Below are 56712 nucleotides of genomic sequence, written 5' to 3'. Positions count from 1 at the left end.
ACGAATCCCTCCCACTGCAGGGTGGGCACGACCAGCCGAACCGTGCCTGCGCCGTCGCGATAGTGCCCGGAGTGCAGCGGGCGCCGGGCGATCTGGCGCAGCACGTCGTGCAGCCGGTCGATGGCCTGGACCGCCGTCGTCGGGTCCTCGAACGGCCCGGAGGACAGGGACCGTTCGGCGATGTCGACCAGCATCCTGATGCCGTAGGCCACGTCCTGGTTCAACGTCCGCTCCGGCCCCAGGGCAACAGTGCCGATGATCTGTGCCTCCGGGAGCGCTCCGCGGTCGCCGACGACCCGGACGAGCGCCGCGTTCGCCGGCACGAAGTCCCCGACCGCCCACAACAGCTCGAGGCGGCAGTCCGCCCGTTCGGCCAGCGCGACGAGCCGGTCATGATCCACGTCGAACAGCACTCCGGCCTTCCGCGTGGGGATGAGATCCGGAGGCAGACCGGGGTCCGAACCGTCCCGCGGGTAGACGTGGTCCAGCGTGGTGAGAGTGTCGTCGGCCACCCACCCGGTCAGCGCCGCGACGCGCAGCGACTGGGTGATGTGGTTCAGGTACCAGATCAGCGTGACGACGCAGGCGAGCACCAGCACGATGGCCACCAGTACGGCCAGCCCCGGCACGGTGCCCCCGCCCTGCGTGGTGGTGACGCGCCGCATGGCCAGCATCGAGAAGGCGAACGTGCCGGCGAACAGGCCGATCGCGGCCTGGCTGGGGCGGTCCTGCAGGATCTGGCGCACGATGCGCGGGGAGAAGGTGCCCATGGCCAGCTGCACCGCCAGGACCAGCAGGGACAGCACCAGACCGGTGAGAGTCAGCATCGTGAAGGAGATCAGGTACAGGATCTGCAGGGCGGCGGTCGGGTCGCCCGTGATGGTCTGCGGGATCAGCCGTCCGTCGGGGTCGACGGCGGTGGTGATCAACGAGAGCACCACCGCGGCCAGGACGATCAGCAACGGCAGGAACCACAGGCTGGTCTTGAGCCAGTGGCCCATTCTGAAGCGCCTCATGGGCAGTTCCCTTCCGCCAGGGCGTCGCTCGACGCCTCTCCGGGCTCGGGCAGCACGGTCGGGGCCTGATGAGTCGACTGCAGAGCGGCCCGGACGACGGCGCGCAGGTCACCGCCCTGCCGGTACACCTCCCGCTGGCGGCGGGAGCCCGTACCGCTGCGCAGCGTGTCGGCGAGGACGGCTTCGACCGCCTCGTCGTCCCCGTCCTCGGCCAGCACCGGGCGAACCGTGTCCACCAGCCGGGCGACCACGTCACCGGCGGGTGCGGGAGTGCCGGTGAGCGGATCGATCAGGCTCTCCTCCACGCCGCTGCGACTGGCCCGCCAGCACCAGGCCCGCAGCACGGACGCGGGGACGTCGGGCGGCGCGGCCCGCCAACCGCGGGCGGCGGTCTCGACCAGAGCCCGCACCAGGGTGGCGAGCACGGCGGCGCGCTCCGCGTGCAGGCACACGTCCGCCACGCGCACCTCCACGGCGGGACGGTGCTCGGAGAGCCGCGCGTCGAAATAGAGCATCCACGGGTCCAGCGGCACCCGCGTGTTCAGCAGGGCCTGCCGGTGACGGCGGTAGGCCGCCGTCGAACCGAAGACGTCCGTGGGCCCGGCCGTCGGCAGCCGGGACCACACCTGGTAGCGGTAGGACCCGTAGCCGGTGTCGGCGCCGTCCCAGAACGGGGAATTGGCACTCAGGGCCAGGAGGACCGGCAACCAGACACGGATCCGGTCCAGCACCACGACGGCCTCCTGCCGGGTGTCGATGCCGACGCGGATGTGGAACCCGTTGGTGAACTGTTCGACGGCGGTCAACGCGAGCTGCTCGCTGATCCTCCGGTACCGCTGCTCGGGCACCGCATGCGGGATCACCGGTCCCGGCGCGGTCGGCAGCGCCACCACTGCCCCGCCGACGCGCGCGGCGGCGTCCGCGGCCAGGGACCGCCCGGCCCGGATCGCGGCCAGCTGCCCGGAGATGGTCTGGGGCGGGCAGCTGACGGCGATCTGCTCCTGCTTCACTGCCGTGGAGAGCCGGTGCCCCGACGCCGAGGACTCGTCCTGCATCGCTGCGACCTGTTCACCCGCCGGTGAGGGCTCGAGATCGACCGTGTCGACCAGCAGCAGCTCCTCCTCGACCGAGAAGCTGCGCGCCCCGGACTCCGCTCTCGGCAGCTGCTCCGCCGGAGACGGTCCCGGAAGGAGCAGCTTCCTGCCGGACCTGTTCATGCTCGTTGCTCCTGCGTTCTTCGTCCCGGCGTCCATGGTTCGAGGCCGGACGGCCCCCGGACGTGACCGGAGGGTAGCGACTGCCCATCATAAGCACGCTTCCTACGGCTCACCTGTGCGGGCCTACGATGGCGGTGGATGCTGTCGGCGTCCGAGAACGACTCACCGACGAGAGGACCTGCCATGCCCACGCCCGTCACCAACAAGGCCACCACCACCTGGAACGGAGACCTCTTCACCGGCTCCGGCACCACGAACCTGGAGACCTCCGGCGCCGGGAGCTTCCCGGTCAACTGGAAGGCCCGGGCCGAGGAATCCGGCTCCGCCACCACGCCCGAAGAGCTGATCGCGTCCGCGCACGCGACCTGCTTCGCCATGCAGTTCTCCAACGAACTGAAGGAGAACGACACCCCGCCCACCACGCTGCGGACGAGCGCCGAGGTGACCTTCGAGGTCGGCAAGGGCATCACCGGGATCGCGCTGTCCGTCACCGGCCAGGTGGACGGCATCTCCGCCGACGACTTCTCGCGGGTCGCGGAGTCGGCGAAGACCAACTGCCCCGTCTCCCAGGCGCTGAAGGCCGTCGACGTCACCCTCACCGCGTCGCTCGGCTGATCCTTCGCGGACGTTCGCGGCCTTCGACCGCCCAGTGTGCGGCAGATGCACCCATCGGCCAGCTGATCGAGCATCGTCCGTCCATTCGATGGTCGAGGGGCACGCCCGGCCGCTTTCCTCACCCTACTGATATCTCGCTGTGCGAGGTACATTGACGAGAACGGACCACGCACCCGCGTGACCAGTCCGGAACCAACAGGAGGCCAAGCATGATCGAGAAACTGCATGAAGCCGGGGTTCGCAGCGAGTGGGCCTACGCCGGAGGATTCGCTTCCATCGCCCTGTCCTTCGCCGCCTGGGGCGTCAGCCGGCTCAAGCCGAGCGACGCGAGGGACCAGTCGGACCGCTGGGGCATCTTCGTCGGCCACTGGGCACCGACCTTCTTCGCCCTCGGCGTCGCGCTGAAGCTCGAGGAGAACAACGACTGACCGACGACCGGGAGGGAGTTCCATGGCCGAGGACGATCTGCGGGAGGGCATCCGCCGCGCCCGTGACCACGCCCTGACCCAGGAGCAGGAAGAACTGGACCGGATCGCCGCGGGCGGTACCGCCGCGGAGCAGAGTGCGGCGAGCGTGCGCCTCGCCACCCGGCAGGCGGTCCGGGAGGCGCTCGACGACGTGCTGGGCGAGCAGTCCGAGCAGCCGCGATCATCGTCGAAGGACTGAACGGGTTCGACGCAGACGGGAAGAGGGCGGGTGCCGGCACCCGCCCTCTCGCCGTCGTCGGCGTCGTCAGGCGCGGCTCACGGGTGCAGCAGCACCGTCGTCCAGCCGTCGACCCGCTTGTGCTTGAGCGCCCCGCTGCTGCTCAGACGGGTCGGTCTGGGATCCGCACTCACTCGGTCACGAACTGAACCACCCTCAGGGAGGCACTGGTGGCCTTCCTCGGTAGCTGTTGGGTGGGACGGATGCGCAAGCTGAGCGACGCGTACGACGGCACGGGATTGCCGGCGCGGTCGTTGCGGCCGTCGTCGGTATAACTTCCCGTCCCGAGGTACTTGCCGTTCTCGTCGTAGTACCGCGCTTCGATCACCAGCCGCTGAACCGGTGCAGCATCGATCTGGTTGCTCAGTTCCGCGACGACCTCCGGGCGGGTCCCCGGGACCATGCTGGCACGTTCGAGCTGGAGAACATCGGTGAAGGCGCCGGGTTGCAGGTGCACCGTACCGGCTGGCGGGGCGGTAGCCAGATCCGTCGGTGACGGCGCGGGGAGCGTGGCCTCTGCCGGAACCACTCGGGCCGAACCGTCGAACGTCGGCACCGAGTTCCCGGCGCAACCAGTCAGCAACAGAATCAGGCCCAGGGCAGCAAGGATGTACCGGAACGGAGGCGACGCACGAGCGGGGCGCGCCGGGGACGGCACCCCCCGCTCGTGGGTGGATGAGGTCACCGTTGCTTCGTGCCCTTCAGCGCACCGGCCATCACGTCGTAGATGGCGGTCTGGTCGATACGTCCGTCGAGCAGTTCCGAACCCGGGCCCTGGCTGAAGATCGGCACGTTGGCGCCCGTGTGGTTACCCGACACGTAGGTCATCCACAGCGAAGCCTCGGGGTCGCCGTCGGACACGTTCTTCGGGTCATCCGCGGTGCGGAAGGTCGCCGGTGCGAAGTTGCCCGGGTTCTTCGCACCAGCCCCGGTGCCGTTGATGATGCCGGTGGAGCGCCGGGGATCCAGCGTATTGGCGCCGCTCTCCCGGCGAGGAGTGGAGTTGTTGGCCGTGTTGGAGGAATCGACGTTGCCCGGTGGGTTCGCGGCTTCGGCGTTGGTGAAGCTGTCCTTACCGATGATGTTGAAACCCGCACACTCGTGGTCGGCGCTGACGATGACCAGCGTGCCCCTGCCCGCCGGGGAATTGGCGAAGTCCTGAGCGGTCTTGACGGCGCGGTCGAAGTACTCCATCTCGGTCAGCGTCTGGCCGGCGTCGTTGGCATGGGATCGCTTGTCGACCAGGGCGCTCTCCACCTGCAGGAAGAAGCCGCGCTTGTCGCCGCGGCCCTCCCCCTTGCCGTATTCGGGTGCCGAGAGCAGTTGGATGGCCTTGGAGGTCATGTCCGGCAGCGTGGGTTCCTTCGCCTCGACGCTGGCCGGGGCCAGCGCCTTGGACTTCTCCACCGTCAGATTGCCGCGGTTGAACAACCCCACGACCTTCTTCGTGCCCGCGGGGATCGACTGCAGATCGGTCCGGTCGGGCACCCGCTGGGTGCTGGCCGTCTGCGCCCCCTGGTCGACAGGCAGCGACCGGTCACCGAAGTTGCCGAGCACGGCGTAACCCTGTTTCTGGAAGGCAGCCTGGTCGTCCGGCTCGAAGCGACGCATGCCGCCGCCGAAGATGACGTCCGCCGTACCGTTGCGCGCTACCTGGTGGGCGATGTTCGCCTCGCCCGGCTGGCAACCGGAGGTCGTCGGACCCTGGCACTGGCGATTTGCCGCGTGGGCCATGGGGGCGGCCGGGGTGGCGTCGGTGATCTCGGCGGTGGAGACGTTGCCGGTACGCAGCCCCGCCTGCTTGGCCTGCTCCATGATCGTCACGAGGTCCTTGCCGTAAGCGTCCTTGCCGATCGCCCCGTTGTAGGTCTTCACACCACTCGACCACGCGGTCGCCGTGGCGGCGGAATCCGGCACCGTCACGGGCTTGTTGCTGTTCTTGTCCACCGAGTAGGTAGACACGGAACCATAGTTGGGCATTCGCTCCATGTTCAGCTTGCCGTTCGATCCGGCGAGGCGCTGCCGCGCCGCGTCCACGTGGGTGGTACCCATGCCATCGGCGATGAGCAGGATCACGTTCTTGGCCCGGGCCCGTTCATCGCCGGGCCCGGCGGCGCTCCCCAAGGCGCTCGTGCCGGACAGGACCATAGGGACAGCCACCGCGGCCACCGCTGCAACACGCACTGCTCGACGCATGTCCATACTCCTCGTTCGGTACCTGCACGGCGTGTCCGCACATCGCACACCGTTCAGTGAATCCTCAGTGGGTGGACAGAAGTCGGCCTCACGGTGACGGGGTGGTGAACACCTGAGAAGGAGCTGTGAGTCCTCACCGTCGACGCGCGCCCGCGCTCGGATGCTCATGTCAATACCTCGGTTCCAGCTACTGGCCAGTAGTATTCATTTGCATCAAGGTGTTCAGGGGGAACACTTCCGGGGGGACGAAGATGAAGACGGCAGGCGAGATAGAGCGCAGGTTCCACCGGTGGCTGGACGGGCGGACGCCGCCGACCGACGCCACCGTGCGGGCCGAGGCGTTCTCCTACCGCCCGGCCGACTGGCAGCGCTGGTGGCCGGCCGAACTGGAGCGCCCCGAGTCGGTCACGACGTCGGACCCCCTGCGGACGATCAGGCGCAGCGACCTGTACCAGGGCGCGGAGGGCCTGCGGTCGCCCGCCGAGGCGATCGAGCTGTATGTGCGCATGGCCGGCTGGGGGTGCGAGACCCGCCGCTACCCCACGTGGCGCGCGGTCCGCGCGCTGTCTGCCGCGGGGGTGGGCGAGCGGCTGCTCGCGTCCCACCGACTGGTGCGCGCGGGCAGGACGGCGGAGGCCTTCACCCGGATGCGACGCGGTGGTGAGCACTACGTCAAGGGTTTCGGGGCAGCGGTCTTCACCCGCTGGCTCTACTTCAGCGCCTACGACGCCTGGAACGCGTCCTGGGGACCCGCCCCGCTGATCCTGGACCAGCGCGTGGCCGCGGCGATCGGATACCGGCGCTGGGCGTGGTCCGCCGACGAGTACCTCTACTACCTGGACTTCTGCGAGAAGCTGCAGGCCCGATGGTGCCCGGACGAGCCGACCCACGTCGTCGAGTACGGGCTGTACCGAGCCGGCCGGCTTCAGGCGGCCTCCTGAGTACTGCCGGCCCGCCTACCTCACGGTTGTCTCCGGCCCGCGAGGACCGCGCCCGCGATCACCAGCAGACCGCCGGTGGGATAACCCACCAGCAGGTCCTCCAGTCCGCTGGGCCCGGGCGGGGGCTGCAGGTGAGCGATCCAGTGGACGATGATGACAAGGCCACCGAGCGCCATGATCACCTGGCCCACGCGCACGAGGATGCGGTGTCGACGCCAGCGCGCCTGCGGATCGTCGGGGCGTTGGACGTCGGCCTTCCGGCTCATCCGTCCACTCCGCCCGTGCAAGCGGCACCGGGTTCGGGCGTCTGCGGGCCCTGCATGTACTTCTGGATGAACACGGGCAACCGGGGATCGGCGGCGCTGTCGACGCTGAGCTGGACACCCCACGCGGTCGCCTTGACCGCAGCGGCCTGATCGGCGTTGGGGCTGACCAACAGGTAACCCTTTCCGGACGCCAGGTCCGTGAGCCGGCGCACCTGGTCGGCCGCGAGGTCGGGCCGATAGGTGATCCAGGCGGCACCGTGCTCGAGGGAGTGCACGGCCTGCGGGGTATTGACGGGGCTGGTGTAGACCTTGCAATTCGTCCAGACGGGTGCGTGGTCACCACCGACCCCCGGATTCTGCGGGTACGTCGCGTCCTGCACGTGGTTACGGCTCAAGTTGGAATAGGTCTTGACGCCCTGGATGTCGGCGGCGGCGGCCTGCTGGGTCTGCTGCTGCCGGGCCACGGCACCGCCGATCACCACGGCGACGCCGGCGCCGGCCGCCGCCACGACCAGGGCGATCACTACCCAGAAGGCGATCCGGCGACGCCGGTTGCGGGCACGGTCGCGGGCGATGACGGCGGCCGCTTTCGCCCTGCGCGCGGCCGCACGGTCCTGAGTGCTGTTCATGCTGTCTCCTGGGGGGATCGGACGGGCTCAGGAACGCTGCTGCGTCGCCTGCGGACCAGGACGAGGAACAGGACGAGGCCGACGACGAAGAGGACGCCGGATGTCCAGGTGTTCACCCGCAGGCCCAGGAACGTGTTGGCGAAGTCGGTGCGCATCAGTTCGACGACGAAGCGACCCGCGGTGTACAGGCAGATGTAGAGCGCGAACACCGATCCGGCGCCCAGGCGGAACCGGCGGTCGGCCCACAGCAGAACCGCGGCGGCGGCGAGGCTCCACAGGCTCTCGTACAGGAAGGTCGGTTGGAAGAAGCCCAGCACCACCGGCTTGCCGTCGGGACCGGTCACGGCATTGAGCGTGGCGGGGTCCATCTGGTGGATCTGCAGTTTCCAGGGCCGTGTGCTCGGCGCACCGTACAGTTCGTTGTTGAACCAGTTCCCCCACCGCCCGATCGCCTGGGCGATCAGCAGGGGTGGGGCGGCGGCGTCGGCGAAGGCCGTGAACGGCACACCTGCGCGGCGGCAGCCGATCCAGGCGCCGACGGCGCCGAGCGCCACGGCCCCCCAGATCCCGAGTCCCCCCTCCCAGATCCGCAGCGCTCCCCACGGGTCCTTGCCGGGAGCGAAGTAGAGTTCCGGGTCCGTGATGACGTGATACAGCCGGCCGCCGACGATGCCGAACGGCACGGCCCACACGGCGATGTCCCACACCTGGTCCCCGTTGCCGCCACGGGCCCGCAGCCGGCGGGCGGTGAGCCACAGCCCGATGACGATCCCGGCGAGGATGCACAGGGCGTAGAACCGTACCGTGAGGGGTCCCAGCTGGAACCCGGAGATGGTCGGTGACGGGATGAAGAATCCTGACGGGTTCACGAGGTCGACGCCTTCACGTAGGAGATGACGCCCATCATGCCCTTCTCGGCATGGTAGGCGTTGTGGCAGTGGAACAGCCATTGGCCGGGGTTGTCTGCGTCGAAGATGACACTCATGGTCTCCTTGGGCCGGACGATGACGGTGTCCTTCCGGGCTCCTGACGTCCCGACCTGGAAGGTGTGTCCGTGGACGTGCATGGGATGCCACATCGTGGTCTCGTTGACGAAGTCCACCTGCACCCGCTGACCGGGGCTGATCTCGAAGGCGCCGGCGAACGGGTCGCTGGCGGAGAACTGCCTGCCGGCGATGCCCCAGTCGTAGGCCATCATCGAGCCGGTGAGCGGGATCCGGTGCACGACGTCGGGCTTCTTCTGGGCCAGCCGCACGGACGGGTCCGCCTTCAGCCGCGACCCGTCCGTCACTTTCCCGGTGAGTGTACTCGGTTGAGCTGCGGCGACGGGGGGCTTGCCGGTGCCGGTGCTGATCTGACCCATGGCGAGGCCCTTCTTGCCCTCCGGCAGGGCGAGCACGGGCGTGAACCCGTCGCGGACGGTGATCAGCGCATCGACCCGTTCCCCCATGCCGACGACGACGGCGTCGGCCTCCTCGCGCACGACGGGGAACCCGTCGGTGTGGGTCAGGGTGAGCTTCTGACCCGGGATCCCGACCCGGTAGGCGGTGTCCCCGGCGGCGTTGACGATCCTCAGGCGCACCGTCGAGCCCGGTGTGGCGGTCAGGCTGTCCGGCTTGTCCGACGTGCGCCCGTTGAACAGGTGCATCGGGTAACGCACGTCGCCGGCATCCCCACCGAGGTAGTCACTGGTGGCTCCCATCAGCATGAAGGCACCGGGGTCGGGGGTCGACGACGCCGTCGCCGACGGTGAGGCCGATCCCATCCCGCCCATGGATCCCATGTTGCCCATCGAACCCGTGCTTCCGGAACCCATATTGCCCATGCCGGCGGAGACGGCCGCGTACGCCTGTTCCGGGGTACCGGTGATCCCGTCGAGCCAGTCGTCCAGGACGATGACCCATTCCCGGTCCGCTTTCACCGGGTCCTTCGGGTCCTCGATGATCAAGGCGCCGTACAGCGCACGGTCGCGTTGCAGCTCGACGTGCGAGTGGTAGAAGTAGGTCCCGGGGTGGGGGGTCTTGAACCGGTAGTCGAACGCCGAGCCGGCCGGCACCGGGTCCTGGGTGAGTTTCGGAACGCCGTCCATGTCGTTGCGTAGCGCCACCCCGTGCCAGTGGACGGTGGTCGGATCCGGCAGACCGTTGTCGACGCGCACCGCGAGCGCGTCACCGGTGCGTGCGCGCAGGGTCGGCCCGACGAGCGAACCGTTGTAGGACCAGGTGGCCGCACGTCGGCCGGCCAGATCGGCGATGAACGGCCCCGCCGCCAGGGAGGCCGAGACGGTGGCGCCGCTGGCAGGTCGAGCGTCCTCCGCGGCCTGCACGAGCGGGTCGGACGGCATGATCCGGGTCCGGCCCGACGGGCTCGGGGAGCCGCTGGACGGGTTGCTGCAGGCGGCCAGAAGAGCGGCGGAGGCGGTCGCGAGGGAGAGGCCGAGGAATCGGCGGCGGGTCACGGGAGGGATAGCGGGCTCCTTGTGCCGGTTGTCGGACATCATTTCGCTGCCACCTTCCCGGTGTACGCGGTGAACGTGCGGCCGCCGTCCGTCGAGACCTGGACGCCGGACGCCGTGACGACCCAGATGCGCAGCTTCCCGCCCGATTCGGTGGCGGTCATGGCCTGCACCTGACCGGAGATCTTGCCGGCGGCGGTCCAGGTGAGACCCGCGTCGGTGCTGATGTGGACGTTGCCGTCCGGGGTGATCCCGGCCGCGGTCCGCGGACCGGCCAGAGCGGCGAATTGGACCACAGGGGAACCATCGACCGGCTTCCAGGTCCGCCCAGAATCGACGGAGCGCTGCACGCCGGTCGGTGTGGTGGCCAGGACGATGGCCGTGTCCGGCCGACCCGCCAGCGCGAACGCCTGCACCTGATCCGTCGCGTCGGTCCAGGACGTCAGGTCGGCGGTGGTGCGGAGGCTGCCGTCGAATCCGACGGCGCCACCGCGGGTGAGCGTGAGCGCGTGGAAGTCGGACTTACCGGCCAGGGAGAGGGGCGTCCACGTCTTTCCGCCGTCGGTGGACCGGGCGAAACCGAGGGGCTCGGGCAGTGAAGAACCGGCGCCGGGGTGTCCGGAGGCGTAGAAAGTGGCACCGTCACCGGCGAAACCCATGTAGTCGTTCGGCTCGCCCACGCGGGTGGGCGTGTTCGACGAGTAGTCGTGCAGGCCGTCGTGGGTGGCCACCATGACCTGCGTACCGTCGGGCGATGCGTAGATCCCGTGGGCGTGCGCCCAGGCGGGGGAGTTGCTCGTGGATGAGTCGCCGGCGGTCGAGGACCGGTCCGAACCCTGGGCGGAGGCCCCGGCGCAGCCGGTCAGGGCCAGCGCGGCGGCCGCGATCACCGCTGCGGGGACGAGACGTGCGGACGCCCGGGCGCGACGACGGCGGGGAAGTTGGGGAGAGGGCATGGTTCTCTTTCGATCAGTTCGATCTCGGGCCGTCGCCCGAGGGAGGGCAGGGATGAGGACGGCGCGCGACCACGCACGCCGGGGCGAAATCCCTACGTTCGACTGATGGAAAGGGCGATGAGGTCGGGCGACCTGTCCAGCGATGCGGAAGAGGCGGCCCACTCCCGACCGCCCCCGTCCCCGGCGCGGCGCCGTCGAAAGCGGTGCCCACCGGCAGTGCAACGGCGCTCGGGGCGAGGACCGTGCCGGTGACGCAGTCCACCCACATGGATCCCGGCCCGATCGGGTCGGGCTGACAGGGCATCGTCGTGGAGGAATAGGGCGAGCCGCCCGCGGTCTTCCCGCTCTCGCCGGCCTGGGGATGGGACACGGTGGTGGACGCACCGGCCTCCGCAACGGGCGCGGCGCTCGCGCCCACACCGACGGACGGCCCGGTCATCGCGTGCGCGGACGTGGGTCCGTGCATTCCCAGCAGCCCGACGAGCACGGCAAGGACGGCGACGAGACGTGTCACGAAATGCAACGCAGCCTTCCCTCGCATCCGGTTCGGGGCTCGCTCGGCCGCCGGAGACCCGTGACCGCTGTACTCATCCCCAAGCTTCGCACAGACTCCGACCCCTGAGGCGGAGCGGCCTCCACCATATACCCCTCCCCCGTATCGCACCAAACCACCCTGCCGTGGCGCGGACCTGCCCGTCTGGCAGGATGAGAAAGCCGCCGGCCGTCGCGAGGACGGGCGCGCGAGGTCTCGCAGAAGTTGGGGAGCATCACATGGGCGCGGTCACCATCGAGCACCTGCTCGACCACATCACGTTCGACTCGACGTCCGAGGCGGAGAAGGGTGCCCGGTTCGAGCGGTTGATCCAGGCGTACCTGGCCACGGCATCGGACTACCAGGGCCGGTTCGGGGCCGTATGGCTGTGGAACGAATGGCCGGGGCGCCAGGGCTCGGACGAGGGCATCGACCTGGTCGCCGAGGATCTGGTCAACGGGGGCCTGTGCGCGGTGCAGTGCAAGTTCTACGACCCGGCCCACACCCTGCAGAAGTCCGACATCGACTCGTTCTTCACCGCCTCCGGCAAGGAGGGCTTCACGTCCCGACTGATCGTCTCAACGTCGCAGCGGTGGTCGTCCAAGGCCGAGGCGGCGCTGCAGAGCCAGCAGGTGACCACGCAGCGGATCGGGCTGGCGGACCTGCTGCAGTCCAACATCGACTGGAGCCGGTACGACCCGGCGAGACCCGCCGAGTTGACCCTCGAGAACCGCAAGCGGCTGCACCCCCACCAGGTGGAGGCCGTGGACCAGGTCTTCGCCGGGTTCGCCGGCCACCCGCGGGGCAAGCTGATCATGGCCTGCGGCACCGGCAAGACGTTCACGTCGCTGCGGATCGCCGAGCGCGTGGCCACGGAGAACAAGGCGGCCCGGACCGCCGTCCTGTTCCTGGTCCCGTCCATCGCGCTGCTCAACCAGTCCCTGCGGGAGTGGAAGCGGGAGGCCGAGATCCCGTTCCGGGCGTTCGCCGTCTGCTCGGACACCAAGGTGGGCAAGCGCCGGGACGACGAGGACATCGCCACCCACGACCTCGCCCACCCCGCCACCACGGACGCCGGCAGGCTCGTGCAGCAGTGGCAGCACGTGAGCGAGAACGACGCGTTCACCGTCGTCTTCTCCACCTACCAGTCCGCCGACGTCGTCGCCCGCGCCGCCGCCGACCTGGGCCTCACCTTCGACCTGGTCGTGTGCGACGAGGCGCACCGGACCACCGGGGTGACCCTGGCCGGGGACGACGAGTCCGCGTTCGTCAAGGTGCACGGCGACGCGTTCCTGCCCGCCGCCCGCCGGCTCTACATGACGGCGACGCCGCGGATCTACGGGCCGGACGCGAAGAAGAAGGCGGAGGAGGGCGCCGTCACGATCGCCGACATGGGCGACGAGGCCTTGTTCGGCCCCGAGTTCCACCGGCTCGGCTTCGGGGAGGCGGTCAAGCGGGACCTGCTCTCGGACTACAAGGTCGTGGTCCTGACCGTCGACGAGCGCTACATCGCCCGCAACCTGCAGTCCGCCCTCTCCGCCGACGGGGAGCTGAACCTCGACGACGCCGCCCGCATCGTCGGGTGCTGGAACGGGTTGGCCAAACGGTTCGACGACGGCGCAGGCCCCGGCGCAGGGGCCGGCGGGAGGGACGAGGGCGGAGCGGGCGCCTCTCCCGTGCCGATGAGACGCGCGGTCGCCTTCGCCGCCAACATCAACGCCTCGAAGAAGCTGGCCCGGACCTTCGGCACCGTGGCCAGCGACCACGTCGAGTCCCTGACGCGGATCACCGAGGACGACACCGACGACGACGTCGCTCGGCTGCGGGTCGAGGTGGACCACGTCGACGGCACCATGAACGCCCTGGTCCGCGGCGACAAGCTGGCCTGGCTGCAGGAGGGACCCGCGGGGCAGAACGAGTGCCGGGTGCTCTCCAATGCCCGCTGCCTCTCCGAGGGTGTGGACGTGCCGGCCCTGGACGCCGTGATGTTCCTCTCCGCCCGCAAGAGCCAGGTGGACGTCGTCCAGTCCGTGGGCCGGGTGATGCGCAAGGCCGAGGGCAAGGACTACGGGTACATCATCCTGCCGGTGGTGGTGCCGGCCGGCTCGGACCCGGTCACGGCGCTGAACACCAGCAAGAACTTCGACGTCGTGTGGGAGGTGCTGCGGGCGCTGCGCGCGCACGACGAACGCTTCCAGGCCACCATCAATCACCTCGAGTTGAACAAGAACAAGCCGGGCCAGCTGATCACCGCGCACGTGGGCGGTGACGACGACGGCGGCCGCGGCGCGTCGTCGTCGCGCGGTGGCGACGGGCAGACGGTGATCGACCTGACCCAGCTCGGCGACTGGCAGAACGCCCTGTACGCGAAGATCGTGCAGAAGGTGGGGCAACGGCGGTACTGGGACACGTGGGCCGGGGACATCGCCCGGATCGCCGGCCACCACATCGAACGCATCCGCGGGATCCTGGCCGACCCGGCGTCGAACGCGGCGAGCGAGTTCGACGCGTTCCTGGCCGGGCTGCGCGGGAACCTGAACGAGGGCATCACCGCCGAACAGGCCGTCGAGATGCTCGCCCAGCACCTGATCACCAAGCCCGTGTTCGAGGCGCTGTTCGACTCGGACGAGTTCACCACGCACAACCCGGTGGCCCGGACCATGGAGGGCATGCTCGCCGTCCTGGACGAGCACCGGCTGGCCAGCGAGACGGAGACCCTGGAACGGTTCTACGAGTCGGTGCGGGACCGGGTGCGCGGCATCGACAACGCGGCCGGCCGGCAGCGGGTGATCGTGGAGCTGTACGACAAGTTCTTCGCGAAGGCGTTCAAGAAGACCGTCGACAAGCTCGGCATCGTCTACACGCCGGTGGAGATCGTCGACTTCATCCTGCACTCGGCGGACTGGGCGCTGCGGGAGCACTTCGGCCGTGGCCTGACCGACGAGGGCGTGCACGTCCTGGACGGGTTCACCGGCACCGGCACCTTCCTCACCCGGCTGCTCCAGTCCGGGCTGATCAGCCCGCACGACCTGGCCCGCAAGTACGCGACCGAGCTGCACGCCAACGAGATCCTGTTGCTCGCCTACTACATCGCGGCCGTGAACATCGAGACGGTGTATCAGGAGGCCGCCGCCGAACAGCTCGGTGACGCCGGCTACCGGCCGTTCGAGGGGCTCGTGCTCGCGGACACCTTCCAGATGTACGAGGACGGCGATCAGGACGACCTCGGCGTGTTCGTGGAGAACAACGAACGGGTGGTGCGGCAGCGGTCACTGCCCATCACCGTGGTGGTCGGCAACCCGCCGTACTCCTCCGGGCAGGACTCCGCGAACGACGACAACGCCAACGAGAAGTACGAGCACCTGGACGCGGCGATCCGGGACACCTACGCGGCGCGATCGACGGCCACCAACAAGAACTCGCTGTACGACTCGTACATCCGGGCCGTCAAATGGGCCTCGATCCGGATCCGTGATCGTGGCGTGGTCGCGTTCGTGACCAACGGGGGCTGGCTCGATTCCAACACCGCCGACGGGATGCGCACGTCGCTGGCGGAGGAGTTCAGCGCCATCCACGTGTTCAACCTGCGGGGGAACGGACGAATTGCCGGTGAGGCTGGCAGTCGCGAAGGGCGACCCGTGTTCGAGTTCGGAGGTTGGCGAGCAGACGGCAGTGAGATCAGGAACAGCACCGGCGGTTCCCGCGCCACCATCGCGATCTTCCTGCTGGTCAAGGACCCGGCGGCGAGCGGACCGGCGACCGTGCACTACACCGAGGTCGCCGACTACCTCACCGCCCGGCAGAAGCTGGACCAGGTGTCCGAGGCGGTCTCGTTCGCCGGTCTCGAGGCCGCCACCATCACCCCGAACGAGCACGGCGACTGGCTCAAGCAGCGCAGCGACGACTTCGGCTCGTTCCTGCCGCTGGGGAACAAGGACGCCGGACGTGCGCTGTTCTCCGTCTTCAGCGCGGGGCTTCAATCCAACCGTGACGCATGGGTGTACAACTTCAGCCACGAGGAGCTGGCCGATGACGTCACCCGGCACATCGACCAGTACAACGCGGAGGTGCGGCGATGGCGTGCAGAAGGCCAGCGCGGAGACGATCGGCTCACGCAGGGCTGGGTGAACACTGATCCGACGCGACTCAGCTGGAGTCGCAGTCTGCGCGGCTCTCTGCGTCGGGGAACCCAGGGAGTCTTCCGACCGGAAGCGATCGTCCCATCGGTCTATCGCCCCTACACCAAGCACCGGCTGTACTTCGATCGGTTGCTCAACCACGAGCGTTCTCAGCTGCCGCACCTGTTCCCCACGGCGGCGCACCCGAACGTCGGGTTCTACGCGCTGAATCCCGGTGCGGAGAAGCCCTTCTCCGTATTGATGGTCGATCAGGTGCCGGATCTGGCTCTCTACGGTTCGAACGCGGGCCAGTTCTTCGCCCGCTGGCATTACGAGAAGGCCGATGTCGGGGACGGCACCCTCTTCGCCGCCCACGATGAGGACGCCGTCGTCGTCGACGGTTACCGCCGGATCGACAACATCACCGACGCGGGGCTCGCCCACTTCCGGGACGCCTACGGGGAGAGCATCACCAAGGACGACGGCTTCTTCTACACGTACGGGCTGCTGCACGCGCCCGACTACCGGCAGGCGTACGCGGCGGACCTGAAGAAGATGCTGCCGCGGATCCCGCTCGTGGACGACCCGTGGCCGTTCATCGACGCCGGTCGCCGGCTCAGCGATCTGCACGTGGGCTACGAACAGGTGCAGCCGTACCCGCTCGGCGGCCTCGACGGCCAGCCCGGACCCGGCGTGGACCCGTACGACTTCTACCGAGTGCAGAAGATGACCTTCGCCCGGCCGACGCCGGAGCAGAAGGCGGCCGGCGAGAAGAAGGACCGCTCCGCCGTCGTCGTCAATCCGCACCTCACCCTGACCGGCATCCCCGAGGAGGTGCACCGGTACCTGCTGGGCGCGCGCACGGCGGTCGAGTGGATCCTGGAGCGATACCAGGTCAAGACGGACAAGGCGTCGGGCATCGTCAACGACCCGAACGACTGGTCCCGCGAGGTGGGCGACCCGCGCTACATCGTCGACCTGTTGGCCCGGGTCGTGACGGTCAGCGTGGAGACCGTGCGGATCGTCGAGAGCCTGCCACCGCTGGCGGTCCTGGCCGCCGGGACCGTGGCGAACGAGCCGGCGGGAATCGCATGACGGACGCGCCGTTCCGCTTCGGTATGAATGTCGCCGGTTCATCGAGAACGGCACCGACGTTGAACGCTTGGACGCGGCCCCGCTGGCAACGAAAGGCCGGCGTGACACGCTCGTGCTGACCACCTCGTTGTTCAGGGACGGGCACGGCGCAGATGTGGCCGGCCTCTGAGGCTCAGCGCGCTCAGTGGGCGATCAGGTCATTGACATAGCGATTCAGGGACACTCCGGCTTCCTGCGCCTCGATCACGAGCTGCCGGTGACGCTCCGGTGGCACGCGAACCTTGAGGTTGCCGCTGAATCGTCGTTCGGAAAAGGGCAGCGGCACCTCTTCACCGCGAGCGCACAGGTCGGCGACAACATCACGCAGGAGTCGGTCCAGCCCTTCGAGTGCTGCGATGCGATCGGGGGCGAGCCACGACAGCGAAGGGAACTCGGCAACGGTGGCGACGAACTCCTCGTCCTCCGGGGACCACGTGACCGCATAGCGGTAGTGAGCCACGATGGACAGGTCACACGGGTTCACTGTTCTGCTCCTTGAGACGATCGATGGCGGCGATGACCTGCCGTACCTGGTAGGGCTTGGCCATCCCGTTCTTGTCCTGAATGTTCACTCGAGGGTCACCCTGCCAAGGAGTGGCAAAGATAACGTGACTGCCACTTGTCTGTCGCGGTTCGCCGAAGTATGTCCGACACAGGCTCTCCAACTCCTTGAAGCGGACGGCCGATGGCGAAGCACGAGCCTTGGTTTCGACGTGGTCCGCCTTCATCGAGCCTCCTCCTATGGAACCACTACTGGAACCATACTTCAACTTGGGTCGCTCCTCACGCAGTCCGGACGAATCGGCGACGACGGGTCCACCACCGCACGTGACCGTGGCCGCGGCCCTACGCTGGTCCCATGATCTTCATCTGCGTCAAGTTCCCCGTGAAGCCCGAGCACGCCGACCAGTGGCCCGACATCAGCCGCTCGTTCACCGAGGCCACCCGCGCCGAGCCCGGCAACAAATGGTTCGACTGGTCCCGCAGCGTCGAGGACCCGAACGAGTATGTCCTGATCGAGGCGTTCGACGACGACGCGGCCGAGGCCCACGTCACCTCCCCGCACTTCCAGGCGATGCAGACCGAGTTCCCGCCCTACCTCGCGGCCACACCGAAGATCGTCTCCCGGCAGGTCGACGGTGACGGCTGGGAGGAGATGGGCGAACTGCGGGTCGGCTGAACCAGAGCGATCCGGTGGCAGCGACGGAACGAGGCATCGAGGTGCAGCGGACCGTCCTGGTGAAAGATGGCTTGTAGACCGCCTCACTCTGCCACCTGCGCGTTCTGCCACCTGCCGGCAGGGGCGGTAGTGCTGTCCCACAACGATTCGTGGAGGGTTCCATGTCTGAGACCGCAGCGTCCGAGTTCGATCTGGCCATCATCGGTTCCGGCGGTGGCGCGTTCGCCGCCGCGATCCGAGCGACCAACCTGGGCCAGCGGGTGGTCATGATCGAGCGGGGCACCGTCGGGGGCACGTGTGTGAACACCGGATGCGTACCGTCCAAGGCGCTGCTGGCCGCTGCCGACGCCCGTCATGTGGCCCTGGACGCGTCCGGCCGGTTCCCCGGGCTCAGGACCTCCGCCGATCCGGTGGACATGCCCGGGCTGGTGACGGGTAAGGACGCCCTGGTGGAGGGGATGCGCTCGGAGAAGTACGTGGACCTGATCGAGGACTACGGGTGGGACCTGCGCCAAGGTGACGCAACGTTCACCGGCAACGCCCAGGATCCGATGCTGGAGATCACCGACAGCGGCGGGGTGGTGGAGACGGTGCGGGCTCGCCACTACCTGGTGGCCACGGGCTCACGCCCGTGGATCCCGGCGATTCCCGGTGTGGAGGAGGTCGACTACCTCACTTCCACGACGGCGATGGAACTGCAGGAGGTTCCCGAGTCGATGATCGTGCTCGGCGGCGGCTACGTGGCCGTGGAACAAGCCCAGCTCTTCGCTCGGCTGGGTTCGAAGGTGACGATGCTGGTCCGTTCCCGGCTGTTGTCCGGTGAGGAGCCTGAGGTTTCGAGAACCCTCATCGGTGTGTTCGCCGACGAGGGTATGCAGGTGGTGCGCCATGCCACCGTCGAGTCCGTGGCCACCGACCGGGCCACCGGTGGCGTCGTGGTGACTGCCACCACCCGAGCCGGTCGCCAGGAGTACACCGCGAACCGGCTGCTGGTCGCCACCGGGCGCCGGGCCGTCACCGAGGGCCTGGGCCTGGCAACGGTCGGAGTCGCCACCGGCGACCGCGGAGAGATCATCGTGGAGGACACGCTGGCGACCTCCCATCCCCGGATCTGGGCGGCCGGCGACGTCACCGGGCACCCCGAATTCGTCTACGTGGCTTCGGCCCACGGGATCACCGCGGTGGAGAACGCCTTCAACGACGCCGGGCAGCGGGTCGACTACGCCCACCTCCCCCGCGTCACCTTCAGCTCCCCGGCCGTGGGCGCGGTCGGCATGACCGACAAGCAGGCCAGGGCGGCCGGGATCCGCTGCGAGTGCCGGGTGCTGCCCCTTGAACACGTCCCGCGCGCATTGGTGAATCGCGACACCCGGGGTTTCGTCAAGATCGTCGCCGACGCCGACACCGGGCGGATCGTCGGGATCACCGCGGTGGCCAAGGAGGCCGGGGACCTGGCCGCTGCCGGTGTCTACGTTCTGTCCGCGGGAATGACCGTGGATCAGGTGGCCACCCTGTGGTGCCCGTACCTGACGATGGCTGAGGGCCTGAAGATCGCCGCCCAGTCCTTCCGCACCGATGTGTCCAGGCTGTCCTGCTGCGCCGCCTGACGGCAACGGGGCAGGCGGCTGCTGCCTCTGACACCTCATGTCCATGTCCCGACAGGGGCTGGAACGGCACGACGAATGCGACGAGTAGGACGGAAAGACCCACCGAACCGTAGGAGAACATCGTGAGCGAACATTTCGACGTTGCCGTGTTGGGCATGGGCCCCGGTGGTGAGATCGCGGCCAGCCGCCTCATCACGGCGGGGAAAAGAGTCGCGGTCTTCGAACGCGAGCTGATCGGTGGAGAGTGTGCCTACTGGGCGTGCATTCCCTCCAAGACGGTGCTGCGCCCGGGCGAGGCCCGTACCGAGGTCCACCGGGCCGCCGGGGTGTCCGCGGCCGAACTGGACTGGGCATCCACCCGCGCGTACCGGGACTACATGATCCGCGGTCTCGACGACTCCGCCCAGGTCGACGGCTACACCGACCAGGGTGCCACCGTGATCAAGGACGAGGCGCGCCTCACCGGCCCGGGACGGATCCAGGCCCGGGACCGGCAGATCACCGCCGAGCACATCATCATCGCGACCGGCTCTGAAGCGGTGATCCCCCCGATCGAAGGGATCGAGAAGATCACCGCCTGGACCAACCGGGAGACCTACACCACCCGGGACCTGCCTCGGCGCGCCGTCGTCGTCGGCGGCAGCGCCGTCGGGCTGGAGACCGCCACGTTCCTCGCCCGCTTCGGCGTGCAGGTCACCCTTGTCCACCGTGGAAACCGCCTGCTCGGTCGTGAGGACCCGCGGGTGGGCGAGCTCGTCCATGAGTACCTGGCCGATATCGGGGTCGACATCCGCATGAACGCCTCGGCGGCCAAGGCTCACCGAAGCGGTGAGGACAGCGTCATCACCCTTGAGGATGGCACCGAGGTCCTCGCCGATGTGGTGATCTTCGGCACCGGCCGTAGACCTCGCACCAAGGGCTTGGGCTTCGAAGACGCGGGGGCACGACTGGGCGAGCACGGCGAAGTGCTCATTGACGAGCACGCCCGCGCCGGGCAGAACCTGTGGGCGATCGGCGACGTCACCGGCGTGATGCCCTTCACGCACGTGGCGAAGTACCAGGGGCGGATCGCCGCCGACGCGATCCTTGGCCAGGCCCACCCCGCCACCTATGCCGGAATTCCGCGGGTGGTCTTCTCCGAACCGGAGGTCGCCGCCTCCGGGCTCACACGGCAGCAGGCCGTGCAGCGCGGGATCCGTACCACGGGCACCGAACTGGACCTGGCCGACGCCATCGCCCGGCCCTGGACCTACGAGCAGAACCCACGCGGCCACCTGGGCCTGCTCGCCGACGCCGAGAAGAAGGTGCTGATCGGGGCGTGGGCGATCGGCCCGCAGGCCGGTGAGTGGATCCACCAAGCCTCCCTGGCCATCCGTACCCAACTGCCGCTGGAGATCCTCTTGGACCAGGTGGCCCAGTTCCCCACCTACCACGAGGCCTACCAGGCCGCGCTCGAGCAGCTCGGGGCCTGACCGCCCTGTCCCGAGGCCGTCTGTCGGCTCAGCGGCGTCCGGCCGCGAGCGAGGCGATCGCCGTCGCTCCCGCGACCGTGGCCACCGACGGCCACGCGCCGAGCTTCTTCGCCAACGGGTGGGAGCCGCCGAAGGCGGCCAGGTAGATTCCGGTCAGCGCCGCGGCGCGCCCGACGCCGACGTTCTGCTTCCAGCCGGCGAAGGCGGCCGCACCCGCCGCGGCGAGGGCGACGCCGCCGAGGGCGCGCACCCCGGTCAGCCGGGCGACGGCGTACCCGCCGAACAGTCCGGTGGTGGTCATGGCGGTGGGAACCAGCACGTTCACGGGTCGTCTCCTCGGGTCGGGGTGTCGTGTACCTGCAGCAGCGTACGAGAGCAATCTGGGCGGTTCCCGCGCGGCGAGGAGCGCCTCGTGCTCGCAGGACGACTCACGCGCGGCCACGCTACTCGCAGGCGATGCCGTCACCGTCACGGTCCAGCCGGGGCGCGTAGCCGGGCTGTCCACGCAGGAGCGGCGCCACACCCGCCGCCCGCGCGGCGGTGCAGTTCTTGTAGTACGCGGCCGCCGCTGGAGCAGGAGCAGCTGGGGCGGGAGCAGCGGGCGCGGGAGCAGCCGGAGCGGGAGCAGCGGGCGCGGCCGGCGCCGGTGCAGGTGCCGCGGGAACGGGTTGTGCCGGGGCGGGTGCCGGCGCGGCGGGAGCCGGCGTCGCCGGTGGCCTGTCCGCAGGGATGGGAGCGGGGACCACTCCGCCGGTGGTTCCGCACGCGTCCAGGACGCGGGTCATCGCGGCCTTCTCCGCGCCGGTGACCCACAGGCGGTAGGTCGCCTTGACGCTGATCTGCCGGCTGACGTAGGTGCAGCGGTAGGCGGTGTTCGGTGGCAGCCAGGTGGCCGCGTCGCCGGCCCCCTTGCGCTGGTTGGTGGGGCCGTCGGTGGCCTGCAGGTTCACCGGATCGTTGGCGAAGGCGGCGCGCTGCTGGGCGGAGAGCTGTTGGGCGCCCTTCTGCCAGGCGTCGGCGAGTGCCACCAGGTGATCGATCTGCACCTTCTCGCTGGTGCCCTGTCCGCGCACGAACGGGATGGTGGTGCCGGTGTACGGGTCGGCGAGCGTTCCCGAGGCCACCCGGCACTGCCCGCTGTTGGCGAAAACCACCGCGGTCAGCTGGGCACGGAGCATGTCGTTGCGGGTGTCGCACCCGTTGCGGTCCACGTCCAGCCACGCCTGCCCGAACTGGTCGCGGCTGTAGCCGGTCAGCGGAGCGCGGCCCTTCACCTGCAGGGCGGCCAGCTGTGCCCGGGCGGTGGCGACGCCGACCGCGGATGCACCGCCGACCGTGCCGGTTGCGGGCGCAGTCTTCACCGGCGTCGAAGCCGGAGCGCCCTTCGGTGCGCTGCCGGACGCGGTGGCCGCGTCCGTCTGGGCGGGTGACGGCGTGGGCGTGGTGGTCGGCGTGGCCGACGGGCTGGGACTCGCCGAGACGGTCGACGTCGTCGGGGTGGTGCCGAAGCCGGCGCCGGGCGCGATCGAGGCGGTGGACGGCGCGGCGCAGTTCGTCAGCGTCAGGAGCAAGCCCAGTGCCGCGGCGGCACCCCAACCCGCCCGACGTCGTCGGCTTGCGTTCGTCGCCCGCCGCGCGCCGCACGCTGCCGCCGAATCGTCCTGGTTACGGGCAGGTGGCTGCCAGACATCGTTCATGAGACCCCCCAAGGCCGTCCGAGACACTCCGATATTACGGTGTAAGAACGCCCGAAGCGGTCGGAAGCGGGCGGAGGAGACTCACCACGCTGACGCTCCCCGCTGCGCTGCCTGCGCTTTGCGGAAGTTACTGACCGGCCTTGAGAAAAGGCATCGCAGGAAATTGAGGCCTCCTCGATCCCGCATCACGACGGCGTGGCATGATCGTGACATGGTTCGCACACGCCTGAGCACCACCGTGGATGCCGCCCTTCTCGACCGGGCACGATCGGCTCGTCCCGGGTTGACGGACGCGACCCTGGTTGACGAGGCCTTGGCCGCGCTGCTCGCCCGTCATCGATCCGCCGTGATCGACGCGAGCTATGCCGCATACGACGAGCACCCGCTCGACGAGCCCGACGACTGGGGAGACCTGGCCGCCTTTCGAGAGGCAGCGTCGGCCTCGTGAGTGTTCTGCCGGTCCGCGGGGAGGTCTGGTGGTTCTCGAACCCGGCGAGGATCCCGTTCCTCGACGGTCTGCGGTCAATCTCGACTCGGTCGAGAGCGTTTCGGTGGCTGTGCTCGTGGAGCGTCTGGGCCGGTTGGCAGATCGGCGAATGCGAGAGATCTGCGAGGCACTGGCCGTAGCGGTCGACTGCTCGGGCTGAGCCCGCGAGACTGAACCGGTGACGACCCGACTCGACCACCTCGACACTCCCATCACGCTCATCGACCGGGACGTGCTGGTGCGGAACGTCGACCGGATGGCCGACGCCGTCCGGTCGACGGGCCTCGCTCTGCGCCCTCACGTCAAGACCCACAAGTTGCCCCAGATCGCGGCACTGCAGTTGGCGGCCGGGGCCGTCGGCCTCACGGTGGCCACCATCGGCGAGGCCGAGGTGTTCGTGGAGCACGGCGCGCCGGACGTCTTCATCGCTTACCCGCTGTGGGTCGGGCCCAGAGCGGCCGCACGATTGATGCGACTGGCCGCCCTCGCCCGGGTCAGCGTGGGCACCGACTCCGTCGAGGCCGCGCAGAACCTCGCCACGCGACTCGGGCCCGCGGTCGACGACGTCGACGTCCTCGTCGAGGTGGACAGTGGCCACCACCGCAGCGGGGTCGCGCCGGCAGAGGCCGTTGCCGTCGCCGACGCCGCGCAGGCCGGCGGCCTGCACGTGACCGGCGTCTTCACCTTCCCCGGACACAGCTACGGCCCGGGCATGCCGAGCACCGCGGTGGCGGACGAACAGCGGGCACTGGGCGAGGCCGCCGACGCGCTCACCGGCGCCGGCTTCGACGTCGAACGCATCAGCGGCGGATCGACGCCCACCGCTCTGCTGACCGACGCGTCGGTGGCCACGGAGGTGCGGCCGGGCGTCTACGTGTTCGGTGACGCCCAGCAGCTCGAGCTGGAGCGCTGCCGGCCCGAGGACATCGCCCTGACCGTCATCGGGACCGTCGTCAGTCGGCACGACGGTGACGACGGGACGCCGCGGCGGGTCGTGCTCGACACCGGCAGCAAGGTCCTGGGTGCGGACCGGCCGCCGTGGACCACCGGCTTCGGCCGAGTTGCGGGCGAGCTGGAGGCGCGGATCACCGCCCTGTCCGAGCACCACGCCACCGTCGTCTGGCCCGATGACCGTGATCTGCCCGTCCTCGGCTCCCGTCTGCACGTCATCCCCAACCACGTGTGCGTGGCGGTCAATCTCGTGGACGAGGTGACGGTCGTCAGCGATGGGGCCGTCGTCGACCGTTGGCGCGTTACCGCCCGCGGTCGCAACAGTTAGGCACGGAAGTCTCCCGGCCGGCCCACCAGCGCGGTGAACGACGGGAACCCGCGGCGGCCCTGAGCCAGCCCGGCTCAACTTTCTCAGCGACAGGGAATATCCTCGGAGGGACCACGTTGACATGAGTTAACGTCACTCAGGTTCCAGGAGGAAACCCTTATGCCCATGTTCTTCGGACCCGCCGCCGCCGCTGGTAGTGGATCGTTCGAGGACTTCCTGGCCCAGTACCTGCAGGGCCAGCGGTCGTCCCGAAGCGGACGCCCGGTCGACCTCACCCGTCTGCTCTCCCGCCGCACCCACGAGGTGGTGGCCAGCGCCGTCCGGTTCGCCGCCGAGCACGGCCACACCGACGTCGACGCGTTGCACCTGCTGCGCGTGATGGTCGAGCGGGACGAGATCAGCGACGGCCTGCGCCATCTCGGCACCGACCCCGCCGACGTCGTGCGCGCCATCGACGCGCGGCTGCCGGAGAAGGCCGAGAGCCGCACGGAGTCGACTCCCTCGCTCACCCACTCCGCCCAACGCGTCCTGCTGGACGCGTACCAGGTGGCCCGCTCCTTCGGATCCACCTACATCGACCCGGAGCACCTCTTTTTCGCGCTCGTCCTGAACCAGGACGCCCCCGCGGGGCAGATCCTCACCGCTGCGGGCATCACGCCGCAGACCCTGCAGCAGGCCGGCGCCCAGGAGGCCGCCCGCCAGCAGGGCGCACAGGCGCCGCAGGGGGCTCAGCAGGGCGAGTCGATGCTGGAGAAGTTCGGTACTGACCTGACCGAACTGGCGCGCAACCGCGGCCTGGACCCGGTGATCGGGCGTGCCGAGGAGATCGAGCAGGCCATCGAGATCCTGGCCCGGCGCACCAAGAACAACCCGGTGCTGATCGGTGAGGCCGGCGTGGGCAAGACCGCCGTCGTCGAGGGCCTGGCCCAGGCCATCGCCGCCGACGAGGTCCCTGCCCAGCTGGCCGGCAAGCGCGTCATCTCCCTCGACCTGCCCGGTATGATCGCCGGCACCCGCTACCGCGGCGACTTCGAGGAACGGCTGACCAAGACGCTCGACGAGATCACCGCCGAGCAAGACGGCGTCATCGTCTTCATCGACGAGCTGCACACCGTCGTCGGCGCCGGCGGCGGCTCGGAGGGTGGCATGGACGCCGGCAACATCCTCAAGCCCAAGCTGGCCCGTGGTGAACTGCACCTGATCGGCGCCACCACGCTGGGCGAGTACCGGAAGATCGAGAAGGACCCCGCGCTGGAGCGCCGCTTCCAGCCCGTGACCGTGGGCGAGCCGAGTGTCGAGGACGCCGTGCGCATCCTGGCCGGGCTGAAGGAGCGCTACGAGGAGCACCACGGCGTCAGCTACACGGACGCCGCCCTGCGCGCCGCCGTCGAACTGTCCCACCGCTACGTCACCGACCGGTACCTGCCGGACAAGGCGATCGACCTGATCGACCAGGCCGGCGCCCGGCTGAGCCTGCGGCACGGGCCCGCCGTCGACGTCGACGCCCTGCGCGCCGAGGTCGCCCGGCTCGAGTCCGAGAAGGAGGACGCCGTCGCGGACGAACGCTACGAGGAGGCCTCGAAACTGCGCGACCAGGTGGAGATCGCCCGGGGCCGCATCGCCGACGTCGAACTGACCGCGAAGCACGCGGCGCCGGACCAGAGCCGGGAGATCGACGAGAACCTGATCGCCGAGATCATCGCCCGGGCCACCGGCATCCCCGCTGCGCGGCTGACCGAGGGCGACAAGGAGCGGCTGAGCCACCTGGAGACCGACCTGCACGGGCGGGTCGTCGGCCAGGACGACGCCGTCACCGCGATCGCCCGCGCCGTCCGACGCAACCGCACCGGGATGGGCGACGCCAACCGGCCCGTCGGCAGCTTCCTCTTCCTCGGCCCGACCGGCGTCGGCAAGACGGAGCTGACCAAGGCCCTGGCCGCGTCTCTGTTCGGGGACGAGTCCGCGATGATCCGCCTCGACATGAGCGAGTTCGGCGAACGGCACACCGTCAGCCGGCTCGTCGGTGCCCCTCCGGGCTACGTCGGCTACGACGAGGCCGGGCAGCTGACCGAGAAGGTCCGCCGGAACCCGTACTCGGTGATCCTGCTCGACGAGGTCGAGAAGGCGCACCCGGACGTGTTCAACCTGCTGCTGCAGGTGCTCGACGACGGCCGGCTGACCGACGGTCAGGGCCGCACCGTGGACTTCCGCAACACGGTCGTGGTCATGACGTCCAACGTCGGCTCGGAGTTCCTCGCGTCGAAGGGCGGTGCGCTCGGCTTCCACACCGGCAACGCCGACGGTTTCGGCTCCGAGGAGGAGCTGCGGGCCCGGGTGATGGGCCGGCTGCGTGAGGTGATGCGGCCCGAGTTCATCAACCGGATCGACGACATCGTGCTGTTCCGCAAGCTCGAGAAGGACCAGCTGCGCACCATCGTGGACCTGCAACTGGACCGGACCCGGGCCCGGCTGATCGCCCAGGGCATCGCCCTGACGGTCCAGCCGGAGGCTGTCGACTGGCTGGCCGACGCGGGCTACGAGCCCGAGTACGGTGCCCGCCCGTTGCGCCGGGTGATCCAGCGTCATGTGGACGACGCCGTCGCCGACCTGCTGGTCGCGGGGTTGCTGCACGACGGTGGGACAGCGGTCGTCGGCGTCGCCGACGGCGAGTTGAGCGTCGCTTCCGCGCGGGTGAAGGCGCCGCTGGCCGCCTGACGGATCGGCACGGACGAAGGCCGGTCGGAACCTCCCGTTCCGGCCGGCCTTCGGTGTGTCAGCGGCGGAGAGCGTCCATGAATCTGGAACACACCTCCCGGTGCACATGTAAAGAATCAGGCCAATATTTGCAGGTTGGAGGAACGTGTCAGTTTTCTTGGCATGAGTTCTTCGCCCACCCGACCGACGGCGTGCCCTGCAGCCCTCGTCGGCTCGCGCTTGTCCTCCCATCGTCAGTATGCTGAGAATCGGCCCGGGAGCGATCCGCCGCGGGTCGATCCGACTGGCGAGGAGGACGACGTGAAGGCAGTCACCTGGCAGGGCAAACGCAAGGTCTCCACCGAGACGGTGCCGGACCCGACCATCCAGCAGCCCACGGACGCGATCATCGAGGTCACCTCGACGGCGATCTGCGGCTCGGACCTGCACCTGTACGAGGTGTTGGGTCCGTACATGAACGCCGGCGACATCCTTGGCCACGAAGCCATGGGCATCGTCCGGGAGGTCGGTTCCGGCGTCACCAACCTCTCCCCCGGCGATCGGGTGGTCATCCCGTTCAACGTTGCCTGTGGCCACTGCTGGATGTGCACCAACGGGCTGATGTCCCAGTGCGAGACGACGCAGGTGCGTGAGAAGAACACCGGCGCCGCGATGCTCGGTTACTCCGAGCTGTACGGGTCGGTGCCGGGCGGTCAGGCGGAGTACCTGCGGGTGCCGCACGCCGACTTCGGTGCCATGAAAGTGCCCGCGGACGGCCCGGACGAGCAGTACCTCTTCCTCTCCGACATCCTGCCCACCGCCTGGCAGGGCGTCGAGTACGCCAATGTGCCCGACGGTGGCACCCTGGCGGTCTTCGGCCTCGGCCCGGTGGGCCAGTTCGCCGCGCGGGTCGGCATGCACCGGGGCTACCAGGTCATCGCGGTCGAGCCCGAGGCGGACCGGCGCGCCATGGCCGAGCGACACGGGGTGAAGACCATCCCGTGGTCCGACGACGTCGTCGAACAGATCCGCGACGAGACCTACGGCCGGGGTCCGGACGGTGTCGTCGACGCGGTGGGCATGGAGTCTCACAGTGCGCCCGTGGGCCGGACCATGCAGAACCTCGCCGGCCTGCTGCCGGACAAGCTCGCCCAGAAGGCGACCGAGACCATCGGCGTCGACGGGCTCACCGCGCTGAAGACGGCGATCGAGGTCGTCCGCCGCGGGGGCACCGTCTCGATCTCGGGCGTCTACGGCGGCGTCAAGGACCCGATGAACATGCTGCAGATGTTCGACAAGCAGCTCAACCTGCGGATGGGCCAGGCCAACGTGCGCCGCTGGACGGACACGCTGATGCCGCTGGTGTCCGATCCGTCGGATCCGCTGAGCACCCAGGACATGACCACGCACCGCGGCGGACTGGAGGACGCGGCCGACCTGTACCGCGCGTTCCAGCAGAAGGAAGACGGCTGCATCAAGGTCGTGCTCAAGCCGCGCGGCGCCTGAGCGCAGGACCAAGCCGCGCGGCGCCTGAGCGCAGGACCAAGCCGCGCGGCGCCTGAAGCGGCGTCCGAGGTTCCTCCGCCGGGGAATCCCTGGCCTCGGCGGAGGTACGAGAAGGGGCCGGATCGTTCCCGATCCGGCCCCTTCTTCATGCCCCGCTCACACCGTCGTGGGGAAGCGCTCCCACGCCCGGTGCTTCGCCAGCGCCGCCAGCACGGCGGTGCCGACGTCGCCGGCACCTCCGACCGTGACGCCCGGCGCTCCGGCGTCCACCCCGGCGGCCCGCAAGGATGCCTCCGCCTCCGGCAGCGCGGCGATCGCCTTGGCGTGCCGCCAGACCTCGCCGAGCAGTTTGTCGATCCGCGGGTCGACGCCCGGCCGGTCGTCCTGCCCGGCCTTGGCGTCCCGGGCGACCCGCGCGTCGGGCGCCGGAGCCGCCGTCGTCGTGAGCACCACGGCGTCGAACTCGACCGAGGCGGCGTTGGCCCATGTCCGGTTGGCGACGATTCCGTTCCCGAGCCGGCCGCCGGTGGGGGCGACCACGAGCGGGACGACGCCGGCTGCCAGCAGTGCCGACCGCAGGTCGCTGACCGCGCCCAGGTCGCTGGCACCGTCGACGACGATGCCGACCTGCCGGCCGTCGACCGGCCACTGACCGCCGACCTGGGACAGCGCCGGGCTGGTCGCCGTGTCGGTCGCGGGCTCGGTGGGCGACGGCGCCTCGAGGCCGAGGCCGGTCGCGACCTCCGCACACAGCCGCGCATCGACGTTCGCGAGACACTGCAACTGCCGCGCCCGGATGGTCTCGTCCCAGCACCGGGAGAGCTCGAACGTGTAGGCGTTGATCACGTGCTCCTGCTCCACCGGCGTCAGCGACCGGAAGAACAGGGCCGTCTGACTGAAGTGGTCGTCGAAACTGGCCGCCTTCTTCCGGTCCGTGACGGCCTCGAACCGCTGCGGCACCTCGATGAAGGACCCCTGCTCGGGCGGAGTGGGCAGCGGATTGTTCTGATCCAGCGAGTTCGGGTGGTAGGGGGCGACGCCGCCGTGCACCGCGTCCTGGTGGAACCCGTCCCGGAGCATGTCGTTGACCGGGGCGTGGGGCCGGTTGATCGGGATCTGCTGGAAGTTGGGGCCTCCGAGCCGGGTCAGCTGGGTGTCCTGGTAGGAGAACAGCCGGCCCTGCAGCAGCGGGTCGTAGGTGACGTCGATCCCGGGCACCAGGTTCGCCGGGTTGAACATGACCTGCTCGGTCTCGGCGAAGTAGTTGATCGGATTCCGGTTCAGGGTCATGGTGCCGATGATCTGCACCGGGGCCAGTTCCTCGGGCACGATCTTGGTCGGATCGAGCAGGTCGATGCCCTCGAACGTCTGGTCCTCGCTGTCCGGGAACGTCTGCACCCCGAAGTCCCACTGCGGGTGGGCGCCGGCCTCGATCGCGTCGGCCAGGTCCCGGCGATGGAAGTCGGGGTCGACACCGCCGGCGATCTGCGCCTCCTCCCACGTCGTCGAGTGCACGCCGAGCTTCGGCTTCCAGTGGAACTTGACCAGCGTCGTCTCCCCGGCCGCGTTGACCAGCCGGAACGTGTGGATGCCGAAACCCTCCATGGTCCGGTAGGAGCGGGGGATGCCGCGGTCGGACATGTTCCACATGGTGTGGTGCTGTGCCTCGGTGTGCAGGGAGACGAGGTCCCAGAACGTGTCGTGCGCGCTCTGCGCCTGCGGGATCTCCCGGTCCGGGTGCGGCTTGGCGGCGTGCACGACGTCGGGGAACTTGATCGCGTCCTGGATGAAGAACACGGGGATGTTGTTGCCGACGAGGTCGTAGTTGCCGTCGGTCGTGTAGAACTTCGTGGCGAAGCCGCGGGTGTCCCGGGCGGTGTCCATCGATCCCCGCGAACCGAGCACGGTGGAGAACCGGACGAACGTCGGCGTCCTGACGCCCCGCTGCAGGAACGCGGCGCGGGTGATGCCCTCGGCGGCGCCGTTGGCCTCGAAGACACCGTGCGCGGCGGCGCCACGGGCGTGCACGACGCGCTCGGGGATGCGCTCGTGGTCGAAGTGGGAGATCTTCTCCCGGAAGTGCTGGTCCTGCAGCAGGATCGGCCCGCGGGGGCCGGCGGTCAGCGAGTGGTCGGTGTTGCGCAGGGGGATCCCGACGGCGGAGGTGAGCCGCTCACCCTGCTGGGCGTTCGTCGTCGGGTCGGCCCGGTAGTCGGCGCCGGTGGGTGAGACGTTGGCCGGTCCAGCCTGGTCGGGCTTCGGGGCCGGAGGACCGGTCGGCGTCGTCGGCTCGTCGAACGAGACGGGCTGGGACGTCGGGGCTCCGGGCAGGTTCTTGTCGGACATGGTGCTCCTTCTCCTGCAACCGTTTCGCGGTGTATCGACCGGGACCGGGCCCGGTCGATAAGCACCCTGACGATTTGTCAGCCTACGGGTCGGCGGACCGGACACGCCAGTCGGCTCAGAGCCCGACCCACTCGTTGGTGCCGTCGGGGAAGTACTGCTGCTTCCAGATCGGGACGCGGGCCTTCACCGTCTCGATCAGGTCCGCGCAGGCGGCGAAGGCCTCCGCGCGGTGGGCGGCGGCGACGGCGGCGACGAGCGCGGCCTCGCCGATCCGCAGGTCGCCGACCCGGTGCGCGACGGCGATCCGCACACCGTCGTGGGCGGCGGCGATCCCGGCGGCGACCTCGACGATCACGGCACCGGCCTGCGGGTGTGCGGAATAGCTGAGCCGGTCCACCGCACGGCCACCGTCGTGGTTGCGGATGACGCCGCTGAAGCTGACCACGGCGCCGCACCGGTCCGAGCCGGCCGCGGCGACGAGCCGGTCCAGGTCCAGGGACCGCTCGGTGACCTCGGCGTGCACGACCACGGAGGCCCTTCCGGTGCCCCCGGACGGGCCGGACGACCGCCCGGATCCCGCGGGTTCGCCGGGCACGCGTTCAGTGTTCATGCCGGCCCTCCAGCTGCCCGCACAGGTGATCCAGGATCGGGTCGAGGACGGCGATCCCGTCCCGCACTCCGCCGGTCGAGCCCGGCAGGTTGACCACGAACGTGCGCCCGATCGTGCCGGCGACGCCACGGCTGAGCACCGCCGCCGGCGTCGACTCCGCGCCGCGGGCGGCGAGCGCGTGCACCAGACCGGGGAGCCGCCGTTCCAGCAGCGGTTCCGTGACCTCGGGGGTGTGGTCGGTGGGGCTCAGCCCGGTCCCGCCGGTGGTGACGATGACGCGCGGGTGGGCCGTCAGAGCGGCGAGCAGGGCGTCCCGGACCGGTTCCCCGTCCGCGACGACGACCGGCTCGGGCACGGTGAATCCCCGGTCGCGCAGCCAGCCGACCAGCACCGGCCCCGTGGTGTCCTGTGCCTGTCCGGCGGCGGCGCGGGTGGAGGCCACGATGACGACGGCGTGGCGGTGAGCGGTACCGGCGTCGGTCGCGTGGGGTGCCGCGGTGCCCGGCGTGGGCTCGGTCATCGGGTCCAGTCCCCGCTCTTGCCGCCGGATTTGGCGAGCACCCGGGTGTGCTCGATGGTGGCGCCCTTGTCCACGGCCTTGATCATGTCGTAGAGGGTCAGCGCGGCGACCGAGACGGCCGTGAGTGCCTCCATCTCGACGCCCGTCACCCCTCGGGTGGTCACGAGGGCCTCGATGGCGACGGCGTCGTCGTCCCGGGGGGTGAAGTCGACCGTGATCTTCGCCAGCGGCAACGGGTGGCACAGCGGGATCAGCGCGGGCGTCTGCTTGGCGGCCATGATCCCGGCGATGCGGGCCACGGCGAGCGCGTCACCCTTCGGCAGGTTCCCCGCCATCACGGCGTCCCGGACCGCGGCGGTGGTGCGCAGCACGCTCCCGGCGACGGCGGTGCGGGTGGTCTCCGGCTTGCCGGAGACGTCGACCATGTGCGCCGACCCGTCCGCGCGCAGATGCGTGAGGGTGGGCGCGGCCTCGTGTTGGATGCTCTCGCCTGCGGCCATGCCGTCATCGTCTCACGCGTCCCCACTCGGCCGGCCGTTCCCGGTTCGTGCGCCTGGTGTTTCCGACTGCTCGGCTGCTGTTCCCGCCTCTTCGGCCACTGTTCCCGTCCGCTCGGCTGCCGAGTGCGGTGCGATCGACGCGGTACCGCAGGTACGCGACGTCGTCGACGCGCTCGGTCTGGATCAGTGTCAGATCCCGCCGGAGCCCGGGCGGGGAGAACGGGGTGCCGCCGCCGACGACGACCGGGACGAGAAAGACGCGAATCTCGTCGACGAGTCCGGCCTCCAGCGCCGCGGCGGCGAGGTTCGGGCCACCGATGGAGACGTCGGCGTCGGCGGCAGCGACGAGTTCCCGGACGGCATCCGGGTCGAAGGTTCGCTCGAGGCGGGTCCGGTCGGTGTCGACGTCGTCCAGCGTCCTCGAGTAGACGACCTTCTCGGCGGCTTGCCAGATCCGGGCGTAGTCGGCCGTGGTCGGGGAGCCCTCCGTCAGGGACGTGTCCGTCTCCCAGGCTCGCATCGTCTCGTACATCTTCCGGCCGTACAGGTAGGTGCCGACCGGGCGTTCGAGGTCGTTGAGGAAGGTGTGCAGGGCGCCTTTCGGCGCCGCCCAGTCGAACCGGCCGTCCCGGTCGGCGGTGTACCCGTCGAGGGAGGCGATCATCGAGTAGATCAGCTGGCTCACAGCGGCTCCTCGCTCCGGGCAGTACGGGTGGTCGGATCCTATGCGGGTCAGTCGAGCGGGGTGACCGTCACCAGCGCGCCGGCCGGTAGCGGATCGGCCGGCGGTGAACCGCTGCCGGCCGGTAGATGGACGAGGACGTCGGCCGTGGCGGCGGCGTGCAGGAGGTGCGAGCCGGGGCCGCCGACCAGGCGCACGACCGGCTCGCCGTCCGTCGTCGTCAGCCGGCCGCGGCGGATCTGCTCCCGGCCGGGCAGGGGCGTGACCGGGTTCGCGAGCCGGGCCGGGAAGCGGGGTCGAGGCGGGGCGCCGAAGCGGGCGGCGAGCGCGGGCCGGAGGAACATCTCCATCGAGACCAGGGTGCTGACGGGGTTGCCCGGGAACGCCAGGAACGGGATCCGGGTGCCGCCGACGTCGAGCAGTCCGGCACCCTGCGGGCCGCCCGGCTGCATCGCGACCGGCCCGAAGCCGACGCCGCGGCGGCCGAGTGCCTGTTTGACCACCTCGAACGCGCCGCGGCTGATGCCCCCGCTGCTGATCACGACGTCGGGCGCCGCGTCGCGCGCGTCCGCCTCGAGCGCTCCGAGCAGCGCCGTCGGCGCGTCGGCGACCAGCCGCGCGGTGACGACCTCGACCCCGCAGGCGGTCAGCCCGGCACGCAGGATGGCGCTGTTGGCGTCGTGGATCTGGCCGGGCCGCAGGGTGGCGCCGGGTGGGACCACCTCGCTGCCGGTGCTGTACAGCAGCACACGTAGCGGCCGGCGGACCGGGACGTCGGCGCGGCCGAGCGCGGCCAGGACTCCGACGGCGGCAGGAGTCAACCGCGTGCCCGCCGTCATGGCGGTGGCGCCGCGCGGCAGATCGGAGCCGACGGGGCGGACGAACCGGCCGGCCGTGGTCGTCGTCGCGGCGGCGGTGAACCGCACCGTGGCCCCGGCCGGCACCCCACCGTCGTCGCCGATCCAGTCCGGGAACCGTGGCGGGTCGGTCTCCTCGACCGGGACGACGGCGTCCGCCCCGGCCGGGATCATGGCGCCGGTCATGATCGGTGCCGCGGTGCCGGGAGCCAGGGCCGCAGGTGCCGCACCGGCCGGGACGGCGGCAGTCAGGGGGAGAACGTCCGCGGGGGCGCGGTCTGCGGCGGCGGTACCGGCCGCACCGGCGGCACCAGTGGCGGCACCGTCCGCGGCGGCGGCGGTTGCGGCGGCGGCGGTTGCGGCGGCACGGTCGGCGGCAATCGCCGCGAGGTCGGCGACGCGGACGGCGTACCCATCCATCTGGGCATTGGCGAACGGCGGCAGGGCGACCGTCGCGACGACGTCCTCGGCGAGCACCCGGCCGCCGGCCTCGGCCAGGGACACGGTCCGTGCGTCCAGCACGACGTCGTCGAGAAGGGCCAACACGGCGGCGGCGTGCTGCGCGACGGTCCGGGAACCGTCCGGCCAGGGGTCCGGATCTGCTGTTGTCATCGGTCCGAGCGTACCCAGCGGCGGCGGCGTACGGTCTTCGCGCCCCGCCTCCCGGGCCGGCCCGCGTGCCGTCGAGTGGACGGCTGACGTCGCCATCGGGCACGAATGAGTGCCTCATCCGTCCACTCGGCGCCGAAGCGGGGCGTCGAGCGGGGCGTCGAGCGCGCGGTCCGCGGCCCGACGCGTCACTCGGTGAGCTTGAGGCCGATCACGCAGCCGACGATGCCGGCGACCAGCAGCAGCCGGATCACGGACACCGGTTCTGCGCCGGTGACCATGCCCCACACCACGGTCAGCGAGGCACCGATCCCCACCCACACCGCGTAGGCGGTTCCGGTGGGCAGCTCCCGCATGGCGAAGGCCAACCCGGCCATGCTCGCGATCAGGCCGACCCCGAAGACGACGGTCGGGCCGAGCTTGGTGAACCCCTCCGACCTGCCCAACGACACGGCCCAGACGGCCTCCAGCACTCCCGAGAACACCAGGACGATCCACGACATCACAGCCTCCTGTGGGCCGTCTTGTCGCTCGCCGGGTACGGCACCCCTCGTCCGGTGGCCCGTTTGCCGGGCGTCCTTTCAGGCTTGCACACCCCGGTGCACCCGGCAACGACGGGTGGCCAGCATCACCACCACAGCGCTCACCGCCACAGTGCGGCCAGGCGACCTGCGAACCGCACGGCGACCAGCACCACCAGGTAGATGGCCACCAGCATCAGGCACACCCCCAGGGCCTGCTCCGGCCGAGCGGAGTTCAGGGCGAGGGAGATCTGCAGCGGCAGGGTGCGGGTCTGCCCGTCGATGCTGCCGGCAAAGGTGATGGTCGCCCCGTACTCCCCCAGCGACCGGGCGAACGCGAGGAGGGTGCCGACGACGATGCCCGGCGTCGCCAGCGGCACGGTGATGTACCGAAGGATCTGACCGGGCGCCGCCCCGCACGTCGCCGCGGAGAGCTCGAGCTGCTCGTCGATCCCCGCAAGCGCGGTCATCACCGAGACGATGAAGAACGGCAGGGAGACGAACACCTGGACGATGACGACGGCGGCCGGGCTGAAACCGACCCGGATGCCCACGGTGTCGAGCACCGACCCGAACAGTCCGAGCCGGCCCCAGAAGAAGAGCAACACCAGTCCGGAGACCACCGGCGAGAGCACCAGGGGAATCAGCAGGGCGCCCCGGGCGAGGTCGACGGCGGTGCCGCGCAGTCGGGTCATCAGCACGGCGACCGGCACGCCGAGCAGCACACACACCCCGGTGGACAGCACCGCGGTGCCGAGGGAGAGTCCGAGGGAGCGCTGCACCTCCGGCTCGGCGAGCAGATCGGGTAACTGGGCCCACGGGACGTTGAGCAGCAGGCCGGCGATGGGTCCGATGGTGAGGAACAGGGCGAGCACGAAGGGCGCCCAGAGCCATCCCGGCGTCGTGGCCCGGCGCAGCCGGGAACTCACGCGGGCGGTCCCGGTGCCGAGCCGGGCAGGTCGGCACCACCGGGATACACGGCGGCGCAGGGGCCACCGCGTCCGGGCAGGTCACCGCCGACAGTGCGTCGTGGCGATGGGCGGTTCACGACGGCGCGTCGAACCCGGCGGCCGCGAACACGGCGCGGGCCTCGGGTCCGGTCAGCCAGCGTTCGAACGCGGCGGCCTCGGGCCGGGTCGCTCCGGTCCGGGTCAGGGCGATCGGGTACGGGTTGCCACCGGCCGCGGGCAGGTCGATGATCCGCACCGCGCTGCCGGCGCTGGTGGCGTCCGTGCGGTAGACCAGCGCCGCCTGCACCTGCCCGGACGTGAGTTTGGTCAGCGCGCCGCGCACGTTCTCCTCCTCCGTCGTCGCCGACGGGATGACCCCCGCCCGCTCCAGCACCTGCCGGCTGACGCGCCCGCACGGCACCGCCGACTGGCAGATCGCGGTGCGCACGCCGCTCCGGGCCAGGTCGGCCAGCCCGCGAATGCCGGCGGCGGGGTCGACGGCGAGCACGAGGTGGTTGACGGCGACGACGGTCGGATCGCCGGCCAGGATGCCCGTGCCCATCAGCGGCGTCAGGGACTGCCGGTCGGCGGTCAGCAGCACGTCGGCGTCCGCCCCGGCGATCAACTGGCTCACCAGCGCCTGACTGCCGGCCAGGTTGAAGCGCACCTCGATCCCGGGATGCGAGGCGCGGTACGCCGCGGCCAACCGCGGTCCGACGTCGGTCAAGGACGCCGCCGCGAACACGGTGATCGTCTGCTGGCCGGTCGATCTACCGGTGGCCGGGCCGCCCGACCCGATGCTGCCTGGTGTCGACCCGCACGCGGTCAGCAGCAGCGCGGCGGCCACGGACAGGGCGCGGACGGGAAGGACGACGGCGCGGGAGGGGCGGGGCGGCATGCCCCCATGCTAGGCGGGGGTGGCATGGGCGCCGCGGTCCGACAGCAACTCCCCCCGTTAAGTTACTGACGAGTAGGGTTGGCGTCATGCACCTGCTGCTGCGCACGCTCTACTGGCTGATCACCTCCCGGCGCCGGTCGCCGCTGTCCATCTGGGACACCGCCACCGTGCCGATGCGCGCTCGGCTGACCGACATCGACATCGCCCGGCACATCAACAACGGCATGTACTTCTCGCTGTTCGACCTGGGCCGGTTCGACCTGATGGTGCGCGCCGGAGTGTGGGACGTGATGCGCAAGCGCGGCTGGTCACCCGTCGTGCAGGCCGAGACCATCACGTTCCGCAAGTCCGTGGTGCTGGGCCAGCGGTTCACGCAGGAGACCCGCATCCTCGGCATGGACGAGAAATGCATCTACGTGGAGCAGCGCGTCGTCGTCGACGGGGAGGTCTACGTGCGCGCCTACATCGCGACCCGGTTGCTCTCCCGGTCCGGGCCGGTGCCCAACGAGGAGATCCTGGCCGCCATCGGTGCGCACGTCCCGGCCGATCGCCAGGTTCCCGCGTGGCTGCACGAGTGGCGGGAACGGACCGCTCTGCCCTCCTCCCGAAAGCCCGCGCCGCACGCCTGGTGACGGGTGCCGAACCAACACGGTCCCGCGCGGAGCGTCGTTCCACAGCAGGCGTGCCGTCGCACACGAAACGACCGGATCCGCACCGGACACCTGCCGTAGCATGGGCGAATGGCAGTGTCACTCGGCATCCCGCGCGTCCTCCCGACCGCCGGCGTGACGGATCACGGCGGTCTCGCCGACCGGTACGGCCGAGTGGCCACCGATCTGCGGCTGTCCCTGACCGACAAGTGCAATCTGCGCTGCACCTACTGCATGCCCGCCGCCGGGATGGACTGGCTCCCCGCCCGGCAACTGCTCACCGCCGCCGAGATCACCCGCCTCGTCGGCATCGCCGTCGACCGGCTCGGCGTGGTCGAACTCCGCCTGACCGGCGGCGAACCGTTGATCCGCCCCGACCTCGAGGACATCATCGGCGGGGTCCGCGGTCGGCACCCGGACCTGCCGATCTCCGTCACGACCAACGGCGTCGGTCTCGACCGCCGCGCGCGGACGCTGCGCGAGGCGGGCCTGACCCGGATCAACATCTCCCTGGACACCCTGTGTCCCGAGACCTTCGCCGCGCTGTCCCGCCGGAACCTGCTCGAACGGACCCTCGCCGGGATCGCCGCCGCGGAGGCCGCGGGCCTCGCCCCGATCAAGATCAACGCCGTCCTGATGCGCGGGGTCAACGAGGGCCAGGCGAGCGAGTTGACGGCGTGGTGCCTGGCGCGGGGCTACGAGCTGCGGTTCATCGAGCAGATGCCCCTGGACGCCGACCACGGCTGGCGGCGGGACACCATGATCACCGCCGCGCAGATCCGCGAGCGCCTGGAGGGCGACTTCGATCTGACCCCGCACCCGGCCGAGCGCGACGGTGCGCCAGCGGAACGGTACCGGGCGGTCAGCCGGTCCGACCCGTCACTGCGGGGCACCCTGGGCATCATCGCCTCGGTGACCGAGCCGTTCTGCGCCGACTGCAAGCGCACCCGGCTGACGGCCGACGGCAAGGTGCGCAGCTGTCTGTTCTCCCACGAGGAGGTCGACCTGTTGCACCTGCTGCGCGGCGAGGCCGACGACGAGGCGATCGCGCAGCGGTGGCGGCAGGCCATGTGGGTCAAACCGCTCGCCCACGGTACCGACTCCCCCGCCACCGAGGGCCTGGCCGCCACCGGTTACGTGCAGCCGGACCGCTCGATGAGCGCGATCGGCGGCTGAGCGTGCGGGTCAACTACTACGCCGGGGCGGCCGCCGCCGCGGGAACCACCACCGAGACCGTGGACGACGACGGCCTGACCCTGGGCGTGCTGAAGCAGCGGCTCGCCGTCGCGCACCCACCCCGCAGCGGCCAACCGCACCTCGCCGACGTACTGGAGCGGTCCTCCTTCCTGCTGGACGGGGTGGCCGGCCGCGACGACGCCCGGTCCCTCGACGGGGTGAGCGCGGTTGACGTGCTGCCCCCCTTCGCCGGCGGATGATGAACGCTCGAGGAGAACCGCACCTGGCCGCCGTCGTGCTCGCCGGCGGGCGCGGCTCCCGGCTCGGCGGCGTCGACAAGGCGGCACTCACCCTGGACGGGCGGCGGCTGCTCGACCGGGTGCTGGATGCGGTCGAGCCCGTGGCGACCGTGGTGGTGGTGGGTCCCGAGCCCGCCGCGCCCCGTCGAGGCGCTCCGGGAGGTACCGGGGGCGACGCGGGCTACGCGGGCGACGCCGACGCGGGGCCCGGCACCGGCACCGAGCCGATCGTCCGTTATGTCCGTGATGATCCGCCGTTCGGGGGACCGGCGGCCGCCACGGCGGCCGGCCTCGCGGCCCTGGAGTCCGCTGACCACGAGCCAGCGGGCGAGCTCCGGGCGGGAGCGCTCCCGCCAGGCACCGTGTCGACGTCCGCTCGAGGGTCCTGGGTGTTGCTGCTCTCCTGCGACCTCGTCCACCCGGGTGCAGCGGTCGACGCCCTGGTGCCCGCACTGGCGGCGGCGGGACCGGAGACCGAGGCCGTGGTCGGCGTCGATCCGGGTGGCCGTCGCCAGCCACTGATCGCCGGCTATCGCCGTGACGCGCTGACGGCCGCCGTCGTCGCCCTGACGGCCGCGCGGGGCGAGCTGGCCAGTGCCTCGATGCGCACGCTGACCGGCGGCCTGGCCACCGTCGAAGTGCCGTTGACGAGCACGGCCAGTGCGGACGTGGATACGGTGGAGGACGCGCACCGGGCCGGGGTGCGCCTGCCGGACCACGAGCCGAGGAGGACGTATGAGTGAGAACGACGAGATCCTGCAGGACTGGGCACGACGCCTCGCCGAGCGGTTGGGCGTGCCCCTGGAGCAGGTGCCCGTCGACGACATCCTCGGCCTCGCCGGGGTCGCCGCGCATCAGGTGATCCGCCCCGCAGCGCCGTTGACGACGTACCTCGTGGGATTCGCCGCCGGGCTGTCCGTGGCCGGCGGTGAGGGTGGTGACCGGCCGGGACCGGCGATGGAGCTCTACGCCGAGGCCGCTCGCCGTCTGGCCCACCGCGTCGCGGCCGAACGCGAGGCCGGCGAGTCCACTTCGTGAGGTCAGCTTCCCGGGACACCCCGGCCCCGCACGGCCTGTCCTGGCACCGGGCCCGCGCGATCGCGTACGACGTCGCCCCGGTGCTCGACGCCCGGCCGGTTCCCCTGACCGAAGCGCTGGGTCGACCGCTGGCACAGGATGTGACCGCGCGAGGCGACCTGCCGCACTACGCGTCCTCGGCCATGGACGGCTGGGCCGTCGCCGGTGACGGCCCGTGGCGAATATGCCCGTCGCGGCATGCCTCTGAACCCCGGGAGATCCACCGACCGGGACCGGCCCTGCACCCGGGACACGCCGCGCCGATCGTGACCGGCGGAGCGGTGCCCGACGGCGCCACGGCCGTGCTGCGCAGCGAACACGGCCGGCTGCAGCCCGAGTCCGACGGCGCTGCCCTGCTGGTCGACGTCGGCCCGGCGCCCGTGCCCCCGAGGGCCCACATCCGGCCCGCCGGAGAGGAAGCGCGGGCCGGTGAGGTGCTGATCCCGGCCGGCGAGGTGCTGACGCCGGCTCAGCTCGCCGTGGCCGCCGTCGCCGGCGACGACACCCTGACCGTCCGGCCATATCCGACCGTGACGGCCCTGCTCACCGGGGACGAGGTCGTCACCGCCGGCATCCCGGGCCCGGGTCAGGTCCGCGACGCCTTCGGCCCCCAGCTGCCGGCCGTGATCCAGTTGCTCGGCGGGCGCACCACAGCCGTGCACCGGCTGGCCGACGACCGGGCCGCCGTCACGCGCGCCCTGACCGAGGCGACTGCCGACGTCGTGGTCACGACCGGCGGCACCGGGCGCTCGACCGCCGACCACGTCCGCGCGGGCCTGATCGACCTGGGCGCCGAACTATTCATCGACGGCATCGACGTACGGCCCGGCCACCCCGCCGTGCTCGCCCGACTGCCCGGTGGGCCGCTCGTCGTCGCCCTGCCCGGCAATCCGCTGGCGGCCATGCTCACCCTGCTCACCCTCGCCGCGCCGGTGCTCGCCGGGCTGCTCGGCCGGTCCCGCCCCGGTACGGTGCTCGCCCGCAGCACCATCGACGTCCCGCCCGGCCGCACCAACCGGCTCGTCCCGGCCCGGCGCGAGTCCGGCAGTGACGGCGTCGTCCCGAGCGGGCACACCGGCGCCGGCATGCTGCGCGGGCTGGCCGACGCCGACGTCGTGCTGGTGGTGCCCGCTCGCGGCCTGATCGCCTGGCGCGAAGCGGAGGCCCTGCCCTTGCCGTGGCGGCGACAGCGGCTCGACGACGAGGTCAACGCCGGCAGCGGCACCGGCGACGATCGACGAGTGAGCACCGACGGCGTTCGCCGGGCCGGCGACGTCCCCCCGGTCGATCGGATCGAGGGGCCATGCCTGTGAGGTCCCGTCCCGCGACCGCGGGAATGACTCCGCTCAGTGCCCGCGGGGTGGCAGCGGGACGATGGCGTGCCGCAGCAGGCAGCCACCCGCGATGATCAACTCCCCGTAGGTGGCCACGGGCTGGCGTCGCTTGTCCGTCGGTGATCCCGGGTTGAACAGGTGGACGGCGCCGTCGGCGTCGTCCAGCGGGATATGGGAGTGCCCGAAGACGACCAGGCCGGCGTCCGGGAAGCGGCGGCGCATCCGCCGGTCACGTCCCTGCCGGGGACCGGCGTCGTGAATCATGGCCACGGTCAACCCGCCGAGGTCCAGCTCGACGGTTTCCGGCACACCTCGCGAATCCCCGCCGTCGGCACCGTCCCAGGCCGCCACGTCGTCGCCGTCGTTGTTGCCCCGCACGACGTGGATCGGAGCGTGCGCTGCCAACTCGTCCAGTACCGCGGTCGTGCAGACGTCACCGGCGTGCAGGATCACGTCCGCGGCGGCCAGCGGGTCCCGCAGCCCCGCGGGCACCCCCTTCCAGAACCGCGGGGCGTGGGTGTCCGAGAGCACCAGCACCCGTAGGGCTCCGGAGCTCACCGGGACCGGTCCACGCTGCCGGTGTGGATCTCGAAGGAACCGCGACGGTGGTCGGCGACCCAGTCCTCCAGCACCCGGCGGACGCTGCGGAACGCGAGGTCCCGCCAGGGGATCTCGTCCAGGCCGACCAGGGCGTTCTCGATCGTCTCCGGCCCGGGCGCGAGGTCGAGATCCAGCAGCCGCGCCCGGTAGAACAGGTGCACCTGGCGCACGTGGACGGCGTCGAGGACGGCGAACAGGCCGTCGAGCTCCACCCGCGCGCCGGCTTCCTCCCGGGTTTCTCGCTCCGCGCCCTCGGCGGCCGTCTCCCCCACTTCGAGGAAGCCCGCGGGCAGCGTCCAGTAGCCCCGCCGGGGCTCGATCGCGCGGCGGCACAGCAGGATCCGGGGTGGCCCGCCGTCGTCGTCGTGCCACACCGGGACGGTCCCGACGACGTTGATCGGGTTCACGTAGTCGATGTAGCCGCAGTGGGGGCACACGGCTCGAGGCCGGTCCTCCATCGGCGGGACGCGTTGTTCGACGGCGTGCCCGCAGCGGCGGCAGAAGGTGATCTCGGGGACGGCCATGCTCCAGCGTCTCACCCGGACCGGGCGCTCGAGCCCGGACGACGGGAACCTACCGGGCGAGTTCCTCCGCGAGCGCCGTGACGAACGCGTCGACGTCGTCCTCGGTGGTGTCCCAGGAGCACATCCACCGCACTTCGCCGGTGGCCTCGTCCCAGTCGTAGAACCGGAAGCGGGCGCGCAGCCGCTCGGTGACGTCGTGGTCGAGCACGGCGAAGACCGCGTTGGCCTGGGTCTGCTGGGTGACCCGCACGCCGTCGAGCGGCTCGACGCCGGCGCGGAGCCGCTGCGCCATGGCGTTGGCGTGCCGGGCGGAGGTCAGCCAGAGGTCACCCTCGTACAGGGCGACGAGCTGCGCGGAGATGTACCGCATCTTCGAGGCGAGCTGCATGTCCATCTTCCGCAGGTACGGCAGCGCGGTGGCCGTCGCCGGGTCGAAGACGACGACGGCCTCCCCGAACATCAGCCCGTTCTTCGTGCCGCCGAAGGAGATGGCGTCCACGCCCGCGTCCCGGGTGAAGGCCCGCAGCCCCTCGCCGAGGGTGGCGGCGGCGTTGGCGAGCCGGGCCCCGTCCAGGTGCAGCTTCATGCCACGCTGGTGCACGTGATCGGCGATGGCGCGGATCTCCTCGACGCTGTAGCAGGTGCCCATCTCGGTGGTCTGGGTGATGGAGACGGCCAGCGGCTGCGCGCGGTGCTCGTTGCCCCAGCCCCAGGCCTGCCGGTCGATCAGTTCGGGGGTCAGCTTGCCGTCCGGCGTGGGAACGGTCAGCAGCTTCAGGCCGCCGACCCGTTCGGGTGCGCCGTTCTCGTCGACGTTGATGTGCGCGGTCTCCGCGCAGATCACCGCGCCCCAGCGCGGCAGCAGTGCCTGCAGGCCGACGACGTTGGCGCCGGTGCCGTTGAAGACGGGGAACGCGGCGGTCCCGCTGCCGAAGTGCCGGCCGAGAACCTCCTGCAGCCGCCCGGTGTACTCGTCCTCGCCGTAGGAGATCTGGTGGCCGGCGTTGGCGGCGGCGACGGCGTCGAGCACCTCGGGGTGGACGCCGGCGTAGTTGTCGGAGGCGAAAGTGCGGGCGTGCCCCGGCGGAAGGGCGCTGCTCGCCGCCTGGTCGCTGGTGGACAACGGCGCGAAGTCGGCCTCGGTCTGCTCACTCGCCTCGGACCCGTGGGCGGCCTGCTGGGATTCGTTCACGTCCCTACTGTGGCCGATGCTCGGGATTTCGGCCAATCGCCCGGCGTCTCGGCGTCAGACCGACTGGACGGACCAGGCGGACCGGCCGGTCAAACCCAAAAGATGGGAAGAGCGTCGGGATGGCGGGCGTGCACAATCGACAGGAACACCACGACGTCGAACAACAGGTGCACGCACAGCACGTAGAGCAGGGACCGGGTCCGCATGAACAGGTAGGCCTGGAGCAGCGCGAACGGAAGGGTGAGCGCCGGGCCCCAGGACTGGTACCCGAGCTCCCACAGGAAGCTGACGAAGACGATCGCCTGAAGCACGTTGGCGTGCCAGAACGAGAAGTGCCGGGACAGCAGTGCGAAGACCGTGCAGATGAAGAACAGCTCGTCCCACCAGCCCATGTAGTTCACGCCGACGAAGAATCGGGCCACCTCGGTCCCGTCCTGCAGTGACGGCCAGTTCAGATAGGCGCCACTGCGGAGGAAGTAGAACGGCAGCACGACCCAGCCGATCGCCGGCACCGCCACCAGGTAGGCGATCATCCGCTTGTTCCAGCGCTCGCCCGACAACCACCGGAACCGGACGGCGTGGTCACCGTAGCCGAAGCGCGACAGCAGGTACGGAACGGCGACCGCCAGGGTGAGCACGGTTCCGAGCAACACCATGTTGGCCCAGCCGACGTCGGCGCACACCGACACGGTGGAGACGATCACCAGTCCCACACTGATCAGCAGCAGATCCGGCAGGAGAACCCGGTCCAGCCAGACACACAGCCCGATGCCGGCTGCCATCGCGAGGTAGCCCACCGGCCGCCATTCGAGGGCGAACAGGAACAGCGCCGACAGGCAGACCAGCAGGGCGGGCAGCAGCGAGACGCTCCACCCCGGCTTCCACGGTTCGCTCGCCCGGACGCCGGACCCCCCGCCCCGGGCGGCCGGGACGGCGGTGACTTCCGGCTTCTCCATGGGCCCATTGTTTCCCCGGGTTGTTTCCCCGGGCCACCCGGTGGCGTACACCGTCGGCCGGGTGACGGCGATCACGGCAGGAATGCCGACCGTCGTCGTCGTCGTTAGCACCCGACGAAACGATGTCGTGCCGAACCGGAGGAACCATGTCCGTCCCCGCTCTCTTCGAACCCCTGACCCTGCGCGGGCTGACCCTGGCCCACCGCGGCTGGGTCTCCCCGATGTGCGAATACTCCTGCGACCCGGCGAGCGCCCCCGGGGTGCCCACCGACTGGCACCTCGTGCACCTGGGCGGATTCGCCGTCGGCGGCGCCGCGCTGATCATGACGGAGGCGACGGCGGTCGATCCGGAGGGACGGATCTCCCCGCAGGACACCGGCATCTGGAACGACGACCAGGCCGCCGCCTGGCGGCGGATCGTCGACTTCGTCCACGCCAACGGCCTCGACGCGAAGATCGGGATCCAGCTCGGCCACGCCGGGCGCAAGGCGTCGACCTACCCGCCGTTCGCAGCCCAGCACGGGTCCGTGCCCGCTGCCGAGCACGGCTGGGAGACCCTGGGCGCGACCGACGCCGCGTTCAACGGCTACGCGGCGCCGGCCGCCATGACCGAGGACCAGATCCACGGCGTCATCAACGACTTCGCGGCCGCCGCCCGGCGCTCGGTCGAGGCCGGCTTCGACACGGTCGAGCTGCACGCCGCCCACGGCTACCTGCTGCACCAGTTCCTCAGCCCGCTGGTCAACGACCGCACCGACGGCTGGGGCGGGGACGACGAGGGCCGCATGCGGCTGCCGCTGGCCGTGATCGACGCCGTCCGCGCCGCGATCCCGGAGTCGATGCCCCTGCTGATGCGGATCTCGGCGACCGACTGGGAGGACATCGAGGCGGACCTGGCGTTCTCGGCCCGGTTCGTCACCGCCGCTCACGAGCACGGCGTCGACCTCGTGGACGTCAGTTCCGCAGGCAACCTGCCGACCCCGAAGGTGCGCGGCGGTGCCGGGTACCAGACGAGCTTCGCGGAGCGGATCCGGCGGGATACCGGGGTGCCGGTCTCCACGGTCGGCATGATCACCGACCCGGTGCAGGCCGAGCACGTGCTGCTCTCCGGGCAGGCGGACGCCGTCTCCCTCGCCCGCGCTGCGCTGGCCGACCCCCGCTGGTGGCTGCGGGCGGCCCACCGGCTCGGCCACGAGATGACCTGGGTCCCGCAGTACCAGCGGGTCAGCCCGGCTCGCGTCTACTGACCCCCGCCACGCACCAGGCAACTGCTTCTCGGGCGTGGTCAGCGCGAGCTGATCCGCTGGAACTTGGCGACGCAGAGCGGGACGAACACGGCCAGCAGGACGACGGCGCCGATCAGCACCGTGGGCACCGGGTGCTGCATCGGCCAGGCGTCCGGCACCGGGGCCGAGCCCAGGTTGCCGAACAACTGCCGCGCCGCCTGGACGAGGGCGGACACCGGGTTCCAGTTGGCGATGAACTCCAGCGGAGCGGGCAGTGTCTGCGACTGGACGAACGCGTTGGAGATGAACGTCAGCGGGAACAGGATCATGAACGACGCGTTGTTGATCGCCTCGGGTGATCGGACGGACATGCCGATCAGTGCCATCACCCAACTGAACGCGTAACCGAACACGAGCAGCAGGGCCACCCCGGCCAGGAACGACCAGATCGACGTCGTGAACCGCCAGCCGACGATGAACCCGGTGAGGATCATGATCACCATCGAGATGGCGTTCAGGACGAGGTCACCGTTGGTCCGTCCGATCAGCACGGCGGCCGGGCTCATCGGCAACGTGCGGAACCGGTCGATGATGCCTTCCTTCAGGTCCTGCGCCATGGCCGAGCCCGAGAACGTCGCGCCGAAGACGATGGTCTGCCCGAAGATGCCGGCCATCAGGTACTGCGTGTAGTCCGTGCCCTGCACCCGGATGGAGCCCCCGTACACCTGGCTGAACAGCAGCACGAACATGATCGGCTGCAGTACCGCGAAAATCAGCATGTCCGGGGTGCGCCGGATCTTGAGCAGATTCCGCCACGTGACGGTCCACCCGTCCGCCAGCAGGGTCTGCAGGCCACCGGTGACGGCCGGGGTCAGTGGGGCCGTCGTCGTCACCGTCGTCATCATCGCTCCGCTCCGGTCCGGTGCCGGGCCCGTTCTCGAGGCTGCTTCCCGTCGGGTTCGCTGCTGTCGGGCCCCGTGCCGTCGGGTTCGCTGCCGTCGGGCCCCGTGCCGCGGGGCCCGGTGCCGTCGGGCGGAACCGGTCCCGCGATTCCCGTGCGGACTCCGGCGTCGGCACCGCCGGACTCGGACCCAGCACCGCCGGACCCGGTGCCGTCCGGCGAAGCACCGTCCACCCCAGCACCGTCCGAGGACGTCCCGTCCGACCCGCGCCGCTTGCGCCGGCCACCCGGCTGCCCGTCGTCCTCCCCGGCCTCGGCCATGTGGCCGGTCAGCCGCAGGAACACGTCGTCGAGCGTGGGCCGGCGGATGCCGGCATCGTGCACCCGGATGCCCGCGGCGTCGAGGTCGGCCAGCACGCGCTGCAGCGCGACGGGCCCGTGCTCGACGGCGACGTCCACCTGCCGACCGGCCGAGTCCAGCCGCGGCTCGCCGCTCCCGTGCCGGACCATGATGTCCCGCACCATCGGCAGGTCCGCCGGGTCGACCAGGGTGGCGGCGACCCGGTGGCCGCCGACCTGCGCCTTCAACTCGTCGGCCGTGCCCTCGGCGATCACCCGGCCGGCGTCGATCACCGAGATCTCGTCGGCCAGCTGGTCGGCCTCCTCCAGGTACTGGGTGGTCAGCAGCACCGTGGTCCCCCCGCCGACCAGGTCGCGGATGACGTCCCACAGGCCGAGCCGGCTGCGGGGGTCCAGACCGGTGGTCGGTTCGTCGAGGAAGAGCACCTGCGGGTTGATCACGAGCGCCCCGGCCAGGTCGATCCGCCGTCGCATGCCGCCGGAGAACCCCTTGACCGGCCGGTCACCCGCCTCGGCCAGGTCGAACATGTCGATGAGCTCCTTCGCCCGGGCCCGGGCCCGTTTCCGGCTCAGGTGGTAGAGCCGGCCGACCATCTCCAGGTTCTCCAGGCCGGTGAGGTTCTCGTCCACCGCGGAGTACTGCCCGGAGACGCCGATGACGCGGCGGATCCGCTGCGCGTGCCGGACGACGTCGACGTCGTTGATGGTCGCGGTACCGTCGTCGGGCTGGATCAGGGTGGTCAGCACCTTGACCACGGTGGTCTTGCCGGCGCCGTTGGGACCGAGCAGGCCACGGACGGTGCCCTGGCGCACGGTCAGATCCACCCCGGTCAGGGCGTGGACGGGACCGGAGCGAGAGGCGTAGGTCTTGGTGATGCCGCGGGTCTCGATGGTGGCCATAGCGTCCTTCGAAGTCAGGCGCCCTTCTTCTTCGACGAACGGGCGGCCGGCTTCTTCGCCGGGGCGGGCTCCTTCGCCGCGCCGCCCCGCTTGCGGTCGATGCTCTTCTTCAGCGCCTCCATCAGGTCGACGACGTCGCCGCCCTCCTCGGGCTCCTCCTCGGCGCTCCTGCCGAACGTCGCGGCGGTGTCGAAGGCGTCGCCCTGCTCGAGCTTCTCGTCGACCAGCTTGCGCAGTTCGACCTGGTAGTCGTCCTCGAACTCCTCGGGATGGAAGTCGCCGCTGAACTGCTCGACCAGCGCGGCGGACATCTTCAACTCCTGCGGCGAGACCTTCGTGCGGCTGGTGACGGCCGGGAAGTCGACGTCACGCACCTCGTCCGCCCACAGCATCGACTGCAGCACCATCACCTTGCCCCGCGTCCGCAGGGCACCGAGCCTGGTCTTCTGCCGCAGCGAGAACTTGACGATGGCCGTCTGCTCGGCGTCCTCCAAGGTCTGGCGCAGCAGCAGATAGGACTTCGGGGATCTGCCCACCGGCTCCAGGAAGTACGGCTTCTCCAGCATGATCGGGTCGATCTGGTCGTTGGGCACGAACTGGACGACGTCGATCTCGTTGTGCTCGGCGGCCGGCAGGGACGCCAGGTCCTCGCCGGTGATCAGCACCGTGCGCTCCCCGTCGTCGTAGGCCTTGTCGATGTGCTGGTACTCGACCTTCTCCCCGCACACCTCGCAGTGCCGCTCGTACCGGATCCGGCCGCCGTCGGCGTCGTGCACCTGGTGGAACTTGATGTCGTGGTCCTCGGTGGCACCGTAGAGCTTGACCGGCACGTTCACCAGTCCGAACGTGATCGCGCCGTTCCAGATCGGTCTCATGCGCATCATTGAAACACCGCACGTGCGGCGCCGTACAGGATCGGCAGTCCTCGGCGGACGGGCGCACCGGTCGGCAGGGCGCCGTGACACGCGGACATGGGCAGACGGAGGGCACGATGGCGGCAGGGCAGCAGACGGTCGACGTCGGCGGGCGGCGGCTGCGGGTGAGCAACCTCGGGAAGGTGCTCTACCCCGCGACGGGCACCACGAAGGCCGAGGTGCTGCACTACTACGCCCAGGTGGCGCACGTGCTGATCCCGCAGGCCGCGTGGCGTCCGGTGACCCGGAAACGCTGGGTGAACGGCGTCGGCACCGCGGACCGGCCCGGCCAGGTGTTCTTCCGCAAGGACCTGGAGGACGCCGCTCCGGCCTGGATCCCGCGCGGGAAGATCGAGCACCGCACCAGCGCGAACGTCTACCCGCTGGCCAACGAGCCGGCCGTGCTCGCCTGGTTCGGCCAGCTCGCGGCCCTGGAGATCCACACCCCGCAGTGGCGATTCGACCCCAGCTACCGGCCCCGGAACCCGGACCGCCTGGTGCTCGACCTCGATCCGGGCCCGGGCGCCGGCCTGCCCGAGTGCGCGGAGGTCGCCCGGCTGTGCCGGCAGATCCTCGACGCGATGGGCCTGGACGCCGTGCCGGTGACGTCCGGGTCGAAGGGCATCCACCTGTACGCCCAGCTCGACGCGAGCTCGACGTCGGAGCAGGTCAGCCAGGTCGCCCACGAGCTCGCCCGGGCGCTGGAGGCGGACCACCCGGACCTGGTGGTCAGCGACATGAAGAAGACCCTCCGGGCCGGGAAGGTGCTCGTCGACTGGAGTCAGAACAACGCGAACAAGACGACGATCTGCCCCTACTCCCTCCGCGGGCGTGAGCACCCGACGGTCGCGGCACCCCGGACCTGGGCGGAGCTGGAGGACCCGGACCTGGCGCACCTGAGCCTCGACGAGGTCCTGGAGCGGGTGGCCGCCGGGATGGATCCCATCGCCGCGCAGGGTTGGGTCGGCTCCCTCACCACGGCGCACGCGCCCACCGACGCCGCGGCGCGGCACGACACCGGCGCGGGCGTGGGCGACGACGGCGGGTCCGGCGACGACGGCACGGGCGACGACGGCACGGGCGACGACAGCGCGGGCGACGACCTGCTGGCCACCTACCGGGCCAAACGGGACGCCGGGAAGACTCCCGAACCGGTGCCGCAGACGGCGGCCCGGGGCCGGCACGAGCAGCCCTCCGCCGACTCCGACGCGGCGAACCCGCCGACCTTCGTCATCCAGGAGCACCACGCCCGCCGGCTGCACTGGGACTTCCGGCTCGAACACGCCGGCGTCCTGGTCTCCTGGGCGGTGCCCAAGGGGCCGCCGCTGAGCACCAAGCAGAACCGGCTGGCCGTGCGGACCGAGGACCACCCGCTGGAGTACGGCACCTTCGCCGGGACCATCCCGAAGGGCGAGTACGGCGGTGGCGAGGTGACCATCTGGGACCACGGCACCTACGAACTGGAGAAGTGGCGGGACGGCCAGGAGGTGATCGCCACCGTCACCGGCCAGTCCGAGGGCGGCCTCGGCGGGGTGCCGCGCCGGTTCGCGTTCATCCGCGCCACCGGCATGGGCGGGGACGCGAAGAACTGGTTGCTGCACTTGATGAAGGATCAGCCCGGCGACGACGACGCAGGTCGTCGTGACGGTCACGCGACCGGGACGTCGGCGAAACCCGAGCACCAGGACGCCGCGGCCGAGAAGGAGGACGAGACGAACAGCGACCACGCTGCCGAGAGTCCCCGGGGGCCCGGCGCCCGGGACGCCGGGACGCCCCCCGCTCCGTCGGCCGCCGTCGACGGCATCGCCCCGATGCTGGCGACCGCCGGTGCGGTCGAGGACCTGCGCGGGGCGGACTGGGCGTTCGAGATGAAGTGGGACGGCGTGCGGGTGATCGCCACGGTGACGACCGACGGCGTGACCCTGGCCGCCCGCCACGGCGCGGACATCACCACGACCTACCCCGAACTGGTCGAGCTGGCCGACCGCCTGGACCCGGACGTGCTGGCCGCCGGTCCGGTGGTCCTCGACGGGGAGGTCGTGGCCCTTGCCGGTGGCCGACCGGACTTCGGCCGCCTGCAGAACCGGATGGGACTGACCCGGCCCCGGGACGTGGCCGCCGCGATGCGCCGCACGCCCGTGCACGTGATGCTCTTCGACGTGTTGCACCTGGGCGGGCGGAGCCTGCTGCGCGCCCCGTACCGGCAGCGGCGTGAACTGTTGGCCGGACTCGTGCGCGAGGGCGGGCACGTGCACGTGCCGGAGGCGTTCGACGGATCGGTCGACGAGGCGGTCGCCGCCAGCCAGGACCTGCGGCTGGAGGGCGTCGTCGCCAAGAAGACCGCCAGCGTCTACCAGCCCGGCCAACGCGCCCGCACGTGGATCAAGCTGAAGAACCAGGCGACCCAGGAAGTGGTCGTGATCGGCTGGCGCCACGGCCGAGGGGGACGGACCGGGGGCATAGGGTCCCTGCTCGTCGCGGTGCCCGACGACGACGGCGTCCTGCACTACGCGGGCCGGGTCGGCACCGGGTTCACGGACGAGATGCTGAGCCGGATGTCCGGCGATTTCGCCGGCGCGGAGCGGAAGACGCCCGCCGCCGCGGACGTGCCCGCGGCCGACGGGAAGGACGTGACCTGGCTCCGGGCGGACCGGGTGGGTGAGGTCGGCTACGGCGAACTGACCCGCGAACGTCGGCTGCGCCACCCCGTGTGGCGGGGCTGGCGGCCGGACAAGGACCCGGCAGAGGTGCGTTGGGAGGCACGGTGACGTTCGTGACCCCGCCGAAAGTGCGGATGACGCACCCATTCCGCCCTCATGACCGCAATACCCGCACACTCGGCGAGGTGCGTGGGAGCAGGGGCGGCGACGTGCGTGGGAGCAGGTGCGGCGACGTGCGTGGGAGCAGGTGCGGCGACGTGCCCCTCCAGGACACTCTCACCGCAACAGCGGCAGCCAATCGAGCGCGACGACGGCGCCGAGTACCCCACCCGCGATCACCTGTGCCCGGGTGTGCACCCGGAGCCGCACCCGGGACCACGCGACCACGACCGGCACGGCGAGCATCGCCCACCAGGGCCCACCGAGCCAGCCGGTGAGCGTGACGGCCACCGACGCGGCGACCGCGGTGTGCGCGGAGATCTTCCACCACAGGGTGATGACCAGGACGAGCACCAGGCCGGTACCGACGCCGCCCATCACGGCGAACAGGGTGCGCGGCGCGTGCAGCAGCACCAGCAACACCATGCCGAGGCCGCCGGAGACCAGCGTGCCCGCGTACACGGGCGTGCGCTCGGACCGCTCGGGGACGTAGTGCCCGCTGATCCTGCCCCGCCGAGCGAGGACGACGAGCACCGTCATCGGGACAGCGACGGTGAACGCGACCGCCACGACGGCGGCCAGCACGGTCCGCACGCCCACCCCCGGCGCGAGGGCGGCGATCACCATCAACAGCGAGGCGAGGACGGGCGGACCGAGCACCTCCGCCACCACCCGGGCGAGCCGGTCCGCGGCCGTCCGCGGCGGGTCCCCCTCCGGCGACCGGGCAGCCGGGCGTCCGGCCGGTGACTCCGGCGTGTCCGGCACCGTCAATCCGCCGGGCTGGCGTCGTCGGGCGGGTGCGGGGAACTGGAGATGAACGCGTTGACCCAGCGGGCCCGCGGGTCGGCGTCGATCAGCAGCGCCTTGAGCAGCAGCGTGGCCGGCAGGGCGACCAGGGCACCGATCCAGCCGAGGATCCAGTACCAGAACATCAGCGACAGGAACGACATCGCCGGGGTGATGCCGACCGACTCACCGGTGAACTTCGGCTGGATGATCGACTGGATGACGAAGTTGAGCAGGCTGTAGGCGATGACGACGGCGAGTGCGGACCCCCAGCCGCCGGAAAGCAGCGCGAGCAGCGCCGGCGGCACCAGCCCGATCACGAAGCCGACGTTGGGAATGTAGTTCGTCAGGAAGGCGAGCACGCCCCACGCCCAGATCAGCGGCACGCCGATCACCGCCAGGGCCACCACGTCCAGCACCGCGACGATCAGGCCGAACACCGTGGTGACCAGCCAGTAGCGGCGGACCCCGACGGCGAAGGACCGCAGCGCCGTGGTGATGTGGGGTCGGCTGCCGGCGACCATCCCCAACCGCGCCGGCAGGGACATCGAGTCCAGGGTGAGGAAGAAGACGGCGAGGATCAGGGTGGCGACCGCACCGGTGACGGCCGTGACGTTGGAGAGCACCGGCGTCAGCAGCCCCATCACGCTGCCGGCGCTGACCCCGTTCAGCCCCTGCTGGATCACCGCGCTGCTGATCCCGAGGCCGTCGAGCCAGGCCTGGGCCTGCCGCCACACGGCCACGAACTCGGCGTTGTGAGCCGGCAGTTCGACGACGAGCTGGCTGACGGCCCAGCCGGCGAGCAGGAAGAAGCCCAGGATGATGCCGACGACGATGACGAGGGAGACGGTCGCCGCCACCATTCGGTGTACGCGATGCTCGAGCCAGCGCTGCAGCGGGTAGAGGACGATCAGCAGGTTCAGGCCGAGGAACACCGGCGCGACGACGTCCTGCGCCGCCTGCACGAACAGCAGAAAAACCGCGAGCCCGGCCAGACCGAGGACGACGGCCAGGTAGCGCGGTGTGCGTCGGTGCCGGCCGGCTCCGCGGTCCGGGTGGCGAACCACCGCGTCGGGGTGCTGGGCGCGGTCGTTCACGCGTCGTCCTGCAGCGGCTGGATCAACGTCGGGTCCTCCGGATCGACGGCACGGCTGTTGTTGACCTTCCGGTTCACCGCGTAGTGCGTCATGGTCGCGGCGACCCGGGAGGACGTCTCCTCGAGCAGGTGGACCAGGTCCGTGGCGTGGGTCCCCTCGACGGGCTCCGGGTCGAGCCAGCGCTGCCAGGTCTCCGGGCCGAGGAACACCGGCATCCGGTCGTGCACCTCACCGGACGCGTCCCGCGCCTGACGGGTGATGATGGCGAAGCTGATCGCCCAGCCGTCACCCTCCTTCCGGGCCGCGCCCACCGCCGCCGCCGCGAGCAGCCCGGAGGCGCCGTCCGGGCCGTGCAGGTAGTAGGGCTGCTTGCCGTCGTCCTGCTGCTGCCACTCGAAGTAACCGCTCATCGGGACGATGGCTCGCGCGCCGGCGAAGGCCCGTTTGAACAAGCCGTTCGTGGCCACCGTCTCCAACCGGGCGTTGATCGGGGCTCGCCCGCCGGGCTTCCCCCAGCCGGGAGTGAACCCCCAACTGGCGGGCTCGAGCTCCCGCTTCACCGCGCCGTCCCGGCCCCGGTGCTCCCGCACCAGCGGGGCGACCATGGTGGGCGCCATGCTGAAAGTGGGTCGCCAGTCCTGGGCCCGGCCCCCGTCGGCGACGAAGGCCTGAATCAGGTCGTCGACGTCCTTGTCCATCGCGAAGCGTCCGCACATGCCCCCATTGTGCCGCCCGCAGGGGTCCGCCGGAGGTTAACGGGCTGCCGGCTGCCGATCGGCCTGCTGCCCGCTCGACTGCTCGCCCTTCCGCTGCGGGGAGACGAGCTGGAACCGCTCGCCGTCCGGACCGGTCGCGCTGAGGATCCGGCCGAAGTCGAAGTCGGAGGGCTGGTCGGTGACGGTGCCGCCGGCGTCGGCGATCCGCTCCACGGCGTCGTCGACGTCGGCCACACTGAAGCAGACGTTCCACGCCGACCCGGACGGGCCGGCGCCCTCCCCGATACCGCCGGCGGGGCGTTCTCCGCCGGCGACGGAGAACATCGCGTACTTCATGCCGGCCATGTCCAGGTCCTCGTAGGTGAACCCGAAGACGGTCGCGTAGAAGCGCCGTGCGGCGTCGTAGTCGGTGCTCATCACGTCGTCCCACACGATGGTCCCGGGCTCGTCGACCGCGTTGAAACCGGTGTGCTCGCCGGACTGCCAGGCGCCGAAGGACGCGCCGGTCGGGTCGACGAACACGGCCATGGACCCCATGGCGGCGATCTGCATGGGCGGCGCGATCACCTGCCCCCCGTTCGCGCGGACGAGCTCCGCCGTGGCGTCGATGTCGTCGGTGGCCAGGTACGTGGTCCAGACCGTCGGGGCACCCTCCATCCCCTCCATCTGGGGGCTCAGGCCGGCGATCACGCGCCCGTCGACGGTGGCGTTGCAGTATCCGCCGAACTCGGCGACGGGCTCGGTGTAGTCCCAGCCGAGGACGGCGCGGTAGAACGCCTGCGTCCGAGCCAGGTCGGGGACCATCATGTCCACCCAGCACGGCGTTCCGGCGGGCCACGGATCAGGATGTGCGCTCATGAGTCAGCCTTTCCACGATGGTGTCGGGAGGAATCGTCAGCGCCCGACGCGGATAATGTGAACACTGTCCACTAGTGATGCCGCTCACTCTACGGGCGCACGTCGACGGCGACAAGAGGCGTACGTGCCTTCTTCCCCTGTGCGGCCGGCCGTCGGTAGATTCACCAGAACGACAGTGTGCTGATGATGGAGGCGGCGATGTTCCACCGGAACGAGGCGGACGGGGTGCATCGCGTCGAGCACGCCCGGGTCAACTGCTATCTGGTCGAGGACGGTCCCCGGCTGCTGCTCATCGACGCGGGGCTGCCGGCGATGTGGCCGATGGTGCGGGCCGCGTTGGGCGAGCTGGGCCGCTCGCCGCGCGACATCAAAGCGCTCGCCATCACCCACGGTCACTTCGACCACATCGGCTTCGCGCTCCGCCTGCAGCAGGATCTGGACGTACCGGTCCTGCTCGATCCGGCGGACGCCTGGATCGCCGCTCACCCCTACCGGTACCGGCACGAGCGGGCGCGCCTGTTCTATCCGTTCCGGTATCCGCGCAGCGTTCCGGTGCTCACCCGGATGGCGCTGGCCGGCGCCGTTGCGGTCCGGGGCATCGACAACGTCCGGCCGCTCGACGCGGCCACCGCCGCCGCATTGCCCGGACGGCCCGTGCCGGTGCCGACTCCCGGCCACACCGACGGACACGTCGCACTGCTATTGCCCGATCGGGGCACCGTGGTCACCGGTGACGCCCTCGTCACCCTGGACCCCTACACGGGAATCGCGGGGCCGCAGATCGTCTCCGCCGCCGCGACCGCGGACACCCGTCAGGCCCTCGCGTCGCTGGACGCCATCGCCGCGCTGGACGCCGACGTCGCCCTGCCCGGGCACGGCGACCCGTGGCGCGGCCGGGTCGCCGACGCCGTGGCCGAGGCGAAGCGCCAGCGCGTCACCTGATCGGCTGCGGTTCCGGAGCCGGCTGTGGACCATGACGAACGATGCTCCTATGGATGTCAAGCCGCTTTCGCGAGGTCGGCGGTTGAAGTCGGGACGTGGGTGTCTCGGGTCCTGAGGTCGTTGATGAGGGCCCGGTAGATCTCGCGGGCGATGTGGCGTTTGAGGCAGCGCATGATGTCCTTCTTCGAGA

The 56712-nt window shown here is 70.7% G+C and carries 54 protein-coding genes and 1 riboswitch (1 of these 55 only partly in view); of the genes, 21 read left to right on the top strand and 33 right to left on the bottom strand.

What is annotated here, in order from left to right:
* Positions 1-1016, bottom strand: partial view of a DUF2254 domain-containing protein gene (locus tag BKD30_RS07350; protein WP_083956108.1) — the 5' portion only. It extends 262 nt beyond the left edge of the window; only the first 1016 of its 1278 coding nucleotides appear in the window; it begins with the start codon at positions 1014-1016; its stop codon lies beyond the left edge, outside the window.
* Entirely contained in the window at positions 1013-2233 is a 1221-nt protein-coding gene (locus BKD30_RS07345; RefSeq protein ID WP_083956107.1) for a glutamate--cysteine ligase, read from the bottom strand. The genes BKD30_RS07350 and BKD30_RS07345 overlap by 4 nt, the downstream gene beginning before the upstream one ends.
* 183 nt (positions 2234-2416) lie before the next feature.
* On the opposite strand from BKD30_RS07345, the gene BKD30_RS07340 reads away from it, so the two are divergent.
* The 3 genes from BKD30_RS07340 to BKD30_RS07330 all read left to right on the top strand — a co-directional run bounded on the left by BKD30_RS07340 (position 2417) and on the right by BKD30_RS07330 (position 3514).
* The gene (locus tag BKD30_RS07340) at positions 2417-2848 is read left to right on the top strand and encodes an OsmC family peroxiredoxin (protein ID WP_076703597.1); all 432 of its coding nucleotides are present in this window, start codon (positions 2417-2419) and stop codon (positions 2846-2848) included.
* A gap of 209 nt (positions 2849-3057) precedes the next feature.
* Positions 3058-3276 carry a hypothetical protein gene (locus BKD30_RS07335; RefSeq protein WP_076703595.1) on the top strand — a complete coding sequence of 73 codons (219 nt, stop codon included), beginning with the start codon at positions 3058-3060 and terminating at the stop codon, positions 3274-3276.
* A gap of 22 nt (positions 3277-3298) precedes the next feature.
* A complete protein-coding gene (locus BKD30_RS07330) occupies positions 3299-3514 on the top strand; it encodes a hypothetical protein (RefSeq protein WP_076703593.1) in 216 nt (71 codons plus the stop codon).
* Between the two features lie 169 nt (positions 3515-3683).
* On the opposite strand, the gene BKD30_RS07325 is transcribed toward BKD30_RS07330, so the two are convergent.
* Together BKD30_RS07325 and BKD30_RS07320 are read right to left on the bottom strand one after the other, a co-directional pair.
* Positions 3684-3956 (bottom strand): hypothetical protein, encoded by a 273-nt coding sequence (locus BKD30_RS07325; RefSeq protein WP_218189272.1) that lies wholly within the window; start codon positions 3954-3956, stop codon positions 3684-3686.
* 278 nt (positions 3957-4234) lie between these two features.
* The gene (locus tag BKD30_RS07320; RefSeq protein WP_076703670.1) at positions 4235-5749 is read right to left on the bottom strand and encodes an alkaline phosphatase; all 1515 of its coding nucleotides are present in this window, start codon (positions 5747-5749) and stop codon (positions 4235-4237) included.
* 251 nt (positions 5750-6000) lie between these two features.
* Between BKD30_RS07320 and BKD30_RS07315 the strand changes: the two genes are divergently transcribed.
* Positions 6001-6690 carry an 8-oxoguanine DNA glycosylase OGG fold protein gene (locus tag BKD30_RS07315; RefSeq protein ID WP_076703589.1) on the top strand — a complete coding sequence of 230 codons (690 nt, stop codon included), beginning with the start codon at positions 6001-6003 and terminating at the stop codon, positions 6688-6690.
* Positions 6691-6710: 20 nt separating this feature from the next.
* Here BKD30_RS07315 and BKD30_RS07310 read toward each other — a convergent pair whose 3' ends face one another.
* From BKD30_RS07310 to BKD30_RS07290, 5 genes are read right to left on the bottom strand one after another with little or no spacing between them, the layout of a single operon-like run.
* Positions 6711-6956 (bottom strand): hypothetical protein, encoded by a 246-nt coding sequence (locus BKD30_RS07310; protein WP_076703587.1) that lies wholly within the window; start codon positions 6954-6956, stop codon positions 6711-6713.
* Positions 6953-7585: a DUF3105 domain-containing protein gene (locus tag BKD30_RS07305; protein ID WP_076703585.1), complete on the bottom strand. Its 633-nt coding sequence runs from the start codon at positions 7583-7585 to the stop codon at positions 6953-6955. The genes BKD30_RS07310 and BKD30_RS07305 overlap by 4 nt, the downstream gene beginning before the upstream one ends.
* Positions 7582-8454 (bottom strand): prolipoprotein diacylglyceryl transferase, encoded by an 873-nt coding sequence (gene lgt / locus BKD30_RS07300; protein WP_076703583.1) that lies wholly within the window; start codon positions 8452-8454, stop codon positions 7582-7584. The genes BKD30_RS07305 and lgt overlap by 4 nt, the downstream gene beginning before the upstream one ends.
* On the bottom strand, positions 8451-10085 hold the full coding sequence (locus BKD30_RS07295; RefSeq protein ID WP_235861553.1) for a multicopper oxidase family protein: 1635 nt from the start codon (positions 10083-10085) through the stop codon (positions 8451-8453). The genes lgt and BKD30_RS07295 overlap by 4 nt, the downstream gene beginning before the upstream one ends.
* Complete coding sequence (locus BKD30_RS07290; protein ID WP_076703579.1) at positions 10082-10996, bottom strand: F510_1955 family glycosylhydrolase; 915 nt, start codon at positions 10994-10996, stop codon at positions 10082-10084. Before BKD30_RS07290 ends, BKD30_RS07295 begins: the two co-directional genes overlap by 4 nt.
* Before the next feature lie 771 nt (positions 10997-11767).
* Here BKD30_RS07290 and BKD30_RS07285 point away from each other — a divergent pair.
* Positions 11768-16741: a DEAD/DEAH box helicase gene (locus BKD30_RS07285; RefSeq protein WP_076703577.1), complete on the top strand. Its 4974-nt coding sequence runs from the start codon at positions 11768-11770 to the stop codon at positions 16739-16741.
* Positions 16742-16922: 181 nt separating this feature from the next.
* Here the strand turns inward: BKD30_RS07285 and BKD30_RS07280 are convergent, their stop codons facing one another.
* Both BKD30_RS07280 and BKD30_RS07275 read right to left on the bottom strand, forming a co-directional pair.
* A complete protein-coding gene (locus BKD30_RS07280) occupies positions 16923-17240 on the bottom strand; it encodes a type II toxin-antitoxin system HicB family antitoxin (RefSeq protein WP_235861552.1) in 318 nt (105 codons plus the stop codon).
* Positions 17241-17250: 10 nt separating this feature from the next.
* Positions 17251-17508, bottom strand: coding sequence for a toxin HicA (locus BKD30_RS07275; protein ID WP_076703575.1), 258 nt, complete (start codon positions 17506-17508; stop codon positions 17251-17253).
* A gap of 131 nt (positions 17509-17639) precedes the next feature.
* Between BKD30_RS07275 and BKD30_RS07270 the strand changes: the two genes are divergently transcribed.
* The 3 genes from BKD30_RS07270 to BKD30_RS07260 all read left to right on the top strand — a co-directional run bounded on the left by BKD30_RS07270 (position 17640) and on the right by BKD30_RS07260 (position 21039).
* Positions 17640-17960 (top strand): putative quinol monooxygenase, encoded by a 321-nt coding sequence (locus BKD30_RS07270; protein ID WP_076703574.1) that lies wholly within the window; start codon positions 17640-17642, stop codon positions 17958-17960.
* 161 nt (positions 17961-18121) lie between these two features.
* A complete protein-coding gene (gene merA, locus BKD30_RS07265) occupies positions 18122-19567 on the top strand; it encodes a mercury(II) reductase (RefSeq protein ID WP_076703666.1) in 1446 nt (481 codons plus the stop codon).
* Positions 19568-19689: 122 nt separating this feature from the next.
* On the top strand, positions 19690-21039 hold the full coding sequence (locus BKD30_RS07260; protein ID WP_076703572.1) for a dihydrolipoyl dehydrogenase family protein: 1350 nt from the start codon (positions 19690-19692) through the stop codon (positions 21037-21039).
* A gap of 28 nt (positions 21040-21067) precedes the next feature.
* Here BKD30_RS07260 and BKD30_RS07255 read toward each other — a convergent pair whose 3' ends face one another.
* Both BKD30_RS07255 and BKD30_RS07250 read right to left on the bottom strand, forming a co-directional pair.
* Positions 21068-21340 (bottom strand): hypothetical protein, encoded by a 273-nt coding sequence (locus BKD30_RS07255; protein ID WP_076703664.1) that lies wholly within the window; start codon positions 21338-21340, stop codon positions 21068-21070.
* A gap of 142 nt (positions 21341-21482) precedes the next feature.
* Entirely contained in the window at positions 21483-22610 is a 1128-nt protein-coding gene (locus tag BKD30_RS07250; protein ID WP_235861550.1) for a GmrSD restriction endonuclease domain-containing protein, read from the bottom strand.
* Between the two features lie 337 nt (positions 22611-22947).
* Here BKD30_RS07250 and BKD30_RS07245 point away from each other — a divergent pair, with 337 nt between their 5' ends.
* The 4 genes from BKD30_RS07245 to BKD30_RS07225 all read left to right on the top strand — a co-directional run bounded on the left by BKD30_RS07245 (position 22948) and on the right by BKD30_RS07225 (position 28702).
* Positions 22948-23184 carry a DUF2191 domain-containing protein gene (locus BKD30_RS07245; protein ID WP_076703570.1) on the top strand — a complete coding sequence of 79 codons (237 nt, stop codon included), beginning with the start codon at positions 22948-22950 and terminating at the stop codon, positions 23182-23184.
* Between the two features lie 217 nt (positions 23185-23401).
* On the top strand, positions 23402-24502 hold the full coding sequence (locus BKD30_RS07235; protein ID WP_076703568.1) for an alanine racemase: 1101 nt from the start codon (positions 23402-23404) through the stop codon (positions 24500-24502).
* Between the two features lie 159 nt (positions 24503-24661).
* Positions 24662-27217: an ATP-dependent Clp protease ATP-binding subunit gene (locus tag BKD30_RS07230; protein WP_076703566.1), complete on the top strand. Its 2556-nt coding sequence runs from the start codon at positions 24662-24664 to the stop codon at positions 27215-27217.
* Positions 27218-27517: 300 nt separating this feature from the next.
* The gene (locus tag BKD30_RS07225; protein ID WP_076703565.1) at positions 27518-28702 is read left to right on the top strand and encodes a zinc-dependent alcohol dehydrogenase; all 1185 of its coding nucleotides are present in this window, start codon (positions 27518-27520) and stop codon (positions 28700-28702) included.
* Positions 28703-28858: 156 nt separating this feature from the next.
* Here BKD30_RS07225 and BKD30_RS07220 read toward each other — a convergent pair whose 3' ends face one another.
* The 9 genes from BKD30_RS07220 to modA all read right to left on the bottom strand — a co-directional run bounded on the left by BKD30_RS07220 (position 28859) and on the right by modA (position 37195).
* Positions 28859-31048: a catalase gene (locus BKD30_RS07220; protein WP_076703563.1), complete on the bottom strand. Its 2190-nt coding sequence runs from the start codon at positions 31046-31048 to the stop codon at positions 28859-28861.
* 115 nt (positions 31049-31163) lie between these two features.
* Positions 31164-31658: a molybdenum cofactor biosynthesis protein MoaE gene (locus BKD30_RS07215; RefSeq protein ID WP_083956104.1), complete on the bottom strand. Its 495-nt coding sequence runs from the start codon at positions 31656-31658 to the stop codon at positions 31164-31166.
* Positions 31648-32178: a MogA/MoaB family molybdenum cofactor biosynthesis protein gene (locus BKD30_RS07210; RefSeq protein WP_076703561.1), complete on the bottom strand. Its 531-nt coding sequence runs from the start codon at positions 32176-32178 to the stop codon at positions 31648-31650. Before BKD30_RS07210 ends, BKD30_RS07215 begins: the two co-directional genes overlap by 11 nt.
* Entirely contained in the window at positions 32175-32678 is a 504-nt protein-coding gene (moaC, locus tag BKD30_RS07205) for a cyclic pyranopterin monophosphate synthase MoaC (protein ID WP_076703559.1), read from the bottom strand. The genes BKD30_RS07210 and moaC overlap by 4 nt, the downstream gene beginning before the upstream one ends.
* A gap of 4 nt (positions 32679-32682) precedes the next feature.
* On the bottom strand, positions 32683-33363 hold the full coding sequence (locus BKD30_RS07200; RefSeq protein WP_076703558.1) for a dihydrofolate reductase family protein: 681 nt from the start codon (positions 33361-33363) through the stop codon (positions 32683-32685).
* Between the two features lie 47 nt (positions 33364-33410).
* Positions 33411-34829, bottom strand: a complete 1419-nt coding sequence (locus BKD30_RS07195) for a molybdopterin molybdotransferase MoeA (RefSeq protein ID WP_076703557.1) — start codon at positions 34827-34829, stop codon at positions 33411-33413.
* 185 nt (positions 34830-35014) lie between these two features.
* Positions 35015-35329 (bottom strand): DMT family transporter, encoded by a 315-nt coding sequence (locus BKD30_RS07190; RefSeq protein WP_076703556.1) that lies wholly within the window; start codon positions 35327-35329, stop codon positions 35015-35017.
* Between the two features lie 10 nt (positions 35330-35339).
* Positions 35340-35406, bottom strand: a riboswitch (guanidine-III (ykkC-III) riboswitch).
* Between the two features lie 63 nt (positions 35407-35469).
* The gene (locus tag BKD30_RS07185; protein ID WP_076703554.1) at positions 35470-36276 is read right to left on the bottom strand and encodes a molybdate ABC transporter permease subunit; all 807 of its coding nucleotides are present in this window, start codon (positions 36274-36276) and stop codon (positions 35470-35472) included.
* A gap of 115 nt (positions 36277-36391) precedes the next feature.
* Entirely contained in the window at positions 36392-37195 is an 804-nt protein-coding gene (gene modA / locus BKD30_RS07180; RefSeq protein ID WP_076703552.1) for a molybdate ABC transporter substrate-binding protein, read from the bottom strand.
* 86 nt (positions 37196-37281) lie between these two features.
* Here modA and BKD30_RS07175 point away from each other — a divergent pair, with 86 nt between their 5' ends.
* From BKD30_RS07175 to BKD30_RS07150, 6 genes are all read left to right on the top strand, one after another.
* Positions 37282-37827, top strand: coding sequence for an acyl-CoA thioesterase (locus BKD30_RS07175; RefSeq protein ID WP_076703550.1), 546 nt, complete (start codon positions 37282-37284; stop codon positions 37825-37827).
* A 108-nt stretch (positions 37828-37935) separates the two neighbouring features.
* Positions 37936-39021 carry a GTP 3',8-cyclase MoaA gene (moaA, locus tag BKD30_RS07170; protein ID WP_076703548.1) on the top strand — a complete coding sequence of 362 codons (1086 nt, stop codon included), beginning with the start codon at positions 37936-37938 and terminating at the stop codon, positions 39019-39021.
* 2 nt (positions 39022-39023) lie between these two features.
* Positions 39024-39281, top strand: a complete 258-nt coding sequence (locus BKD30_RS07165) for a hypothetical protein (RefSeq protein ID WP_076703546.1) — start codon at positions 39024-39026, stop codon at positions 39279-39281.
* Positions 39281-40063, top strand: a complete 783-nt coding sequence (mobA, locus tag BKD30_RS07160) for a molybdenum cofactor guanylyltransferase (RefSeq protein WP_076703544.1) — start codon at positions 39281-39283, stop codon at positions 40061-40063. Before BKD30_RS07165 ends, mobA begins: the two co-directional genes overlap by 1 nt.
* Entirely contained in the window at positions 40056-40358 is a 303-nt protein-coding gene (locus tag BKD30_RS07155; RefSeq protein WP_076703542.1) for a DUF6457 domain-containing protein, read from the top strand. The genes mobA and BKD30_RS07155 overlap by 8 nt, the downstream gene beginning before the upstream one ends.
* Positions 40355-41710 carry a molybdopterin molybdotransferase MoeA gene (locus BKD30_RS07150; protein ID WP_083956103.1) on the top strand — a complete coding sequence of 452 codons (1356 nt, stop codon included), beginning with the start codon at positions 40355-40357 and terminating at the stop codon, positions 41708-41710. Before BKD30_RS07155 ends, BKD30_RS07150 begins: the two co-directional genes overlap by 4 nt.
* A gap of 33 nt (positions 41711-41743) precedes the next feature.
* Here BKD30_RS07150 and BKD30_RS07145 read toward each other — a convergent pair whose 3' ends face one another.
* The 4 genes from BKD30_RS07145 to BKD30_RS07130 form a co-directional block, all read right to left on the bottom strand.
* The gene (locus tag BKD30_RS07145) at positions 41744-42289 is read right to left on the bottom strand and encodes a metallophosphoesterase family protein (RefSeq protein WP_076703540.1); all 546 of its coding nucleotides are present in this window, start codon (positions 42287-42289) and stop codon (positions 41744-41746) included.
* Positions 42286-42855: an NUDIX hydrolase gene (locus BKD30_RS07140; RefSeq protein WP_218189271.1), complete on the bottom strand. Its 570-nt coding sequence runs from the start codon at positions 42853-42855 to the stop codon at positions 42286-42288. Before BKD30_RS07140 ends, BKD30_RS07145 begins: the two co-directional genes overlap by 4 nt.
* Before the next feature lie 49 nt (positions 42856-42904).
* Complete coding sequence (locus BKD30_RS07135; protein ID WP_076703655.1) at positions 42905-43978, bottom strand: threonine aldolase family protein; 1074 nt, start codon at positions 43976-43978, stop codon at positions 42905-42907.
* Positions 43979-44136: 158 nt separating this feature from the next.
* Positions 44137-45003, bottom strand: a complete 867-nt coding sequence (locus BKD30_RS07130) for a CPBP family intramembrane glutamic endopeptidase (RefSeq protein ID WP_143588101.1) — start codon at positions 45001-45003, stop codon at positions 44137-44139.
* A 146-nt stretch (positions 45004-45149) separates the two neighbouring features.
* Between BKD30_RS07130 and BKD30_RS07125 the strand changes: the two genes are divergently transcribed.
* Positions 45150-46250, top strand: coding sequence for an NADH:flavin oxidoreductase/NADH oxidase (locus BKD30_RS07125; RefSeq protein ID WP_076703538.1), 1101 nt, complete (start codon positions 45150-45152; stop codon positions 46248-46250).
* Positions 46251-46288: 38 nt separating this feature from the next.
* On the opposite strand, the gene BKD30_RS07120 is transcribed toward BKD30_RS07125, so the two are convergent.
* From BKD30_RS07120 to ku, 3 genes are read right to left on the bottom strand one after another with little or no spacing between them, the layout of a single operon-like run.
* On the bottom strand, positions 46289-47131 hold the full coding sequence (locus BKD30_RS07120) for an ABC transporter permease (protein ID WP_143588107.1): 843 nt from the start codon (positions 47129-47131) through the stop codon (positions 46289-46291).
* Positions 47131-48390, bottom strand: coding sequence for an ATP-binding cassette domain-containing protein (locus BKD30_RS07115; protein ID WP_083956102.1), 1260 nt, complete (start codon positions 48388-48390; stop codon positions 47131-47133). The genes BKD30_RS07120 and BKD30_RS07115 overlap by 1 nt, the downstream gene beginning before the upstream one ends.
* Positions 48391-48404: 14 nt before the next feature.
* A complete protein-coding gene (gene ku, locus BKD30_RS07110) occupies positions 48405-49265 on the bottom strand; it encodes a non-homologous end joining protein Ku (RefSeq protein ID WP_076703534.1) in 861 nt (286 codons plus the stop codon).
* A 116-nt stretch (positions 49266-49381) separates the two neighbouring features.
* Between ku and BKD30_RS07105 the strand changes: the two genes are divergently transcribed.
* Positions 49382-52072, top strand: a complete 2691-nt coding sequence (locus BKD30_RS07105; protein ID WP_076703532.1) for an ATP-dependent DNA ligase — start codon at positions 49382-49384, stop codon at positions 52070-52072.
* Between the two features lie 168 nt (positions 52073-52240).
* On the opposite strand, the gene BKD30_RS07100 is transcribed toward BKD30_RS07105, so the two are convergent.
* Genes BKD30_RS07100 through BKD30_RS07085 form a run of 4 tightly spaced genes read right to left on the bottom strand, consistent with a single transcriptional unit; the run spans position 52241 to position 55580 of the window.
* Entirely contained in the window at positions 52241-52888 is a 648-nt protein-coding gene (locus BKD30_RS07100; RefSeq protein ID WP_083956101.1) for a phosphatase PAP2 family protein, read from the bottom strand.
* 2 nt (positions 52889-52890) lie between these two features.
* Positions 52891-54006 (bottom strand): AI-2E family transporter, encoded by a 1116-nt coding sequence (locus BKD30_RS07095; RefSeq protein ID WP_235861549.1) that lies wholly within the window; start codon positions 54004-54006, stop codon positions 52891-52893.
* Entirely contained in the window at positions 54003-54722 is a 720-nt protein-coding gene (locus BKD30_RS07090; protein ID WP_076703530.1) for an SOS response-associated peptidase, read from the bottom strand. The genes BKD30_RS07095 and BKD30_RS07090 overlap by 4 nt, the downstream gene beginning before the upstream one ends.
* Positions 54723-54758: 36 nt before the next feature.
* Entirely contained in the window at positions 54759-55580 is an 822-nt protein-coding gene (locus BKD30_RS07085; protein ID WP_076703529.1) for a VOC family protein, read from the bottom strand.
* 183 nt (positions 55581-55763) lie between these two features.
* Between BKD30_RS07085 and BKD30_RS07080 the strand changes: the two genes are divergently transcribed.
* Entirely contained in the window at positions 55764-56522 is a 759-nt protein-coding gene (locus BKD30_RS07080; RefSeq protein ID WP_235861548.1) for an MBL fold metallo-hydrolase, read from the top strand.
* The last annotated feature ends 190 nt before the right edge of the window (positions 56523-56712 follow it).

The sequence above is a fragment of the Tersicoccus phoenicis genome (assembly GCF_001968835.1).
GTDB lineage: Bacteria > Actinomycetota > Actinomycetes > Actinomycetales > Micrococcaceae > Tersicoccus > Tersicoccus phoenicis.
The sequence above is the reverse complement of the archived record's forward strand: the minus strand, read 5'-3'. Positions and strand labels throughout refer to the sequence as shown.

Coding starts and splice junctions, on each gene's coding strand:
- BKD30_RS07345 (WP_083956107.1), bottom strand. CDS start 2,233: ATGAACAGGTCCGGCAGGAAGCTGCTCCTTCCGGGACCGTCTCCGGCG.
- BKD30_RS07340 (WP_076703597.1), top strand. CDS start 2,417: ATGCCCACGCCCGTCACCAACAAGGCCACCACCACCTGGAACGGAGAC.
- BKD30_RS07335 (WP_076703595.1), top strand. CDS start 3,058: ATGATCGAGAAACTGCATGAAGCCGGGGTTCGCAGCGAGTGGGCCTAC.
- BKD30_RS07330 (WP_076703593.1), top strand. CDS start 3,299: ATGGCCGAGGACGATCTGCGGGAGGGCATCCGCCGCGCCCGTGACCAC.
- BKD30_RS07325 (WP_218189272.1), bottom strand. CDS start 3,956: ATGGTCCCGGGGACCCGCCCGGAGGTCGTCGCGGAACTGAGCAACCAG.
- BKD30_RS07320 (WP_076703670.1), bottom strand. CDS start 5,749: ATGCGTCGAGCAGTGCGTGTTGCAGCGGTGGCCGCGGTGGCTGTCCCT.
- BKD30_RS07315 (WP_076703589.1), top strand. CDS start 6,001: ATGAAGACGGCAGGCGAGATAGAGCGCAGGTTCCACCGGTGGCTGGAC.
- BKD30_RS07310 (WP_076703587.1), bottom strand. CDS start 6,956: ATGAGCCGGAAGGCCGACGTCCAACGCCCCGACGATCCGCAGGCGCGC.
- BKD30_RS07305 (WP_076703585.1), bottom strand. CDS start 7,585: ATGAACAGCACTCAGGACCGTGCGGCCGCGCGCAGGGCGAAAGCGGCC.
- BKD30_RS07295 (WP_235861553.1), bottom strand. CDS start 10,085: ATGATGTCCGACAACCGGCACAAGGAGCCCGCTATCCCTCCCGTGACC.
- BKD30_RS07290 (WP_076703579.1), bottom strand. CDS start 10,996: ATGCCCTCTCCCCAACTTCCCCGCCGTCGTCGCGCCCGGGCGTCCGCA.
- BKD30_RS07285 (WP_076703577.1), top strand. CDS start 11,768: ATGGGCGCGGTCACCATCGAGCACCTGCTCGACCACATCACGTTCGAC.
- BKD30_RS07275 (WP_076703575.1), bottom strand. CDS start 17,508: ATGAAGGCGGACCACGTCGAAACCAAGGCTCGTGCTTCGCCATCGGCC.
- BKD30_RS07270 (WP_076703574.1), top strand. CDS start 17,640: ATGATCTTCATCTGCGTCAAGTTCCCCGTGAAGCCCGAGCACGCCGAC.
- merA (WP_076703666.1), top strand. CDS start 18,122: ATGTCTGAGACCGCAGCGTCCGAGTTCGATCTGGCCATCATCGGTTCC.
- BKD30_RS07255 (WP_076703664.1), bottom strand. CDS start 21,340: ATGACCACCACCGGACTGTTCGGCGGGTACGCCGTCGCCCGGCTGACC.
- BKD30_RS07245 (WP_076703570.1), top strand. CDS start 22,948: ATGGTTCGCACACGCCTGAGCACCACCGTGGATGCCGCCCTTCTCGAC.
- BKD30_RS07230 (WP_076703566.1), top strand. CDS start 24,662: ATGCCCATGTTCTTCGGACCCGCCGCCGCCGCTGGTAGTGGATCGTTC.
- BKD30_RS07220 (WP_076703563.1), bottom strand. CDS start 31,048: ATGTCCGACAAGAACCTGCCCGGAGCCCCGACGTCCCAGCCCGTCTCG.
- BKD30_RS07215 (WP_083956104.1), bottom strand. CDS start 31,658: ATGAACACTGAACGCGTGCCCGGCGAACCCGCGGGATCCGGGCGGTCG.
- BKD30_RS07210 (WP_076703561.1), bottom strand. CDS start 32,178: ATGACCGAGCCCACGCCGGGCACCGCGGCACCCCACGCGACCGACGCC.
- moaC (WP_076703559.1), bottom strand. CDS start 32,678: ATGGCCGCAGGCGAGAGCATCCAACACGAGGCCGCGCCCACCCTCACG.
- BKD30_RS07195 (WP_076703557.1), bottom strand. CDS start 34,829: ATGACAACAGCAGATCCGGACCCCTGGCCGGACGGTTCCCGGACCGTC.
- BKD30_RS07190 (WP_076703556.1), bottom strand. CDS start 35,329: ATGTCGTGGATCGTCCTGGTGTTCTCGGGAGTGCTGGAGGCCGTCTGG.
- modA (WP_076703552.1), bottom strand. CDS start 37,195: ATGCCGCCCCGCCCCTCCCGCGCCGTCGTCCTTCCCGTCCGCGCCCTG.
- BKD30_RS07175 (WP_076703550.1), top strand. CDS start 37,282: ATGCACCTGCTGCTGCGCACGCTCTACTGGCTGATCACCTCCCGGCGC.
- moaA (WP_076703548.1), top strand. CDS start 37,936: ATGGCAGTGTCACTCGGCATCCCGCGCGTCCTCCCGACCGCCGGCGTG.
- mobA (WP_076703544.1), top strand. CDS start 39,281: ATGAACGCTCGAGGAGAACCGCACCTGGCCGCCGTCGTGCTCGCCGGC.
- BKD30_RS07155 (WP_076703542.1), top strand. CDS start 40,056: ATGAGTGAGAACGACGAGATCCTGCAGGACTGGGCACGACGCCTCGCC.
- BKD30_RS07140 (WP_218189271.1), bottom strand. CDS start 42,855: ATGGCCGTCCCCGAGATCACCTTCTGCCGCCGCTGCGGGCACGCCGTC.
- BKD30_RS07130 (WP_143588101.1), bottom strand. CDS start 45,003: ATGGAGAAGCCGGAAGTCACCGCCGTCCCGGCCGCCCGGGGCGGGGGG.
- BKD30_RS07125 (WP_076703538.1), top strand. CDS start 45,150: ATGTCCGTCCCCGCTCTCTTCGAACCCCTGACCCTGCGCGGGCTGACC.
- BKD30_RS07120 (WP_143588107.1), bottom strand. CDS start 47,131: ATGACGACGGTGACGACGACGGCCCCACTGACCCCGGCCGTCACCGGT.
- BKD30_RS07115 (WP_083956102.1), bottom strand. CDS start 48,390: ATGGCCACCATCGAGACCCGCGGCATCACCAAGACCTACGCCTCTCGC.
- ku (WP_076703534.1), bottom strand. CDS start 49,265: ATGAGACCGATCTGGAACGGCGCGATCACGTTCGGACTGGTGAACGTG.
- BKD30_RS07105 (WP_076703532.1), top strand. CDS start 49,382: ATGGCGGCAGGGCAGCAGACGGTCGACGTCGGCGGGCGGCGGCTGCGG.
- BKD30_RS07090 (WP_076703530.1), bottom strand. CDS start 54,722: ATGTGCGGACGCTTCGCGATGGACAAGGACGTCGACGACCTGATTCAG.
- BKD30_RS07085 (WP_076703529.1), bottom strand. CDS start 55,580: ATGAGCGCACATCCTGATCCGTGGCCCGCCGGAACGCCGTGCTGGGTG.
- BKD30_RS07080 (WP_235861548.1), top strand. CDS start 55,764: ATGATGGAGGCGGCGATGTTCCACCGGAACGAGGCGGACGGGGTGCAT.